This is a genomic window from Micrococcus sp. CH7 (assembly GCF_001595485.1).
GTDB lineage: Bacteria > Actinomycetota > Actinomycetes > Actinomycetales > Micrococcaceae > Micrococcus > Micrococcus luteus.
Window position 1 is genome coordinate 9,809 of sequence record NZ_LOSQ01000003.1, and the last position, 56,292, is coordinate 66,100.

The following is a 56,292-nucleotide window of genomic DNA, read 5'->3' on the forward strand; positions in this document are numbered from 1 at the left end:
CCGTGCGGACCACTTGCACTCCCGGCGCAGGGTGAGGATCTGGGTGACCAGGGCCGGGTCGAGCTGGGCGGGAGAGCGTCGTGGCCGGCAGGAGCGGTCTTGCAGTCCTGCCTCGCCCTCGGCGCGGTAGCGGGCGACCCAGGTGGCCACCGTGGGCCGGCTCACCCGGAACTCGGCTGCCACGTGTGCCTGCGGGATCCCGTCGTGCAGGTGGCGGTGGACCATCCTGAGACGGCCGGTGGGGGTCAGGGGTGCGTTAGCGTGAGTCATGAGTGGGTCTTCTCGGGCAGGTCGGTGGTGTAGGAACTTCCATCCTGCGGGAGAGGCCCACTCGTCTCATCTCAGCCGGCGCCTCGTGGCAAGAACCTCATGACCCACAACACCTAGGCAGTCATCTTCCCGCATCCTCTTGATATATCCCGAATATGCGGCGTAGCGTGGCCCACATCCTGTTACCGGCATCACATGGAGGACTCATGAAGTACCGCCCGCAGCACGAGGCCACCCCCCTGCCCTACTCCCCCTTCAAGAGCTCCACGGTGCCGCGGCCCATCGGCTGGCTGTCCTCCGTGAGCACGGACGGCATGGAGAACATCGCCCCCTACAGCCAGTGGCAGAACCTCACCTTCGACCCGCCCATGGTGATGTTCTCCGCGAACCAGTACCCGGACGGACGCCGCAAGGACACCGTCCTCAACGCGGAGCAGACCGGCTGGTTCGTGTGGAACATGGCCACCTACGACCTGCGCGAGGCCGTCAACGTCTCCGCCATGGCCCTGGAGCCGGGCGAGAGCGAGTGGGACCGCATCGCGGAGCACGGCGTCACCAAGGTCTACGCGGACAACCACCCCATCCCGATGGTCGCCGAGTCCCCCGTGCGCTTCGAGTGCCGCTACCACTCGACGCACCGCATCAAGGGCGACTCGAACGTCGGCACCATCGACGTGGTCTTCGCCCACGTGGACACCATCCACATCGACGACGACGTCATCACCGCCGACGGCCGCCTCGACATCCCGCGCATCCAGCCGATCGCCCGCCTGGGCTACTTCGACTACACCGTGGTGCGGGAGACCTTCGAGATGCGGGTGCCCGGCGCCGACGGCGATGCCCAGGCCGGCCTCGAGGGGCGGGCATGAGCACCGCGGCCACCGGTGCGGCCCGGCCCGCTCCCGTGCCCGGGGCCCGCCCCCGGAGCCTGAAGGACATGCTGGCCGTGAACTTCGGCAACGCGCTGGAGTGGTACGACTGGAACGTCTACACGATCTTCGCCCCGGTCTTCGCGGCGCAGATCTTCCACGCGGACAACCCCACCTCCGAGCTGCTCGCCACCCTGGCCGTCTTCGCGGTGGGCTTCGTCGCCCGCCCCATCGGCGGCTACGTGTTCGGCGCCTACGCGGACCGGGTGGGCCGCAAGCGCAGCCTCTTCGCGGCGATGATGATCACCGCGCTCGGCAGCCTGATCATCGCCTTCACCCCCACCTACGGCACGGTGGGCGTCCTCGCCTCGGTGATCCTCGTCATCGCCCGCCTGCTGCAGGGCCTGGCGCACGGAGGCGAGATGGGCACCTCCGTGACCTACCTCGTGGAGCGGGCGCCGCAGGGCCGGCGCGGGCTGTTCGGGGCGACGTCGTGGGTGTCCGTGGTGGTGGGCACGATCCTGGCGACGCTCGTGGGCCTGGCCATCAACACGCTGCTCTCCCCCGAGCAGGTGGCGTCCTGGGGCTGGCGCGTGGCGTTCGGCATCGGCGGCGTGTTGGGCCTGTATGCGCTGTACCTGCGACGGAGCCTGACGGAGTCGGAGCACTTCACGGCGGCGCAGCAGGTGGTGCCCACCGCCGACGACGCTCCCCGCCGGGAGCCGGGTGCGGTGTGGCGCGGCCTGCTGACGATCTTCCTGGTCTCCGCGGGCGGCTCGCTGATGTTCTACACGTGGCTGATCTACCTGCCCACGCACGCGCAGGTGGCCCATCAGATGGACAAGTCCACCACCCTCTCGGCCTCGCTCGTGGCCCAAGTGATCTTCCTGGTCGCCATCCTCGGGGCGGGCCTGCTGGGCGACCGGGTCGGCCGCCGCCCGCTGGTCATCGCCTTCGGCCTGCTCTTCGTGGTGCTGCCGTTCCCGCTGTTCGGCATGCTGGACGGCACCTTCGCCTCGTTCCTGCTCGTGCAGACCATCGCCCTGCTGGCCGTGGCGCTGCTGTTCGGCGTCAACGGCGCCGTCTGGTCCGAGGTGCTGCCCACGGCGGTGCGCGCCAAGGGCGTGGCCACCATGCTCTCGCTGGCCACCGCGATCTTCGGCGGCACGGCACCGTACCTGATCACGTGGCTGACGGCGCAGGGATGGACCAGCGCGTTCCCGATCTACCTCATGGTGGTCGGCGGCCTCACCGGCCTGACCGGCCTGTTCATGAAGGAGACGAAGGACGTGGACCTGGCGGCCTGAGCCGGAAGGGTCGCCCACACACAGAGTGGTCACGACACGCCGTCTCGTGCAGACGCACGCGGCATGTCGTGACCACTCGGTGGCGTCTGACCACTCTGTGGCGTCAGTGCCCCTCGGCCTCGGCGCCCTCGGACTCCTCGGCCAGGTCCTGCGGCTCGGCGTCGGCGGAGACGCCCGCGAGCGCCTCCGCCACGGCGGCCAGCACGGACCCGTCGCGCAGGGCCTGCTCGGCGGCGGCCAGCTGCGGCGCCATGTACTGGTCCGGACCCGGACCGGGCACGCCGGCCTCGCGGATCACGCGGACGGCGGCACCGGTCGCGGCGGAGGGCTGCAGCGGGGCGCGCAGCTCGATCGCGCGGGCGGCGGCCACGAGCTCGACGGCGAGCACGCGGCGGAAGTTCTCCACGGCCGAGCGCAGCTTGCGGGCGGCGTGCCAGCCCATGGAGACGTGGTCCTCCTGCATCGCGGAGGACGGGATGGAGTCCACGGACGCGGGCACGGCCAGACGCTTCATGTCCGAGACGAGCCCGGCCTGCGTGTACTGGGCGATCATCATGCCGGAGTCCACGCCCGGGTCGTCCACGAGGAACGCGGGCAGCCCATGCGAGCGGGCCGGGTCCAGCATGCGGTCGGTGCGGCGCTCGGACATGCTGGCGACGTCGGCCACCGGGATGGCCAGGAAGTCCAGCACGTACGCCACGGGCGCCCCGTGGAAGTTGCCGTTCGAGCTCACCCGGCCGTCGTCGAGCACCACCGGGTTGTCCACGGTGGCGGCGAGCTCGCGCTCGGCCACGGTGCGCACGTACGCGAGGGTGTCGCGCAGGCCGCCGGCCACCTGCGGGGCGCAGCGCAGCGAGTAGGCGTCCTGCACGCGGGAGTCGCCCTCCTTGTGGCTGGCCACGATCGGCGAGCCCGCCAGGATCCTCAGCATCCGGTCGGCGGAGGTCGCCTGGCCCGGGTGGGGGCGCAGCGGCAGGTGCAGCTCCGGCACGAACACGCGGTCGGTGCCGAGCAGCGCCTCCACGGACATCGCGGCGGTGAGGTCCACGGTGTCGGCGAGCTCCTCGAGGTCGGCCAGCGCCATGATCAGCATGCCGAGCATGCCCTCGGTGCCGTTGACGAGGGCCAGGCCCTCCTTCTCGCGCAGCTCGACCGGCTCGATCCCGGCCTCGGCGAGCGCCTCGCCGGCCGGACGCAGCGCGCCGTCCGTCCCGACGACGTCGCCCTCGCCCATCAGCGCCAGGGCCACGTGGGAGAGCGGGGCGAGGTCGCCGGAGCAGCCCAGGGAGCCGAACTCGCGCACGGCGGGGGTGATGCCCGCGTTGAGCATGGCCACGAAGGTCTCGACCACCACGGGGCGCACGCCCGTGCGGCCGGAGGCCAGCGTGGTGGCGCGCAGGAACATCAGCGCGCGGACGACCTCACGCTCCACCACGGGGCCCATGCCGGCGGCGTGGGAGCGGATCAGGGACTTCTGCAGCTGCGCGCGGGACTCGAGCGGGATGTGCTTGTCCGCGAGCGCGCCGAAGCCGGTGGAGACGCCGTAGGTGGGGGTCTCGGCCTCGGCCAGCGCCTCGACGTGGCGGCGCACCGCGCCGACGGTCTCGAGCACGTCGTCGGCGAGCACCACGCGGGCGTCGTGGCGGGCCACGGCGACGACGTCGTCCAGGGTGGCCCCGGACGTGCCGAGCGTGACGGTGACGGGAGGGGTGGTCATGGTGATGCGTTCTCCTTGCTGTGGGTCGATCAGACGGCCCGACGGCCCGCGCGCCAGACCGCGTGGGTCAGCGGCATGCCGGGGCGGTAGGCCAGGTGGATGGCGGCGGGGGCGTCGAGCACGTGCAGGTCGGCGCGCTTGCCGACCTCGAGGCTGCCGACGCGGTCCTGCGCGCGCAGGCCGAGGGCCCCGCCGAGGGTGGCGGCGCGCACGGCTTCGGCGAGGGTCAGGTGCATCTGCAGCACGGCGGTGCCCACGTTGAAGTTCATGGACGTGGTGTAGCTGGTGCCCGGGTTGCAGTTCGAGGCCAGGGAGACCTCGATGCCGGCGTCGAGCAGACGACGCGCGGGCGCCAGCGGGGCGCGGGTGGACAGGTCGCACGCGGGCAGGCAGCCGGCCACGGTGCCGGGCGTCCCGGTGGCGGAGGCGCGGTCCCAGTCGGCCCAGGTGCCGGCCAGGGCCTCGACGTCCGCGTCGGAGAGGTGGTTGACGTGGTCCACGGAGGCGGCGCCGAACTCCACGGCCACGCCCACCCCCGGGCCCTGCTCGATCTGGTTGCCGTGCAGGCGCACGCCCAGGCCCGCCGCCACACCCGCGGCGAGCACGCGGCGGGTCTGCTCGGCGTCGAAGGCGCCGGTGTCGCAGAACACGTCCACCCAGCCCACGTGCTCCCGCACGGCCGCGAGCATCGGCCCGACGACGTCGTCCAGGTAGTCCTCCACGTCCCGGCCCGGGGGCACGAGGTGGGCGCCGAGGAAGGTCACCTCGTCCACGAGGCCCTCCTCGCGCAGCCCGGCCAGCAGGCGCGCGTGGCGCGCCTCCTCCTCCACGGTGAGCCCGTAGCCGGTCTTGGTCTCGAGGTAGGTGGTGCCGCCGGCCACCGCGTCGGCCACCCGGCCGCGGACCAGCTCGGCCAGGCGAGCGTCCGAGGCGGCGCGGGTGGCGGAGGTGGTCACGCCGATGCCGCCGGCCGCGTAGGACTCGCCGGCCATGCGGGCCTCGAACTCGGCGGAGCGGTCCCCGTCGAACACGAGATGCGTGTGGGAGTCCACCCAGCCGGGCAGCACGGCGCGGCCCTCGACGGACACCCGGTCGTCCGCCTCCGGGGCGTCCGCGGCGGGGCCGATCCAGGCGACGCGCTCGTCCTCGACGACGACGGCCGCGTCCGTGAGCACCCGCCCTTCGGGGTCGACGGTGGTCAGCTCGGCGATGTCGGTGATGAGCGTGGAGCGCATGGGGGCCTCTCTGCGGGACGGACGGGGGAGGTGGGGCGGTGGGGTGGGCCTCAGGCGAGCGCGGCCACCAGGTGGGCCAGCGGCGTGGCCAGCACGATGGTGAGCGCCACGCGCTCGACCCAGATCACCAGGAGGTGCCACATCTTCACGGGGATGTCCGTGGCCAGGATGGCAGGAACCACCGCGGAGAAGAAGATGATCGCGGAGACGCAGACGACGCCGATCACGAACCGGGCGACGAGGTCCTCGTGGCCGGCCGCCATCGTGGCCGGGATGAACATCTCGGCGATCGAGGTGGCAGAGGCCGAGGCCAGCAGGCCGGGGTCGGAGTAGCCGAACGCCCAGAACAGCGGGTAGAAGATCACGCCGATCCACTCGAACACGGGCGTGTACGTGGCCAGGACCAGGGCGATCAGGCCCACGGACATGATGGACGGCAGGATCTGGAGCACTATCACGAGGCCGTCCCGGAAGTTGACCCAGATGTTCTTCGGCAGGGACGGGGCCTCGGCAAGGGTCTGCTCGGCGGCGCGACGGGCCACGCGGAAGCGGTCCCGGGTGACGGCCTGCTCGGGCGAGTGCACCACGCCGGGGTACACCTCGTCCGGGATGCGGCTCAGCGGCGGGATGCGCACGGTGATGGCCGTGACCACGAACGTCACCAGGAGGGTGCCGAAGAAGTACCAGAGCCAGATGTCCATCAGGCCCAGCGTCTTGGCGACGATCACCATGAAGGTCGCGGACACCGTGGAGAAGCCGGCGGCGATGATCGCCGCCTCGCGGGCCGTGTAGCGGCCGCCGGTGTACATGCGGTTCGTCAGCAGCAGGCCCAGGGCGTAGGAGCCCACGAAGGACGCGACGGCGTCGACGGCGGCGCGGCCGGGCACGCGCCAGATCGGCCGCATGGCCGGGCGCAGGTAGACGCCCACGAACTCCATGAGGCCGTAGCCGATCACGAGGGCCAGGAAGACGCCGCCGATGGGCACGATCAGGCCCACGGGCACCACGAGCTTGTCCATCAGGAACGGGCCGATGCTCTCGTCCAGGATCCAGCTCGGGCCCACGCCGAACACGACCATCGCCGAGGCGACCAGGCCGAGCACCGCGAGGAAGGCGAAGACCGTCCGGGTGGTGCTGGTGCGCCAGCGGCCCGAGGCGAACGGGTACACGGCGCCGGCGGTGATGATGGCCAGGCCCACCCAGCGGTCGGCCGGGCCGAGCAGCCCGCGCACCCAGGTCACCAGGTGGTCCAGCGGGATGGAGCTCGCCCCGTTGATCGTGACGGGCACGAAGAACATGACGATGCCGATCGCCGAGTAGACGATCATGCGCCAGCGCGCCGGCGGGCGGGGCGCGTCGGCCTCGATCGCGGCCATCGCGGTGGTGTCGGTGTGCAGCTCGTGGTCTGCGGGGCGGGACGAGTCCATCGTGGTGTCCTTTCGATCGCGAGCCGGACGGGCGGACGCCCGTCCGGCTCGCGGCGGTGAAGTCGTCGGGCGGCGACGGTGCGGTGGCACCGTCGTCCGGCGACGTGACCGGGGTCAGTCCCGGATCGTGGCCTCCATGGGCACACGGACGCCGCGCTCGGCGGCGACCTCGACGGCCCGGGAGTAACCCGAGTCGACGTGACGGAAGACGCCCATGGCGGGGTCGTTGGTCAGCAGGGCGGTGAGCTTGGCCGCGGCCAGCTCGGTGCCGTCGGCCAGGCCGACCTGACCGGCGTGGATGGAGCGGCCGATGCCGACGCCGCCGCCGTGGTGGATCGACACCCAGGTGGCGCCGGAGGAGGTGGCGGTCAGCGCGTTGAGCAGCGGCCAGTCGGCGATCGCGTCGGAGCCGTCCAGCATGGACTCGGTCTCGCGGTACGGGGAGGCCACGGAGCCGGAGTCGAGGTGGTCGCGGCCGATCACGATCGGCGCCTTGACCTTGCCCTCGGCCACGAGCTGGTTGAAGAGCAGGCCGGCCTTGTGGCGCTCGCCGTAGCCCAGCCAGCAGATGCGGGCTGGCAGGCCCTCGAACTCCACGAACTCGGCAGCGCCGTCGAGCCAGCGGTGCAGGTGCTCGTTCTCGGGGAACAGCTCCTTCAGCGCCGCGTCGGTCACGCGGATGTCCTCCGGGTCGCCGGAGAGCGCGGCCCAGCGGAACGGGCCGAGGCCCTCGCAGAACAGCGGGCGGATGTAGGCCGGGACGAAGCCCGGGAACTCGAACGCGCGGGAGTAGCCGGCCTTGCGGGCCTCGTCGCGGATGGAGTTGCCGTAGTCGAACACCTCGGCGCCGATGTCCTGGAAGCCGACCATGGCCTCGACCTGGCGGGCCATGGACTCCTGGGCCTTCTTGGTGAAGGTGTCCGGGTCGGCCTCGGCCTCGGCGTGCCAGTCCTTCTCGTCGATCTCGATCGGCAGGTAGGACAGCGGGTCGTGCGCGGAGGTCTGGTCGGTGACGATGTCGATCTCGACGGTGCCGGCCTTCTGGCGCTCGAGCAGCTCGGGGAACACCTCGGCGGCATTGCCCACGAGGCCCACGGAGACGGCCTCGCCGTCGCGCTTGGCCTGCATGACGCGCTCGACGGCCTTGTCGATGTCCGTCTCCACCTCGTCCAGGTAGCGCTTGCCCATGCGGCGGCGCAGGCGGTCCTCCGAGACGTCCACGATCAGGCAGACGCCGCCGTTGAGGGTGACGGCCAGGGGCTGGGCGCCGCCCATGCCGCCGCAGCCGCCGGTGAGGGTGAGGGTGCCCTTGAGGGAGCCGTCGTAGCGCTTGCGGCCGATCGCGGCGAAGGTCTCGTAGGTGCCCTGGAGGATGCCCTGGGTGGCGATGTAGATCCACGAGCCGGCGGTCATCTGGCCGTACATCATCAGGCCCTCGGCCTCGAGCTCGCGGAAGGTCTTCCAGTCGGCCCAGTCGCCCACCAGGTTGGAGTTGGCGATCAGCACGCGGGGGGCCCACACGTTGGTCTTGACGACGCCGACCGGCTTGCCGGACTGCACCAGGAGGGTCTCGTCCTCCTCGAGGTCCTTGAGCGTGGCGACGATGGCGTCGTAGGCCTCCCAGGAGCGGGCCGCGCGGCCGGTGCCGCCGTAGACGACGAGGTCCTCGGGACGCTCGGCGACCTCGGGGTCCAGGTTGTTCATGAGCATCCGCAGCGGGGCCTCGGTCTGCCAGGACTTGGCGGACAGCTCGGTGCCGCGCGGGGCGCGGATGGTGCGGGACGGGTCGTGCTGGGTGAAGCCCACGGCCATGGCAGTTCCTCTCGACGGGGTGCGTGCGCCGCCGGGACGGGTGGCCCCGGTGATTTCACGGCTCGGCATGCACTTTCCGAACATTGAAACAGTGACTCGGCTCACGCGCAAGCCCGATCTGCGTGTCCCGCACCCGTTACGCTCCCTGTCATGACCACCACCCCCACCGCCTCGACGCGCACCGTGGACCGGGCCCTGGACCTGCTCGCCGCCGTCACCGAGCAGCCCCGACTGAGCCTGACCGAGGCCGCCCGCGCCACGGACCTGCCGGCGTCCACGGCGCTGCGCCTGCTGCGCAGCCTCGAGGGGTCCGGCTTCGTGGCCCGCGACGACGACGGTGCCTACCGCCCCGGTGTGCGCCTCATCCAGCTCGGGGCGCGGGCCTTCTCCCGGGACTCGCTCGTGCAGCTGGCCCGCGGGCCGATGGACCACGTCGTGGCCGCCACGGGCGAATCCGTCTACCTCTCGGTGACGACCCCTCCGGACTCCGCCGTCTACCTGGCGATCGTGGAGGGCACGCACTCGGTCCGCCACACGAACTGGGTCGGACGCACCGTCCCCCTGGCGGGCACGGCCGTGGGCGACGCCCTGCGCGGCAGCGTGGCCGCGGGGGACTACACGCTGCGCACCCGTTCCGTGGAGAAGGACGTCACCTCGCTGTCCGCCCCCATCAGCGTGGCGGGCACGGTGGTCGGGGCGCTCAGCACGCTCGTGCCGGCCTACCGCTGCACGGACGAGCTGGCGGACCGGTGCGGGGCGGCCCTCGTCGCCGCCACCCACGAGCTGGCGCACCTGCTCGGGGCGGCCGACACTCCCAGGGAACGCCCAGCCGACTCCCCTGGAAAGCCCAAGGCGCGTTCGTAGGCTGAAGCCACCTCATCGAAGGTGCGAGTGATGACGGAGAAGGCCCCGGGCCCGGCGAGAGCCGGAACCGGGGCCTTTCTCTGTGCCCGGCGCCCGAGGCGCCGGGTCCGGGATCAGCGGCGGGAGGAGACGAGACCCGCCCAGAGGCCGCCGAGCAGGCCGGCCACCGGCAGCATCCAGAACAGGTGCACGCCCGACCCGTAGAGGACGGTGTTGGAGAACACCGCGAACAGGCCCACGGCACCGAGGAAGCCACCGACCACGCCACCGACCACGTAGCGCACGACGGAGCGGGCGGCCCCGCCCATCAGCAGCACGACCAGGTACCCGGCCGCGCCCGCCAGGGCGCCGCCCACCAGGCCGAACATGAACGACTGCACCAGCACGACCCAGCCGTGGCCGGTCTCGCCCAGCGCCACGGAGCCGTTGGGATCACCCAGGCCGCCGGTGAGCACGCGCACGACGTTGCCGATGATCACGACGAGCACCGAGACGAGGATGACGCGGTTGGTGAAGCCCCAGCCGTCCACCGGGCGCAGCGGCTCGAGCACCTCCTCCTCCACCACGGCGTGGCGCACGGGGCGGGCCGGGGTGGTGTGGGCGTTCGCGGTGTGGGGCTGGACGGCGTGGCTGCCGTCGGCGTTGATGGTCATCTCTGATCTCCCGTCCCGCCCCGGGCGGGGCGCGTTCCGGGCGCCAGGGCGCCCGTCTGGTTGCACGTCTGGTTGCACGTCTGACGTGATTTTAGGCTTTTCCCAGCCCCAGGGGGTAATGGTGACCCGTCCGCCTGGCGGGGGCGGCTCAGAGGACGTCGGTGCGGCGGTTGGCGAGCGAGGGGAGGAACTCCCTGACCTCGTCGATCCGCTCGCGGGTGACCTCCGCGGTCGCCACGGCCTCCCGCTCGTCGGCGAGCTCGGCGACGGGCAGCGCCAGCGGGTCCACGATCATCGAGTGGCCCACGGTGCCGTCCGAGCACGTGTCCGCCGCGGCCACCCACACCGTGTTCTCCACCGCGCGGGCCTTGAGCAGGGTGCGCCAGTGCTCCACCTTGTGCTCGCCGGAGAACCACGCCGCGGGGATCACGAGCACGTCCGCCCCCTCCACCGCGAGACGCCGGGACAGCTCGGGGAAGCGCAGGTCATAGCAGGTGAGCAGGCCCAGGCGGAGCCCGCCGAGCTCGATCGCCGCGATGCCGCCGTCGCCGGGGGTGATCCGGTCCGACTCGCGGTGTGCGAACGCGTCGTAGAGGTGGAGCTTGCGGTACGCGCCCAGCCGGGCGCCGTCCGCGCCCACCGCCAGCAGCGTGTTGTAGGGACGCCGGTCCGGTCCCGGCTCGTAGCCGCCCGCGACGACGGCGATCCCGTGCTCACGCGCCAGCGCGGCCAGGCCCGCGGCGAACGGCTCCCAGGCCGTGGCGACGGCGTCGGGGAACTGCTCCCCCACCTCGCGGGCCCCGAGCATGGCCTCCTCGGGCAGCACCAGGAGGTCCGCCCCCTCGCCCGCGGCACGGGCGGCGAGGCGGGCCATCACGGCCAGGTTCGCCTCGACGTCGCCCACGGGCCCGAACTGTCCGACGCTGATCCTCATGCCCCCAGGGTAGCCAGGCCCCTGCCGGTGGCCGTCAGCCCTGGTCAGCGCTGGGGCCAGCCGCCACGCTGGGGACCGGGCACGACGTCGGCCCGCATCGGCCGCCGTCGTCGTCCGCCCCCCGATCCGCGCGGCACCGCGCGGCACGTCGACACCACAGGAGCAGACGCGATGACCACCCAGCAGCCCGACATCCCCGGCACGCCGGGGCCGATCACCCCCGACCTCGAGGAGCACACCGCCCTCACCCACCCGGACCAGCCCGTGGCCGTGCCGGCCCCGGACCAGCGCGGTCCGGCCCAGGTCTCCCCCACCGGCCAGGACACCGGCGCCGACCCCGCGACCGCCGCGCAGGGCTGCCCGTACCTGACCACCGCGCACGGCGTGCGCCTGCAGGACTCGGACCACTCGCTCAAGGCCGGCCGCCGCGGCCCCACCCTGCTCCAGGACCACCACCTGCGGGAGAAGCTCAGCCACTTCGACCACGAGCGCATCCCCGAGCGCGTGGTCCACGCCCGCGGCGCCGGTGCCCACGGCGTGTTCCGCGGCTACGGCACCGCCGCGAAGATCAGCCGGGCCGGCCTCTTCGCCAAGGACAAGGAGACGGAGGTGTTCGTCCGCTTCTCCACCGTGGCCGGCTCCCGCGGCTCCATGGACCTGGCCCGCGACACCCGCGGCTTCGCCACCAAGTTCTACACGGACGAGGGCACGTGGGATCTGGTGGGCAACAACATCCCCGTGTTCTTCGTGCAGGACGCCATCAAGTTCCCGGACGTCGTGCACTCGGTGAAGCCGCACCCGGACCGGGAGATCCCGCAGGCGCAGTCCGCGCACGACACGTTCTGGGACTTCGTGTCCCTGCACACCGAGGCCCAGCACCACACCCTGTGGAACATGTCCGACCGCGGCATCCCGCGCTCCTACCGCATGATGGAGGGCTTCGGCGTCCACACCTACCGCCTGATCGCGGCGGACGGTTCCACCGTGCTGGTCAAGTTCCACTGGAAGCCGATGCTCGGCGTGCACTCCGTGACCTGGGAGGAGGCGCTGCTCACCAACGGCATGGACCCGGACTTCCACCGGCGTGACCTCGCCGACGCGATCGAGGCCGGCGCCTTCCCCGAGTGGGAGCTCGGCGTGCAGGTGTTCGAGGACAACGAGGAGCAGATGTTCGAGGGCATCGACCTGCTCGACCCCACGAAGCTGGTCCCGGAGGAGCTCGCCCCCGTGCAGCCCCTCGGCCGCATGACGCTGAACGCCAACCCGTCCAACTACTTCGCGGAGACGGAGCAGGTGGCCTTCAACCCGGCCAACCTCGTGCCCGGCATCGACGTCACCAACGACCCACTCCTGCAGGGCCGCCTCTTCTCCTACCTGGACACGCAGCTCACCCGCCTCGGCGGGCCGAACTGGAACCAGCTGCCCATCAACCGCCCGCACGCCCCGGTCAACGACATGCTGCGTGACGGCTTCCACCAGAGCGCCGTGCATCGCGGCGTGGCGCCGTACCGGCCCAACTCGCTCGACGGCGGCCTGCCGTACGAAACCCCCGCGGACGACCACGCGTTCATCGAGCACCCGGAGCCGCTGCCGGCCTCGGTGAAGGAGCGCGCGCACGCCGCGTCCTTCGACGACCACTTCTCGCAGGCGCGCCTGTTCTTCCTCTCCCTCTCCGAGGTGGAGCGCGAGCACGTGGCGCAGGCGTACACGTTCGAGCTCGGCAAGTGCTACGAGCAGACCATCCGCGAGCGCCAGCTGGCCCACCTCGCCGCGATCGACACGCGACTGGCCCAGCAGGTCGCGGACGGCCTGGGCATCCCCGTTCCCGCGCCGACCGAGACCCCGGCCGACGTGCAGCCCTCCCCCGTGCTGTCCCAGATCGGCGGCGCGTGGCCGCTCGACGGCCGTCAGGTCGGCGTCGTGGTGGGCGAGTCCGTGGACGAGAAGGAGCTGGACGCCCTCGTGCAGGGCATCCACGGTGCGGGCATGGTCCCGCTGGTCATCGCGCCGAAGGGCGGCCCCGTGGCCGGGGAGATCGTGGCCCAGCGGACCTACCTGACCGCCGCGTCCATCGAGTTGGATGCCGTGGTCGTGGCCTCGCCGGCGGCCCCCGCCGCCGACGCCGCCCCCGGCCTGGACCAGAAGGCCGGCGCCGCCGACCCCGAGGCGGTGGACCCGCGCGTCATCAAGGTGCTGCAGGAGATGTGGCGCCACTCCAAGGCGATCCTCGCCCTCGAGCCGGCGGAGGCCGTCCTCGCGGCCGCCCAGGTGTCCGGCAAGGGCGTCGAGTCCGCGGCGGACGGCGCGGCCGCCGTGGCGGCGCTGAAGCAGCTCCTGCCCGCGCACCGCGTGTGGGACCGCTTCCCGACGACGGGCCGCCTGGCCGACTGACCGGCGGACCCCCGGGCGCTTTCGAACGTGAGATAGGGCCTATCTCACGTTCGAAAGCGCCCATTCGCCCTCTTTCACGTTCGAAAGTGCAGGCCAGGGCGGGCCGGGCCGGGGCGGCGGGCCGGGTCAGTCCTCGATGAGGTCCCGGACCTGGACCACCTGGTCGCGGCCCGGGCCCACGCCGATCGCGGAGATCCGGCAGCCGGAGAGCTTCTCGAGGGCCTCCACGTAGCGCTGGGCGTTCAGCGGCAGATCCGTGAACGCGCGGGCGCCCGAGATGTGCTCAGTCCACCCGTCGAAGTGCTCGTAGACCGGCTTCGCGTGGTGGAACTCGGTCTGGGTAATGGGCATGCGGTCGTGGCGCACGCCGTCCACCTCGTAGGCCACGCACACCGGGATCTTCTCGATGCCGGTGAGCACGTCCAGCTTGGTGAGGAAGTAGTCCGTGAAGCCGTTGATCCGCGCGGCGTAGTGGGCCATGACGGCGTCGTACCAGCCGGTGCGCCGCGGGCGGCCGGTGTTCACGCCGAACTCGCCGCCGGTGGTGCGCAGCTGCTCGCCCATCTCGTCGAAGAGCTCCGTGGGGAACGGGCCGGCGCCGACGCGCGTGGTGTAGGCCTTCACGATGCCGATGGTCCGGGAGAAGCGGGTGGGGCCGATGCCCGCGCCCACGGCCGCGCCGCCGGCGGTCGGGTTGGACGAGGTCACGAACGGGTAGGTGCCGTGGTCCACGTCCAGGTAGGTGGCCTGGCCGCCCTCCATGAGCACCACCTTGCCCTCGTCCAGGGCGTCGTTGAGCAGGTTCACGGAGTCCACGACCATGGGGCGCAGGCGGTCCGCGTAGCCCAGGAAGTACTCGGCGATCTCGTCCACGGTGACGGCGCGGCGGTTGTAGAGCTTCACCAGCAGCTCGTTCTTCTGCCGCAGGGCGCCCTCGATCTTCTGGCGCAGGATCGACTCGTCGAAGATGTCCTGCACGCGGATGCCCAGGCGGGCCACCTTGTCCATGTAGGCGGGCCCGATGCCGCGACCGGTGGTGCCGATCGCGCGCTTGCCCAGGAACCGCTCGGTCACCTTGTCCATGGTCTGGTGGTACGGCGCCACGAGGTGGGCGTTGGCGGAGATCTTCAGGTGCTCGCACGAGTGGCCGCGGGACTCGAGCCCGTCGATCTCCTCGAACAGCGCCTCCAGGTTCACCACCACGCCGTTGCCGATCACGGGCGTCGCGTTGGGCGAGAGGATGCCGGCGGGCAGCAGCTTGAGCTCGAACTTCTCCCCGTTGACGACGACGGTGTGCCCGGCGTTGTTGCCGCCGTTCGGCTTGACGACGTAGTCCACTCGCCCGCCCAGCAGGTCGGTGGCCTTGCCCTTGCCCTCGTCGCCCCACTGGGCTCCGACGATCGCGATCGCTGGCATCTGCATCTCTCCTCAGGGCCGCGGGTCGTCCCGGACCGGCCCGTACATGGAAAACGCCCCCTTGCGGTGCGCACGGAGGCCGTACCCCCGAATCCTACCAGCGTGACGGATGCCACCCCCTGGCTACGCTGGCTCCATGAGCACCGCAGCGCCCCACACCCAGCACTCGGACTTCGCCTCCCCGACCCCCACCCGCAAGGGCCCGAGCGTGGGCACATGGCGCCCCTGGGCCGCGCTGCCGTGGGCGCTGGCCCTCCTCGCCCTGCCCTTGATCGCGCTCGCCCTGCGCTCCAACGTCGGCGCGAACGGCTGGATGACGGTCATCTACATGGTCTTCGGCGCCCTGCCCCACGAACTCGTCCTCATGGTCCTGGTGGGAAGCCTGTTCCTCCTGCCCCGCGTGAACCCGCAGGATGAGCAGCGGGGCGGCATCCGGCTGGGGCGCCTGCTGCACACGCTGTTGGGCATCTCCTGGGGGTCCTTCGCGCTGGCCGCGATCATCTTCCCCGACGGCGGCGACCACCCGGACTCCGGCGCCACGACCCCGGTGCTCATGGACCTGCTCGGCACGAGCACCGCGATGGACGTCGGCATCGTGGGCGGCCTCGCCCTCGTGGCCGTCAGTGCGCTCACCGGTCTCGCGGTGATCGTGGTGTGCGTGGTGCGGCGGATCCGCGCCGTTCGCTGAGCACGCTCCCGACGACGGCGGTCAACGCACCGACATGACGCGCGGCGGGGTGCCCCGCGGCACCGTCTCCAGCACCGCCCCGTGGGCGCCGGCCAGGCGGGCCAGGAACACGAGGTTGGCCCGCTCGACGGGGTCTGGGTCCGCGGCCACGCCGCTGACGAGGATCCGCTCCGGCGCCACGCCACGGGCGGCGGCGTGCTCCACCGTGAGGCGCGCGTGGTTCTGCGTGCCCAGCCCGGGGCGCGCCACGACCGTCAACCCCGCGTCGAGCCCGGCCGCCCGCAGCGCGCGCACGGCGTCCACAGGCCCCTCGTCGGCCTCGGTCCACGCCACGGTGATCCCGCCGGCGCCCTCGATGAGCAGGTGGTCGACGCCCGCGGCGAGGCCACGCCACCGGCCCAGCTGCTCACCCAGAGGCGGCAGAGGGGGCGTCCCCTCCCCCGCGTGGGCGACCGCGTCCACGGGGGCCATCGCGGGGCCGACCCGCGCCCCCTCGGACACGGTCAGGCGGGCCGGAGCGGCGGCGTCGAGCGCGCCGGATGCGGCGGCCGCGGCCACCAGGTCCCGGACGGTCTCGACGTCGCCGGCCTCCCCCGGTGCGACGCCCGTCTGCACCGGCTTGTCCACGTGCACGCGGAGCCCGGCCACCAGGGCACGGGCCGCGAGCGCGGCGGTGCCCCACGTCTTGCCGACGTCCGTGTCCGTGCCGGTCACGACCTCGATGCGCATGTGTCCACTCCACTCTGCTCGATTCGGATGTCCTCGCCGCCGTGCCACGGTCCGGGCGTCACGAGCACGTGCTGCGGCGCCTGGAAGGAGAGCAGGCGCAGCCACGTCGCCGGCGGCCCGGTGAGCCGGGCGTCCGGCAGCAGGCGGGCGACCTCGCGGACCACGAGGGCGGTCTCGAGCTCCGCGAGCCCGGCCCCGAGGCAGCGATGCAGGCCGAAGCCGAAGGCGAGCCGGGCGTCGTCGTGCTGTTCGCCGCTGAGGTGCAGCAGGAGCTCGTCGCCGGCGCGGACCTCGTGCTCGCCGACGCGGACGTCCGCCGTGGCGAGGCGCCGCCAGGTGGGCACCGAGGAGCTCGTCCGGAGGCACTCGGCCACGAGCTCGGCCGCGGCCGCCTCCGCCGCATCGGCTCCGGCGCCCCCGTCCGCCCCGGCGCCGAGCGCGGCCCAGCGGGCGGGGTCGGCCAGGGCGCGGGTGAGCGCGGTGGAGATGAGCAGCCGGGTGGTCTCCTGCCCGGCGATCACCAGGAAGTAGCCGAGGGAGACGATCCGCTCGTCGTCGACGCCGGCCTCGTGCAGCGCCGCGAACAGGTTGCCGGGCTGTGCGTCGTCCCCGCGCGCCTCGACGACGGCCCCGCGCGGCCACCGGTGGAAGTCGGCGGCGGAGCGGGCGAGCCGCAGCTGGCGGTCCTCGTCCGGCCAGCCCCAGAACAGTTCGAGGGAGTCGGCGCTCCAGCGGTGCAGCTGCGCCTCGGGCGGGTTGGGCACGCCGGTCAGGGCGGACATCACGCGCGCCGGGACCGCTGCCGCCACGGTGGTCGCCAGGTCCACGGCCCCGCCTGCGCGGCCGGTGTCCGCGAGGGCGGCCGTGAGGGCCATCCGGGTGGTCGCGAGGATCCGGCCGCGGGCTTCGCGCACCTTCGCCGGGGAGAAGAACGGTGCCACGACGCGACGCACCGCCCGGTGCTCCTCCCCGCCGGCGGAGGCGAGCACGGGCGGCAGCCGGAAGCGGGCGGCGGCCAGGATGCGGCGGGCCGGGCCGCTCAGCGGGACGACCGCCGTGAGGGCGTTGTCCGAGGCGAACGTCCCGGGGTCGGTGAGCACGCGCCGCAGGTCGGCGGGATCGGAGATCCGCAGGTGGTCGCCGCGCACGGCCTCCGGCCGTGGGTCGCCGTGGGCGAACGGGCAGCCCGTGGACGCGCCCCACGCCCGGGCGGCCACGCTCGCCACCGCCTCCAGCGCCGCCCGCAGCCGGGGCTCGGGGACGGCGGTGGTCACGCTCACGCGGAGGCGGGCGATGCCGTCGGGCACGCTGGGCGGGCGGAAGCATCCCACGAGGACGCCGTGCGCGCGCAGCTCCGCGGCCGCGGCGACGGCCTGCTCCGGTCCGGGCATGCGGATCGAGTGGACGGCGCCCGCCCCGACCTCCACGTGCCCGGCCAGCTCGGGCCGGCGGGTGAAGACGTCCACGGCCGTCTCCCGGGCCCGCGCGAGCCGTGCCGCGGGCTCCCCCGTGGCGGCGATCCGGCAGGCGGCCGCCGCGGAGGCGGCGAGCACGGGGGCCAGGGCCGTGTCGAAGACGAAGGTGCGGGCGGTGTTGAGCACGTGGTCGCGCCAGGACCGCGCGTCGGGCCCGCCGAACAGGGCCAGACCGCCCTGGCCGCCGAGGGCCTTCGAGCAGGTGGCGGTGACCACGACGGGCGCCTGCCCCGCCCACAGTCCCAGGGCGCCCGTGCGGCTGCCGCCGGGGACCACGCCGAGCGAGTGGGCCTCGTCCACCACGAGCAGGGCGCCGTGTTCGGCGGCCAGGGCGGCCAGGGCGGGCAGGTCGGCCTCGTCCCCCAGCACGGAGTACAGGGACTCGACCACCAGCACGATCCGTCGCGCCCGCCCTTCGGTGCGCAGCCGGTCGAGGGCGGCCCGGAAGGCGGGCACCCTGTTGTGCTCCACCGTGGTGACCGACGCGCCCGCCAGGGGGGCGAACGCCCCTGAGCGGGCGGTGACGGCGAGGGCGGCGCCGTCGCGCAGGCTCGCGTGGGCGTGCTCGTCCAGGAGGAAGGCGGTGCCCGGCCCGGCCAGGGCGCCGAGGACACCGAGGTTCGCGGTGTAGCCGGAGGAGAAGGCGAGGGCGGCATCCGCGTCGGCCAGCGCGGCGGCGGCGGACTCGAGGTCGGCGTGCGCGGGATGCGTCCCCGTGACGACGCGGGAGGCCCGCGCCCCGACCGGCCCCTCGGTGGCGATGCGCGCGGCGGCGGCCCGCACGTCCGGGTGGACGGCCAGGCCCAGGTAGTCGTTGGCGGCCAGGTCCACGACGCTCGACGACGGCGCGCCCGGCTCCGGCGGGTCGGCGCGGCGCTCCAGGCCGCGGCGCGCGCGGACGGCGGCCCGAGAGCCCAGCCACGAGGACCAGGGGTCGGCGGGCGTGCTCGTGGCCGCGCCGGCCTCGGCGGTGTTCATGCGCAGACCTCCTCGACGGCCCCGGTGACGGCCGCGCAGATCGTGGCGACGTCGTCGTCGGTGCTCACGTAGGGCGGCATCACGTACACCAGCCGCCGGAAGGGGCGCACCCATGCACCGCGGGCGACGGCGGCCCGAGTGACGGGCTCGACGTCCACGGTCCGGTCCAGCTCCACGACGCCTACCGCACCCAGGACCCGCACGTCGGTGACGGCGGGCAGGTCGGCGGCCGCCGCCAGCCCGGCGCGCAGCCCGGCCTCGACGCGGGGCACCTGGGCGGCCCAGCCGTCGCGCGGGTCGGAGAGCAGGTCGAGGGACGCGGAGGCGACCGCGCACATCAGCGGGTTGCCCATGAACGTGGGCCCGTGCAGGAGAGCCCCGGGCATGCCCCGTTCCCGCCGGGAGACCGTCTCGGCGACCTCGGCGGTGCACAGCATGGCCGCGCCCGTCATGGTGCCGCCGGTGAGCGCCTTGCCGAGGCACAGCACGTCCGGGGCGACGCCGGCCCCTTCGCACGCGAGCCAGCGGCCGGTGCGGCCGAAGCCGGTGGCGATCTCGTCGGCGATGAGCAGGAGCCCGTGCTCGTCGCACAGCTCGCGCAGCACGGTGAGGCAGCGCGGGTCGTAGACGCGCATGCCCCCCGCCCCCTGGAGCACGGGTTCGAGGATCACGCCGGCGATCTCGTCCGCATGCGCGGCGGTGAAGGCGCGGGCCTCGTCCTCCCACGCGGCGAGGGCGGCGTCGTCGGCCTCCCAGTGGCCGGCCGGAGCGGCGTCGGGTGCCATGGGTGCCGCGGCGACGCCCTCGGGCACCCAGCGTGCCGCCGGCGGGCGGGGCAGGAACAGATGCCGAGCCACGAGCGAGGTGAAGGCCGCGTGCATGCCGTCCACGGGATCGCACACGCCCATGGGCGCGGCGGTGTCCCCGTGGTAGCCGCCGCGGACCGTGAGGAATCGGCGGCGGCTGGGCCGGCCGCGCGTCGCCTGGTACTGGAGGGCGAGCTTGAGCGCAACCTCCACCGAGACCGAGCCGGAGTCGGCGAGGAACACGTGCTCGAGCGCGGCGGGGGTGTGCGCGACGAGCCGTTCCGCCAGGTCGACGGCGGGCGCGTGCGTGAGCCCGCCGAACATGACGTGCGGGAAGGCCGCGGCCTGCCGGGTCAGGGCCTCGACGAGCGCGGGGTGCCCGTGCCCGTGCACCACGGACCACCAGGACGCCATCGCGTCGATGGCGCGGTGACGCTCCCCGCCCGGCCCCTCGAGGTCGAGGTGGACGCCCCGGGCACCGCGCACGGCGTAGAGCTGGCGGGCGCCGGCGGCCCCGTAGGGGTGCCAGAGGTGGGCGGCGTCGCGGTCGAGGAGGCCGGCTTCAGCGGGGGCGGTCACGGCGCGCTCAGGCGTTGGCGGGCTCGGCCGTGCCCGCACCCCGGCGGCGCAGCTCGGGCTTCACGGCACCCTCGGCGCCCGTGTCGGGGCGGGCGTCCTCCGCGGTGGCCTCCGAGGCGACGGCCGCACCGGAGCCGCACGGGCCGGCGTCGTCCGTGCCGCCGCAGCAGCCGCCGGCCGAGGCGCCGTCGTCGGCCGCGGCCTGCTGCGCACGCTCCTCGGCGCCGAGCACGGTGAAGCCGGCGTCGGCGATCATCTGCAGGTCCGCCTCGGCGTCCTGGCCCTCGGAGGTGAGGTAGTCGCCGAGGAAGATCGAGTTGGCCACCTGCAGGCCGACCGACTGCAGGGAGCGCAGGTGCATCTCGCGGCCGCCGGCGATGCGCAGCTCCTTGTCCGGGCACGCCAGGCGGACCATGGCGAGGATGCGGAGGCACTCGAGCGGGGTGAGCTGCTGGTGGCCCTGCAGCGGGGTGCCGTCGAAGGGCATGAGGAAGTTGACGGGGATGGAGTCGGAGTCCAGGTCGCGGAGCGCGAGGACGGCCTCGACGAGCTGCTCGTGCGTCTCCCCCATGCCCGCGATCAGGCCGCTGCAGGAGGACAGGCCGGCGGCGCCGGCGCGCTGCACGGTGTCCACGCGCTGCTCGTAGGTGTGGGAGGTGCAGATGGACTCGTAGTGGGACTCGGCCGTGTTGAGGTTGTGGTTGTAGGCGTCGACGCCGGCGTCCTTGAGCTTCTCGGCCTGGCCGTCCTTGAGGAAGCCGAGACACGCGCACACCTCGACGTCCGGGTGCTGGGCCTTGAGGTCGCCGACCATGCCGGCCACGCGGTCGACGTCGCGGTCCGTGGGGCCGGTGCCCGAGGCGACCATGCACACGCGCGAGGCGCCGCCGGCGATGCCCAGACCCGCCTGGCGGACGGCCTCCTCCGGCTTGAGCCACGTGTAGCGCAGGATCTCGGCCTCGGTGCCGAGCCGCTGGGAGCAGTAGGTGCAGTTCTCCGGGCAGAGGCCGGTCTTGAGGCTGACCAGGTAGTTGACCTTGACGGTGCGGCCGAAGTGCTTCTCGCGCAGGCGCGAGGCCGCCGCGACGATGCGGAACGTGTCCGCGTCCGGGGCGTCCAGCACAGCGACGGCCTCCTCAGCGGTAAGCACGTGGCCCGCCTCGATGCGGTCCACGAGGGCCTCGGGGTCGAGGGCGGCGGCGGGGCGGGGGTCGACGGCGGGGGAGTCCTGGGTGGCGGTCATGCGGGCCTCTCCGGTGGGCGGGGCTCGGCCCCGGGTGGGTCTGACTCGAGGGACTCTAACAGTGTTCATTGAACAGTGTTCAGGAGCGGGGGGCCATGACCCCGACGTCAGCGCCCGTGCCGGTCCAGAGGGACCGGCTCGGGCCGCGGCTGCTCCTCGAGCGTCGTCGTCGCCGCGAGGATGCCGTGGGCGGCGGCAGCGAGCACCGCGCCGAGCAGACCGGCCACGACCGCCCGGACGCCGGCGTCGTCGATCGCGTTCAGCACCAGCCCCGGAATGACCGCGGCCCCCATCAGCAGCATCACCCACGCGGTGGAGCCGGCTCCGGCGTCGAACACGTTGCGGCGAGCCTGCTCCGCCTCGACCCGGTGATGCACCCCTCGCAAGGCGAGCATCGCCCCGAGGGCCGTGACGGCCACCAGCGTCAAACCCCACCCCAGTCCCAGATCCTGCCGCAGCCCCGCGAACACACCAGCCGAACCCACCAGGGGAGGTGCCACACCGATGCGCCACCGCCACTCACGCTCATTCCCCACCCGGCTCACAGCCCCCTGCTGGCACACGGCCCTCGGCGGTGGAGCGGCAGATCATGCGGTCGTGGCCGCCGGGATCACTCCTGCGTAAGGGGCGAATGGAACTCCGAGGCGAGCATCGCGTAGGTGGCGCCATCCACCCAGCCGCGCGTGAGATGCAGAGACTCCTCCTTGAACGTGCCCTCGTGACGCATCCCCACCTTCTCCATGATGCGCAGACTCGGAGCGTTGTCCGCGAAGGCATGAGCCTCCACGCGTCGCACACCCAGATCGTCGAACGCGAAGCCCAGCAGGGCTCGCGCAAGCTCGGTGCCATAGCCCTGCCCGGCCTGGCGCGGATCGATCGTCCAGCCGAGCTCGGCCTGGGCGTCCCGGGCTTCCTCCTGCGGGCCGTCCTGACTCCACGCGTCCTGCACCGCGACCTTCCCGACACCGACGATGACGTCTCCGGCCCGCACGGTGAGGCGGTCCCCCGCCCCGAGGTAGGACTCGCGCAGCGCGCCCTCACTCTCCGGACGGCCCGAGGTCCACGTCCACACCTGCTCGAGACGGCAGAAGCCCCACACGGCGGGTGCATCGAGACCCCGGAACGGGGTGAGGGTCAGCCGGCGGGCTCGCAGCGGGAAGCAGACGCCTCGACTCGCGGCGAGCTCCAGGAGAGGGGTGGCCATGACAGACAGGGTACGAACAAAAGTCCTCGAGTCAGCCCCCGGACAGACCAGTGCCCACACCCTGCGTCGATGTCAGATCCACGCGGCCTCTCAGGGCCCGTTGACCTCGGGCAGATCCCGCCACGGAGTCCCGCACCTGCACCGGTAGATGATCGCTTCGACCATCGTGCGGGCATCCGAGAAGGGCCGGCCCTGCCGGCCCGTGCGATCTGGAGCAGCGGGGCGATCAGCTCCGATCGGGCGTCGAAGACGACCTGGAACCGGGACATGGCTCCCCGGATCTCAGCGGGTCCCTGGAGCCATTCTCAGACACGCCCTAGGCCATCTCCAGCGCCGAGGCCCGCCTCACATCCGAGGAGGTCCTCCACGCTCAGGTGACGCGGCTCAGACACGATGCAACAGTCGATCGAGGGCCTCTCGCCCGGCGGCCCGCTCACGGACGTCGTCGGAGTCCATGAGGTCCAGCGCCACGACTGTTTCAGTGCGAAGCAGGGCGGAGGGATCCACGGGGGCAGGTATGTGTCGGATCACCACTTCCCCCGCCGCCGAGGCGTCGAGGCGGAGCCGCGACTGGAGAGCCTCCAGGTCGCCGAGCAGATAGCCCTCCTCCCGCTGGTTCCCTTCGACAGCGGCGAGCCCGAAGCGGCGGGCGAGATCCGACTGATCCAGGGCGGACACCCCCGAGGGCACGAGAACGTCGGCGAGCTTGGCTCGGGCTCGAGGCGAGGCGTGGAACCGGTGGGGCCGGGCCCTGTTCTCAGCCAGTCGGTGCATCTCGGCAGCGGTGAGCGTTCGCAGCCGGGAGCGCAGACGGGAGATCCGCGGCTGGTCGAGGAAGGCCCGTCCGTTTCCTCCGGCAAGGAGGTCGACGGCGGCCCAGGCGGTCCGCGGAGCCCAGGTGCGGCCGATACCCGGCGCCCTGCGGGCACGACGGGCCAGGGCACGCTCATCGATGAACCAGGATTCTCCGAGGCGGCGGGCCGGCACATCACCGTCCTCGACGAGGCGCCGCACATAGCGGTCGGAGACCTTGAGGCGCTCGGCGGCCTCCCCCACCGTCAGAAGAGTCATGCAAGAAGAGTACCGGAGCCGGACCTGTTCATGCATGCCCGGGGAGCCCTGACTTTGAGACCCTGTCATGCCATGCACCGAGAGCGCGTGGCCCTCTCACCAGAGCCGTACTCCACCAGAGCGGAGACGGAAGGGCCATCGACAGCAGCGCCTGGAAGGGGGCAACACACCCTGGGGCGATCCCTTCGGCCTGGCGCTCCTTGATCCTTCGACGCTCAAACTCAGCGAATGCGGCCTTGATGCCGAGCATGAGTCCGGCTACGGGGGAAGTGCCGGGCCTGGGCACCGTGATCCCACTCGGTCGAGACCCGTACGGTGCATCCCTTGTCGGTGAGCTCGTCCACGCTCGCGTACAGATTCCGGGTGACCCGGCCGAGCCGGGCCACGACGTCGTCGACCGCTGGGGAATCGACCGCCGACGCACTCTCGTCAGCGAGCTCCCGGCCAGGGACGTGGCCCACGTCCCGCCCACGACGATCGAGCGCCTAGAGTGATCCACATCACTCCCGCCCCGGTCTCTCACCCCGAACAGGAGCCCCATGTCCACCACGTCCACACGTCCGCCCGCACCCGGACCCTCGGGCCGCGCCGTCCGTGAGGGCACGTTCTTCAGCCGCGCCATGCGCCCGCTGAACACGACGATGGAGCGGTTCATCCCGTCCTCGCTCGTGTTCACCATCGTGCTCACGTTCGCGGTGGCGGCCCTGTGCCTGCTGCTCACTCCGGCCGGGCCGGCCGACGTCGTCGTGGGCTGGGGTGACGGCCTGTCCGGGCTGCTGGCGTTCATCACGCAGATGGCGCTCGTGCTCATGCTCGGACACATCCTGGCGAACACCGGCCCGGTGCGCCGTCTGCTCGCCAGGCTCGCCAGCATTCCCCGCACGCCCCTGGCCGCCTACATCTTCGTGTTCGTGGTGGCGGCGGCGGCCTCCCTCATCACGTGGGGCCTGGGCCTGGTGGTCGGTGCGCTGCTGGCCAAGGAGGTCGCGGCGCAGGCCCGTGAGCGCGGGCTGGCCCTGCACTTCCCGATGCTGGTGGCCGCCGGGTTCTCCGGGTTCGTGGTGTGGCACATGGGGTACTCGGGCTCCGGCCCGCTGACGGCCGCCACCCCCGGTTCATTCCTCACGGAGAGCCTGGGCGGCCGGACGGTCCCGGTCTCGGAGACCACCTTCTCCTGGTGGAACATCACCGCCGCCGTGGTGACCGTGCTCGTCGTGGCCCTGGCCCTGTTCCTCGTCGCCCCGCGCGCCGGGGACCGGATCGTGGAGCTGGAGATCGACGCGCGGGACCAGGACGTCGTGTCCGCACCGGAGATCGAGACGCCGGCGGACCGTCTCGACGCCTCCCGTGTCCCCACGCTCCTCGTCGGCGCCATGCTCGTGGTCTACCTGGTGATGCACTTCATCGGCGGCGGCACCCTCACCCTGGACGTCGTCAACTGGTCCTTCCTCGCGCTGATCCTGCTGCTGGTGCGCAGCCCGCACGAGCTGATCGGCCTCACCCAGTCGGCCGCGTCCAACGTGGGCGAGATCCTGCTGCAGTTCCCCCTCTACGCGGGCATCCTCGGCATGATGACGACCACCGGCCTGGTGGCGGTGCTCTCGGACGCCTTCGTGGCGATCTCGAACCCGGTGACGTTCGGCCTGCTGGCGTTCCTGGCCGCGGGCCTCGTGAACTTCTTCGTCCCCTCCGGCGGCGGACAGTTCGCCGTGCAGGGCCCGATCATGCTCCAGGCCGGCGAGGCGCTCGGCGTGGACCCGGCCATCACCATCATGGCCGTCTCCTACGGCGACCAGTGGACCAACATGATCCAGCCGTTCTGGGCGATCCCCCTTCTGGCGATCGCCGGCCTGAAGATGCGCGACATCCTGGGGTACACCACGGTCGTGCTGCTCGCGTCGGGGCTCGTCTTCGGCGGCACGCTCCTGCTCGTCTCGCTCTGACCCGATCGGCCGATGCCGGACGTGGCAGGACAGACGAAGGGCCCCGGGATCACCGGGGCCCTTCGCCTGTCATCACTCGCACCTTCATCACTCGCACCTCGATGAAGTGGTTCCACCGTACGAACCGAGCATGGGCGCAGCCGTCACGCAGCCTGGCAGTTGCCTGGCAATGGCCGCCTCAGCCCAGGGCACCGCCGGACTCCGCCAGGTAGCACGTGCCGCACAGGGACTCGTAGGTCACCTGGACACCGTCGATCGCCACCTGGTCCCCCTCGAACACGAAGTGCTCGGCGCCCGTGGCCGGGTCAACGACCTTGCGCGTGTTGAACACCGCCTTCCGGCCGCACCGGCAGATGGTCTTCAGCTCCTCGAGGGAGTGCGCCAGCTCCAGCAGCCGCGCGGAGCCCGGGAAGGAGCGGGTGCGGAAGTCGGTGCGCAGTCCGTAGGCGATCACGGGGACGCCGTCGAGCACGGCGATGCGCAGCAGGTCGTCCACCTGCGCCGGCTCGAGGAACTGTGCCTCGTCCACGAGCAGACACGCCACGGGCGGGGCCTCCACGTGCCCCACGAGGGCGTCCGGGTCGTCACCGGTGGCGTGCCGGCGGAACAGCTCCCGCACGTCCGCGCCCGCCGGGACGAGGAAGTCCACGGCGCGGGTCACACCGAGGCGGGAGACGACGTCGCCCTCCCCCTTCACGTCCACCTCCGGCTTGGCCAGCAGCACCCGCTGGCCGCGCTCCTCGTAGTTGAAGGCGGCCTGCAGCAGGCCCGTGGACTTGCCGGAGTTCATGGCCCCGTAGCGGAAGTAGAGCTTGGCCACGGCTCCGCTCAGCCCTGGGCGCGGCCCTGGCCGGCCTCGATCTGCTCTGCGGCCGTGGGGTCCGAGTCCCGCAGGAAGGTGCGGATGCGCTCGACCTCCTCGGACTCCCCGATCCCGGCGGCCGCGCGGCCCAGCGCGTACAGGGCGCGCAGGAAGCCGCGGTTGGGCTCGTGGGCGTACGGCACCGGGCCGGCGCCGCGCCACCCCGCCCGGCGCAGCGCGTCCAGACCCCGGTGGTAGCCGACGCGGGCGTACGCATAGGAGTCCACGGTCCGGCCCTCGGCCCACGCGTCCTCCGCCATGAGCGCCCACACCAGGGAGGACTCGGGCGCCACCGGCACGATGTCCTCGGGCAGGTCACCTGCCTCGAGCCGGGCCAGCACCTCCGGCTCCTCCGGCAGGCGCGTGGCCGGCGGCTCCATCAGGTTCTTGCCGATCAGGGACTCGGACATGGGATGCCTCTTCTCCTCGCGGACGATGCGGTCGCGGCCGAGTCTATCGACGGCGCCGGACGCCGGACGGGTCGCCGTCGCCGTCCCCGCGTCCAGGACGGTCCGGTACCGTAGGCGCAGCGTCCGTCCGCAGCCCCACGCTCCCGGGGCCGGGCCGCCGATGCCGTCGAAGGAGCCTCCATGACCCACCCCGCGCCCGCCCGCCGCCGTGCCCCGCTGGCCGTCGGCGTCGCCGCCCTCGCCCTCGCCCTGGCCGGCTGCGGCTCGGCCGGCCAGTCCGGTGAGCCCGCCTCGTCGACCGCCGCGGCGCCCAGCGGATCGGCGGCCTCGGCCGCGGCCGGCTCGGCCACGGAGAGCCCCACCGACCCCGCGTCCGCCGCGGCGTCCCGCGTCCGTGAGGCCCTCGCGTCGGAGTCCGCCGAGGGCACCCCGCGCGCCGAGCCGCGTCAGGCGTTCGAGACCGTCGGCCCGGGCATCAAGGACGGCGCCGCCACCGAGGCCTGGAAGAACACGGCCGCGGTCCGCAACGACACCGTCTCCGTGATGGACTGCACGCGCGACGTCCTGGACCAGCGCACCCTGGACGCCGTCGCCACGCACATCCCGGACAGCTCGAACATCGAGATCGTGCAGCTGTTCGCCTCGCAGGACGAGACCCACGAGTTCCTCACCTGCGTCTACAACGGCTACTTCGAGTACAGCCCCGGCATGCCCCTGGCGCAGGTCCACTACCAGCACAACCTCGACGGCTCCCGCCTGGAGTGGTGCCAGGAGGAGCCCGCCGCCGTGGCGGACGAGTACACGTTCGACCCGAAGACCGGCAAGGGGCTGCTCGCCCTGCTGCGCCCCGGCATGGTCGGCGGCCAGGACGGCGCCCCCCTGCTGCCCCAGCGCACCGCGTGGGCCTGCTCCGAGGACGGCAGCGAGATGGTCTCCGTGACCATGGGCTCCATGGAGGGCTTCGGCGACGCCAACGGCGGCCTCACCCAGGTGAAGAACTCGCCGGTCGCGCAGAGCACCACCCTCGTCACCGAGACCCGCGACCACCTCGCGGACACCGTGCTGAAGGACGCCGGGGACTTCCAGGAGGTCATCAAGCTCAGCTCGCCGTTCTTCCTGAACGCGCAGATGGACGAGGAGACCCTGGCCCAGGCCCGGGAGATCCCCACCGGCCGCGTGCCCGACGAGCTGCTGAACAACCAGTCCACGATCGACCGCCCCGAGGGCGCCCCCGGCCCCGTGGCCCCCGGCCAGCCGCCGCGGCCGTTCCAGGGCGCCGCGCGGGAGGCCGCCGAATCCCAGCGGGCCGCGGAGGCGTCCGCCTCGGCGTCGGCCAGCCCGTCACCGACGAAGTCGGCCTCGGCCTCGGCCTCGCCGTCCCCCTCCACGTCCGGGGACTGACGTCCCGGCACGACGACGGCCGGTCACCTCGTGAGGTGACCGGCCGTCGTCGTGGGGCCCGGCGGATCAGGCCTTCGCCGCGGCGTCGTCCTGACTGGCGAAGTGCCGGCGGTACGCGCCCAGGGTGAGGAACGCCGGGTACTCCGGCGGCAGGGCCGACTCGCAGAACACGCGCACCGCGTCCTCGAACCGGTGGCCCTCGGGCAGCGGGCCGGCGAGGATCCGAGCGTGCTCCTCGCGGATCAGCTGCTCCATCCAGCCGCGGTTGGCGGTCCGCACGCCGCCCTCGGTCAGCTGCACACCGGTGCCGTTGTGGGCCCACTGCCAGATCTGGGACCGGGAGATCTCCGCCGTGGCGGCGTCCTCCATGAGTCCGTGGATCGCGGCGGCGCCGTTCCCCCGCAGCCAGGACTCGATGTAGCGGATCCCGACCTCGATGTTCATCCGCACGCCGGCCTCGGTCACCGAGCCCGTGGTCGCGGCGACGTCGAGCAGGGCGGCCTCGTCCGGCTCCACGTCCTCGCGACGGCGGGTGCGGATCTGGTTCGGGGCCTCGCCGCGCACGGCGTCGAACTCCTCCCGGGCGACCGGCACGAGGTCCGGGTGCGCCACCCACGAGCCGTCGAAGCCGTCGCCGGCCTCGCGGGCCTTGTCCGCGCGCACCTTCTCCAGCGCGGCGGCGTTGGCCTCCTCGTTCCGGCGGTCCGGGATCACGGCGGACATGCCGCCGATCGCCGAGGCGCCGCGCCGGTGGCAGGCCCGGACCAGCTGCTCCGTGTAGGCCCGCATCATCGGCTGGGTCATGGTCACCTCCGAGCGGTCCGGGAGGACGAACTCGGCCCCGCGGTCCCGGAAGTTCTTGATGATGGAGAAGATGTAGTCCCAGCGGCCGGCGTTGAGGCCCGCGGCGTGGTTGCGCAGCTGGTACAGGATCTCCTCCATCTGGAACGCCGCGGTGATCGTCTCGATCAGCACGGTGGCCCGGATGGTGCCCTGGGGGATGCCCAGCTCGTCCTGCGCCGCCACGAACACGCAGTTCCACAGCCGCGCCTCGAGATGGGACTCGAGCTTGGGCAGGTAGAAGTACGGGCCGTGGCCGCGGCGGATCAGCTCGTGGGCGTTGTGGAAGAAGTACAGGCCGAAGTCCACGAGGGCGCCGGCCATCGGCTCGCCGTCCACACGGATGTGGTCCTCGATGAGGTGCCAGCCGCGCGGGCGGACGATGATGGTCGGCCGGTCCGTGAGCTCGCGCTCGCGCAGCCGGTACTCCTTGCCCTCGGGGGAGGTGAAGTCGATCTGGTCGCGGATCGCGTCGAACAGGTTGACCTGCCCGTCCAGCATCCGGTCCCAGGACGGCGTCGAGGAGTCCTCGAAGTCGGCGAGCCAGCCCGAGGCGCCCGAGTTGAGGGCGTTGATCGTCATCTTCCGATCCACGGGGCCGGTGATCTCCACGCGGCGGTCCTGCAGGCCGGGGGCCAGCGGCGCCACACGCCAGGAGTCGTCCTCGCGGACCCGGCGGGTGGACCGCAGGTAGTGCGGGTTCCATCCGTCGGTGATGCGGCGCTGGGTGTACTCCCGCTCCTCGAGCAGCCGCCGGCGGCGGTCCTCGGCCAGCCGGTGCAGGCGGCCGAGGAACGCCAGCGCCTCGTCCGTGAGGATCTCGGCCTGCCGCCCGTCGACCGGCCCGTGGACGGTCACCACGGGGGCGGCGCCCTCGGGGATGACGACGGGGATGGCCTGGGTGCTCACGTCATGCGGCAGGGGCGTGTGCTCCCGAGCGTCGTCGGCATGGATCTCGTGCAGGGTGGGGGTCGTGGTCTGCGGGCTCATGGGACTGCCTCCTCGCGGTCTCGGCTGAGCGGATCAGTGGAACTGGCCGGACTCCGTGGAGCCCGCCAGGGCCACCGTGGAGCTGTCCGGGTTGATGGCGGTGGACACGGCGTCGAAGTAGCCGGTGCCGACCTCGCGCTGGTGCTTGGTCGCGGTGTAGCCGCGGGCCTCGTCGGCGAACTCGCGCTCCTGCAGCTCGACGTACGCGGACATCTGGCGCTCGTTGTATCCCTTGGCCAGGTCGAACATCGAGTGGTTCAGGGCGTGGAAGCCGGCCAGCGTGATGAACTGGAAGGTGTAGCCCATGGCGCCCAGCTCGCGCTGGAACTTGGCGATGGTGTCGTCGTCGAGGTTCTTCTTCCAGTTGAACGACGGCGAGCAGTTGTAGGCCAGCATCTGGTCCGGGAACTCGGCCTTGACGGCCTCGGCGAACTTCCGGGCCAGCTCGAGGTCCGGGGTGCCGGTCTCCATCCAGATCAGGTCCGAGTGGGGGGCGTAGGCCTTGGCGCGGGCGATGCAGGGCTCGACGCCGTTGCGGACCTTGTAGAAGCCCTCCGCGGTGCGCTCACCGGTGATGAACTCGGCGTCGCGCTCGTCCACGTCCGAGGTGATCAGGGTGGCCGCCTCGGCATCAGTGCGGGCGATGATCACGCTGGGCACGTCGGCGACGTCGGCGGCCAGGCGGGCGGCGTTGAGCGTGCGGATGTGCTGGCCGGTGGGGATGAGCACCTTGCCGCCGAGGTGGCCGCACTTCTTCTCGGAGGCCAGCTGGTCCTCCCAGTGCACACCGGAGGCGCCGGCGGTGATCATCGACTTCATGAGCTCGTAGGCGTTGAGCGGGCCGCCGAAGCCGGCCTCGGCGTCGGCCACGATCGGCACGAGCCAGTCCTCGACGCTGCTGACGCCCTCGGCGTGCTCGATCTGGTCCGCGCGCAGCAGGGCGTTGTTGATGCGGCGCACCACCTGCGGCACGGAGTTGGCCGGGTACAGGGACTGGTCCGGGTACGTGTGGCCAGAGAGGTTGGCGTCCGCGGCGACCTGCCAGCCGGAGAGGAAGATGGCGCGCAGCCCGGCCTTGACCTGCTGGACGGCCTGGTTGCCGGTGAGGGCGCCGAGGGCGTTGGTGAACTCACCGCGGGCGTTCTCGTCCTTCAGCTGGGTCCACAGCTTCTCGGCGCCGCGGCGGGCCAGCGTGTGCTCCTCCTGGATGCGGCCGCGGAGACGGACGACGTCCTCGGCGGTGAAGCTGCGCTCGACGCCGGCCCAGCGGGGGTTGTTGTCCCAGTCGTGCTGGAGCTGTTCGGCGGAGGCGGGAGTGGAGTGGTGGGGCTGGGTGGTCATGACGTCCTCCTGAGGATCGGTCCGGTTCGTGAAGGGTTCGGTGCGACGTGTCCGTCGCTGCCGTTGACATCCACCTTGGCCCCGGGCAAGGCCCTCTGGAGCACAAAATCGGTGGAAACTCCGGCTGTTCCTGCCACTGGGTCAGAACGTGACGGTCCTTGCGCCCCCATGTGGCCTGGATCACGGCAACGGCCCCCCGCTTGTCAAGAATGTGACTTTCTTTCCGAAACACGTGATCTCCTCCCCGGTTCCGTCTACAGTTCCGCGCATGATGACCCGCCCGCTTCCCGAGGACAGCGCGACCGTGGACGCCGTCGCGCTGGGCCGCCGCGTTCGGCACCTGCGCAAGCAGGCCGGCCTCACCCTGGACCAGCTCGCGGAGCGCACGGGAGTGAGCGGCTCGCACCTGTCCCTCGTGGAGAACGCCCGCCGCGAGCCGCGGCTCTCGCTGGTCCAGCGGATCGCCGAGGTCCTGGGCGTGCCGGTCGAGGACCTGCTCACCGGCCGGGCCCCCACCCGGCGGGCCGAACTGGAGATCGAGGTCGAACGGTTCGCGCGCTCGGAGCACTACGCCTCCCTCGGCCTGCCGCCGCTGCGCATCGGGCCCCGCACCCCCACCGAGGTCCTCGAGGTGATCGCGGGGCTGGAGGCCGAGCTGCGCCGTCGCCTGGAGGAGCAGGCCGCCACCCCCGAGGAGGCGCGCCGCGCCAACGCCCAGCTGCGCGCCCGGATGCGCGCGGTGGACAACCACTACCCCGACCTCGAGGCCGAGGCGCATCGGCTGCTCGACGCGATCGGCCACACGGGCGGGCCGCTGGGCCTGCACGCGGTCTCGGAGCTGGCCGAGCACCTCGGCTTCACCCTGCGCTTCGTCCCGGACCTGCCGCACTCCACGCGCTCCGTCACGGACCTCAAGCACGGGCGCATCCACATCAGCGGCTCCCGCTCCTCAGACCATGACCGCCGCACCGTGGTGCTCCAGGCCCTCGCCGCCGCCGTCCTGGGCCACGGCGAGCCGCGGGACTACGAGGACTTCCTCGCCCAGCGTGTGGCGGTGAACTACCTGGCGGGCGCGCTGCTCATGCCGCAGCGGGCGGCGTCGTCGCTGCTGCGGGCCGCCCAGAAGCGCCGGGACCTGTCCGTGGACGACCTGAAGGACGCGTTCGGCGTCTCCTACGAGGCCGCCGCGCACCGGTTCACCAACCTGGCCACCGTGGACCTGGGCATCCGCTGCCACTTCCAGAAGGTCCACGAGACCGGGGTGATCCACAAGGCCTACGAGAATGACGGGATCGTGTTCCCCGCCGACCACACCGGTGCGATCGAGGGCCAGCAGGCGTGCCGGAAGTGGGGCGCACGGCAGGCGTTCTCCCGCAACGACCGGTTCCGCGCCCACGCCCAGTACACGGACTCGCCCAACGGGACGTTCTGGTGCACCTCGATGATCGAGAACGGCCCCGACGGACTGTTCGCCCTCTCCGTGGGCACCCCGTTCGAGCATGCCCGGTACTTCCGCGGCGCGGACACCCGCCACCGGGTCACCTCCACGTGCCCGGATCCGCGCTGCTGCCGCCGCCCCGACCCCGAGCTCGAGGCCGCGTGGGGCGGGCACGTGTGGCCCGCGGCCCGCATGCACGCGCATCTGCTGGCGGCCATGCCCACGCAGACCTTCCCCGGTGTGGACGAGCGCGAGGTCTTCGAGTTCCTCCAGGCCCAGGAGGAGCGGGAGGGCTGAGGACGACGCCGGCCCGCACCCTCACGCGAGGGTGCGGGCCGGCGCGGCGGACGGCGGGGTCAGCCGATGCTCTTGCCGGCCGAGTTCAGCTCGGTGCAGGCCTGGACCACGCGGGCGGCCATGGCCTCCTCGGCCTTGGCGCCCCACACGCGGGGGTCGTACTGCTTCTTGTCGCCGACCTCGCCGTCGACCTTCAGGACGCCGTCGTAGTTCTCGAACATGTGCCCGGCCACCGGGCGGGTGAACGCGTACTGGGTGTCCGTGTCCACGTTCATCTTCACGACGCCGTACTCCACCGAGTCGGCGATCTCCTGGGCGGCGGAGCCGGAGCCGCCGTGGAACACGAGGTCGAACGGGCGCTCCTTGCCGAACTTCTCGCCCACGGCCTGCTGGATCTCCTGCAGGATCTCCGGGCGCAGCTTCACGTTGCCCGGCTTGTAGACGCCGTGCACGTTGCCGAAGGTCAGCGCGGTGAGGTAGCGACCGTGCTCGCCGAGGCCGAGGGCCTCCACCGTGGCGATGCCGTCCTGGACGGTGGTGTAGAGCTTCTCGTTGATCTCGTGGGCCACGCCGTCCTCCTCGCCGCCCACGACGCCGATCTCCACCTCGAGGATCTGCTTGTTGGCGTGGGTGCGGGCGAGCAGCTCGCGGCCGATCCGCAGGTTCTCCTCGAGGGTCTCGGCGGAGCCGTCCCACATGTGGGAGTTGAAGATCGGGTCGCGCCCGGCCTTCACCTCGGCCTCGGAGGCGTCCAACAGGGGCAGGACGAAGCCCTCGAGCTTGTCCTGGGGGCAGTGGTCCGTGTGCAGGGCGATGTTCACGGAGTACTTCTTGGCGACCTCGCGCGCGAACGCGGCGAAGGCCAGCGAGCCGGCGACCATGTCCTTCACGGAGGAGCCGGAGAAGTAGGCGGCCCCGCCGGTGGAGACCTGGATGATGCCGTCCGAGCCGGCCTCGGCGAAGCCGCGGATGGCGGCGTTCAGGGTCTGGGAGCTGGTGACGTTGATCGCCGGGTAGGCGAAGGCGCCGTTCTTGGCGGCGTCGATCATCTCGGCGTACTTCTCCGGGGATGCGATGGGCATGCTGCAGCTCCTAGGCGTCGTCGACTTGGGCAGGCGAGGGGAGCGCGGCGGGCGCGACACCCTCGGGCTCATCCTATCCGCGCGGCCGGACCCGCCCCAGGGCCCCGGGCCCGACGGCGACGCCGGCCTGGGCACGGGCCCGTCGCTGGCCTAGGGTGAGCTGCGTCACATTCACATCCGAGAGACCGGAGACCACCATGGCCCCCGCACGCCGCCCCTCCCGCCCCCTCGCCCTGGCCGCCGCCGTGGCCGTCGTCGCCGGGTTCGGCGCGCCGCACGCTGCCCTGGCCCAGGAGTCCGCCCCGGCCCCCGACGCGCCGGAGGTGAGCTCCGCCGTCGAGGACCTCTCGCAGCCGGCCACGACGGCCGAGGACGCCCGCTGGAACGCGGCCCGGGACGCCCTGGCGGCCGCCTCGGCGGACGACCCCTTCTACCTGCCGCCCGCCACCGTGCCCGCGACCCCCGGCGCCCTGATCCGCACCGAGCCGACCGCCTTCTACCTGGACCCGGTGCGGCTGGTGCAGGTGCCGGCGCACGCCACGCGCATCATGTACGCCTCGCAGGACGCCCAGGGTCGACCCATCGCCGTGACCGGCACCGTGCTGACCCCCACCGCCCCGTGGACGGGCGGCGGCGAGCGCCCCGTGATCAGCTACGCAGTGGGGACCCAGGGGGCGGCGGACCGCTGCGCCCCCTCCCGCACCCTCTCCACCGGCGTGCAGTACGAGGGCGTCGGGATCACGTCCCTGCTGAGCCGCGGCCACGCCGTGGTCGTCACCGACTACGAGGGCCTGGGCACCCCGGGCACGCACACCTACATGGTCCGGGAGGCCCAGGCGCACGCCGTCCTCGACGCGGTGCGCGCGGCCGCCCAGGTCTCGGGGTCGGGCGTCACCGCGACCGCGCCGGTCGCGCTCGCGGGCTACTCGCAGGGCGGAGGGGCGGCCGCGGCCGCCGCCGAGCTCGCGTCCGACTACGCCCCGGAGCTGGACCTCAAGGGCGCCTACGCGGGCGCCCCGCCGGCCGACCTCGTGCAGGTCGCGGGCCGGATCGACGGCGGTCTCTACGCGGCCTTCCTGCTCTACGCGATGGCCGGGCAGCTCGCCGCGTACGACGTGGACCCGGCCACGCATCTCAACGAGACCGGCCTGACGGCCCTCGCCGGCGCGGCCGAGACCTGCATGGTGGGCAGCCTCGCCTACGCGCACCTCGACTCCGCCACACTGACCCACACGGGGCAGGACTTCCCTGAGCTCGTCCGCTCCGATGCCGAGCTGGCCGGGATCCTCGCCGAGCAGCGGATCGGCGCACCGGGCCGCCGTCCGGACGTGCCGGTGATGATCGCGCACTCCGTCACGGACGACGTCATCCCGTACCGCACCGGCCGCGACCTGGGCCGCCGCTGGTGCGCGGAGGGCGCGCGGGTGCGTTTCGACCCGCTCCTCACCCCGACCCACGTGGGCGGCCACGTGGCCTCGCTGCCGCGGATGGGGGCGTTCCTGGACGCGACCCTCGCCGACCGCTGGACCGCCGACTCGTGCGGGTGGTTCTGAGCCTCGGCTAGCGTCGGGGCCAGGACCGTCCCGCCCACCGAAGGAGCAGTCATGCGCGCCGAGCAGGTCACCGATCCCATCGCCTACCACGGCGAGGGCCCCGTCTGGGCCGCCTCGTGGGGCACCGCCGCCGAGGGCGTGACCGCCGGCGGCGGTCTGCGCTGGGTGGACATGCTCGCCGGGGACGTCCTGTCCCTGCGCGCCGACGGCACGGTGGACCGCACGCACGTCGGCGACGTGGCCGCCGCGCTGCGCCCGCGTGCGGGGGGTGGCGCCGTCGTCGCGGTGGAGCGGGGCTTCGCCCTGATCTCGCCCGAGGGCGAGCTGACGACGCTGCCCGAGCTGTGGGGCGCGGACGCCGGGATCCGGATGAACGAGGGCGGCTGTGACCCGGACGGCCGGTTCCACTGCGGCACCATGGCGTACGCCAAGACCCCCGGGGCCGCGAACCTCTACCGGCTCGCCCCCGGCCCCGACGGCGGCGCCGGCGAGGTGGACATCGTGCTGACCGGTGCGACGACGTCCAACGGCCTCGAGTGGAGCCCGGACGGCACGCTGGCCTACTACAACGACACCCCCACGCGGCAGGTGGCCGTGTTCGACTACTCCCGCGAGGAGGGCCTGACGAATCGGCGCGTGCTCGTGGACGTGCTCGACGGGGAGGGCAAGCCGGACGGACTCACCGTGGACGCCGAGGGCGGGATCTGGGTGGCCGTGATCAGCCACGGGCAGATCCACCGGTACACGCCCGAGGGGACGCTCGACGAGGTGGTCGAGGTGCCCGTGCAGAAGACCACGGCGTGCACCTTCGGCGGCGACGACCTCGGCACCCTCTACATCACCACCTCCTGGGAGAACCTGGAGCGCGGCGAGGACCCGCTGGCCGGGGCCCTGTTCGCCGTCCGCCCGGGGGTGACGGGCCTGCCGGCCCGCCCCTTCGCGGGCTGACGCCGTCACGCCGCACGTCATCGGCGGCGCGGTCCTGCGCCACCCTGCGCCACCCTGCGCCATCCTGCGCCGCGAGCCAGACGAATCTGCGGTCCAGAGGCTCCTTTCAGCGCGGAATCGTCTGGCTCGCGCCGGACTCGGGGGACGCCGCGTGCTGCCGGATCCACGCGTGCATCGCGATGCCGGCGGCCACGCCCGCGTTGATCGAGCGGGTGGAGCCGTACTGCGCGATGGACAGCACCGCGCTCGACGCCGCCCGCACCTCCGCCGAGAGTCCCGGCCCCTCCTGCCCGAAGACGAGCACGCAGGCACGCGGGAAGTCGAAGGTCTCCACCGGCACCGACTCGGGGAACAGGTCCACGCCGAGCACGGGCAGCCCCTCCCCCGCCGCCCACTCCGTGAACGCCGCCACCGTCTCGTGGTGGCGCACGTGCAGGTAGCGGTCGGTGACCATGGCGCCGCGCCGGTTCCAGCGGCGCCGCCCGATGATGTGCACCCCGGCGGCGTTGAACGCGTTGGCGGTGCGCACGACGGTGCCGATGTTCAGGTCGTGCTGCCAGTTCTCGATGGCGACGTGGAACGGGTGCCGCCGCGCGTCGAGGTCCGCGACGATCGCCTCGAGGCGCCAGTAGCGGTAGCGGTCGAGGACGTTGCGGCGGTCGCCGTGCGCGAGCAGCTCCGGGTCGTAGCGGGGGTCCTCCGGCCACGGGCCGAGCCACGGCCCGACGCCGACCTCGCGGGGCACGGTGCCGTCCTCGGCCGGCGCGGGCTCGCTCAGCGGCCGGCCTCGGACCGGTCGACGGCGGCCCAGGCGGCCCCGGCGGACACCGCGGCCACGGAGAGCACCGCCGGCCACGCACCGATCTTCTTGGCCAGCGGGTGGGAGGCGCCGAAGCCGCCGAGGTACAGGGCGGCCAGGCCCCCGGTGACGGCCGGCCCACGCGTGGCCAACCACGTCCGGCCGGCATACAGGCCGGCGGCGGCCAGCACGACACCGCCGAGCGGCCGGATGCCGGTCTCACGGGCGGTCAGGTAGCCGCCGATCAGACCGAATGCGGTGACCGGGGCCGTGGAGACGGCGTGGGCGGGGAGCAGGGTCTTGCCGTCGCGGACGACGGGCGGGGCATGACGCGGAGTCTTCATGGCGCCACCGTAGCGCGCGCATCCTGGAATCCGCCGGGGGCCGCCGTCGGGGAGAATGTCCGGGTGAGCATGATCGACAACGCCGTGTACGTGGACGGGCGGCGCGTCCACGCCCCCTCCACCCTCGAGGACACCTGGGAGGAGTGCGAGCGCACCGGCGGCATGGCCTGGCTGGGCCTGTACCGCCCGGACGTGGCCGAGCTCCAAGCGGTCGCGGAGGAGCTGCGCCTGCACCCGCTCGCCGTCGAGGACGCCCTCGCCGGAGGCGAGCGCGCCAAGCTGGACCGCTACGGCGAGGACTCGTTCATGGTCCTGCACCCGGCCCGCTACGTCGACCGCACCGAGACCGTGGAGTTCGGCGAGCTGAGCGTCTTCACCGGTGAGCACTACGTGGTGACGGTGCGTCACGCGGAGGAGCCGGACCTGGCCGCCGTGCGACGGTCCCTGGAGACGGAGGGCCGCGAGCGCCTCGCGATGGGGCCGTGGCAGGTCACCCTGGAGATCCTGGACCGTGTCGTGGACGACTACTTCCCGGTGGCCGACGGCCTCGAACAGGACATCGCGGAGATCGAGGACCAGGTCTTCGCCGGCGACGGGCACGTCTCCCGGCGCATCTACGAGCTCTCCCGCGAGGTGCTGAACTTCCAGCACGCCATCCGCGCGCTGCCGTCCATCGTGGAGCAGCTCCAGGAGGAGGTGCGCACCCGCCTGCATGAGGACACCCGCCGCCTCGACGCCGACGGCCTGCCCCGGCGCGACGACGCCCACGCCTGGGAGGACGAGGAGCTCAGCGATCAGGCGCGCCTCGAGGTGGAGAACCTGCGCCGCCTGCGCGACGTCCACGACCACGCCGTCCAGATCAACGAGCGCGTGATGACCATGCGCCAGATGCTCAACAACGCCCTCGAGCTGGACTCGACGCTGGCGTCGAAGCGGCTGGCCGAGCAGTCGATCGCCCAGAACGAACAGGTCAAGCAGATCTCGTCCTGGGCGGCGATCATCTTCGCGCCGCAGCTGGTGGGCTCGGTCTACGGCATGAACTTCGACGGCATGCCCGAGCTGCACTGGGCGTTCGGCTACCCGTTCGCCCTGGGACTCATGCTGGCGGTGGCCCTCACGCTGTTCGTGCTGTTCAAGCGCGCGGACTGGCTCTAGGCGGGCGGCGCGGGGCCGGCCGAGGCTCAGTCGAGGTCGAGCTCGTCCTTGCCGAACGCGTACAGGTACGGCACGTCCGCCTCCTCGGCCACGCGCTCGGCGGCGCCGGTCGCACGGTCCACGATCACGGCCACGGCCTGGACGTCGCCGCCCGCGTTGCGCACACCCTCGACGGCGGTCAGCGCGGAGCCGCCCGTCGTCGAGGTGTCCTCCAGCACGACGACGCGGCGACCGTCCACGCCCGGGCCCTCCACCTGCCGACCCATGCCGTACGACTTCTGCGCCTTGCGCACCACGAACGCGTCGAGCGCACGGCCCGCGGCGCCGGCCTGATGCATCATCGCGGTGGCCACGGGGTCGGCGCCCATGGTCAGACCCCCCACCGCGTCGAACTCGATCCCGTTCTCCTCGAGCAGGCGCAGCATCACGCGGCCGATCAGCGGGGCGGCCTCGTGGTGCAGGGTGACACGACGCAGGTCCACGTAGTAGTCCGCCTCCTTGCCGGAGGACAGGGTCACCCGGCCGTGCACCACAGCCAGATCCTGGATGAGCTGCTTGAGCCGCTCGCGGTCCTGCTCGGGCGTGGGGACGGTGGGGGTCTGCGCGTCGGTCATGCCGCCCATGCTAGTGCGAGCCCGGCCACCCCTGCCGATTCCGTCCCGGCCTGGCTAGGCTCGGGTTATGAGCGAGATCCAGCACGACGACGCCGTCCAGCATCCCTCCGGCCTGCCCCTCGCGCACTGGCTCACCCTCACCGAGGGCCTGATCGCGGCGCGCGTGGCCGAGAGCCTCGAGGAGCACGGCCTCACCCGCGCCCAGTGGCAGTTTCTGAACACCCTCACGGTGGCCCCGCAGTCCCGCGCCGAGCTCGAGGCCGGCTTCGAGGAGGAGCAGCGCGGCGCGGTGCCCGGTCAGATCGAGGAGCTGGTCGAGTCCCACTGGGTGACGGTCGAGGGCGACCTCTACACCCTCACCGCCACGGGCCGCACCGCGGGCGCCCGCGTCGGCGAGGCGGTCGAGGCCCTGCGTGCCGAGGCGACGGCGGACGTCCCGCGGGACCAGATCGACGACGCCGTCCGCGTCCTGCGCCGCATCGCCCGCAACCTGGGGCACCCGGACGCGTGAGCCGCCGTCGCCGGTCGCCCCTGTCCCCGTGCGCGGCGCCGGTCCTACGCTGACCGGCATGCGTGAACTCCAGCAGCGGATCATCGCCGAGCAGTGCGTCCTCCCTGAGATCGACCCCGCGGCCGAAGTCGAACGGCGCGTGGCCTTCCTCGCCGACTACCTCGCGGCCACGGGCGCGTCCGGCTTCGTCCTGGGCATCTCCGGCGGCGTGGACTCCTCCGTGGGCGGCCGGCTGGCCCAGCTCGCCGTCGAGCGTCGCCGCGCCCAGCTCGGCGTCACGGACGCCGTCGCCCTGGGCGGCCCCGGCACCACCCCGCCGGGTGAGGCGGGGGTGGGCGCCGACGTCGTGCCCTCCCGCGAGAACCCCCGGTTCACCGCCGTGCGCCTGCCCTACAAGGTGCAGCACGACGAGGCGGATGCCCGGGCGGCCATGGACTTCGTGGGCGCGGATCAGGACGTCACCCTGAACATCGCGGAGCCCGTGCAGGGTCTGGCCGCCGCCTTCGCCGAGGCCGTGGGGGAGCCGATCTCGGACTACAACCAGGGCAACGTGAAGGCCCGCATCCGCATGACGGCCCAGTACGCGGTGGCCGGCGCCCACGGGCAGCTGGTGATCGGCACGGACCACGCGGCCGAGGCCGTCACCGGGTTCTACACGAAGTTCGGCGACGGCGGCGCGGACGTCCTGCCGCTGGCCGGCCTGAACAAACGGCAGGTGCGGGCGCTGGGCCGCGAGCTCGGCGCCCCCGAGCCCCTGTGGAACAAGGTGCCCACCGCGGACCTGCTGGACGGCACGCCGGGCCAGACGGACGAGGCCGAACTCGGGATGACGTACGAGGACATCGACGACTACCTCGAGGGCAAGGACGTCCCGACCGAGGTCGCGGAGAAGCTCGAGGGCATCTGGCTCCGCAGCCGCCACAAGCGCACCACGCCGGTGACGATCCACGACGACTGGTGGCGCTGAGGCGCCGATCCCACGGTGTCCGCGCCCTTCGATAGCCTGGCCGGGTGAAGATCGCCACCTGGAACGTCAACTCCCTCCGTGCCCGCGCCGACCGCGTCGAGGCCTTCCTCGAGCGCCATGACATCGACGTCCTGGCCATCCAGGAGACCAAGTGCCGGGACGAGAACTTCCCCTGGGAGCTCTTCGAGCGCGCCGGCTACGAGGTGGTGCACAACGGCACCTCGCAGTGGAACGGCGTGGCCATCGCCTCCCGCGTCGGCCTGAGCGACGTGCAGCGCGGCTTCCCCGGCCAGCCGCACTTCGGCAAGGGCGGCGTGGACCCGCAGGAGGAGTCCCGCGCCATCGGGGCGACCGTGGGCGCCGAGGCGGCCGACGGCGTCGCCCCGGTGCGCCTGTGGAGCCTGTACGTGCCCAACGGGCGCGGCCTGGAGAACGGGCACATGGGCTACAAGCTCGAGTGGCTGCGCGTGCTCCAGGAGCACGCGGCCGCTCGCCTCGCCGAGGACCCGGACACCCGGCTCGCCCTGGCCGGCGACTGGAACATCGCTCCGCAGGACGAGGACGTGTGGGACATCGAGCTGTTCCAGCGCGAGGGCTACACGCACGTCTCCCCGGCCGAGCGCGCGGCGTTCCACGCGTTCGAGGACGCCGGGCTGGTGGACGTGGTGCGCCCGCGCCACCCCGGCCCCGGCGTGTACACGTACTGGGACTACACGGGCCTGGCCTTCCCCAAGAAGAAGGGCATGCGCATCGACTTCCAGCTGTGCTCCCCCGCCCTCGCACGGACGGTCACGGACGCCTGGATCGACCGCGAGGAGCGCAAGGGCAAGGGCGCCTCGGACCACGCGCCCGTGGTCGTCGAGCTGGGCTGAACCACGGACGAGCCCGCGATGACCCACGACGACGGCGGCCCGCCCCCGGGTGTCGCGCGCGGCACCGCGCACCTGCGCGTCTTCCAGCCGCTGGCCGCGTTCCCGGACGCGGTCCAGGCGCGACTGATCGCCGGCGGCCACCGCACGCGCGCCGAGGTCGAGGCCGAGGCGGCCGAACGCGCCCGGCGTCGCCTGGCCCGGCCCGTGGCCGACCCGTTCCCGGAGCCCGGCGAGGACGACCTCGTGCGGGTCCTGCAGGACGAGCACCGCTCCGCGTTCTACTGCCCGGATGAGCGGGGCCTGCGCGCCGAGATGGCCGCGGCCATGCTCGAGGAGACGATGCTGCCGCGGCTGCACGAGGCCGCCATCCCGCCGGCGGCGCGCGCCATGAACCGCGGCCGCGCGCTCGTGGCGCTCGAGGACGAGTGGGGCCTCTCCCCCGACCCGGACGCGGCGGGCCAGGACCCGCAGGACGAGGGCGGCGCGCCGGAGCACCACCGCGTGCAGACGCGCACGGCCACGTGGGGTGTGCCGCACGGCTGGCTCACGGTGTTCGACCCCGAGGAGCCCGTGCAGCGCCTCGTGGACGGCGAGCGCACGGCGTACCGGCGCGCCCCGATCGTGGCCGCCCGGGAGCGGGCCGGGCACGCGGCGGCGATGCTCGCGCGGCACGCCCCGGACGCGGAGCTGATCGGCGAGCTCACGGTGATGGTGGAGTGGCTCGGCGCGTTCCACCCCGACTCGTGGGTCGAGCTGGACTACGGCGGCCTCACGCGGCACGTGTGGCCGGACGACTCCGTCTTCGACCTGTGGACGCTCATCGACGCCCTCGAGGAGGGCGACGAGGCGACCGCCGGCGTCGCGCAGGAACGGCTGAACCGTCGCTGGGCCGCCGTCGGGATGCTGGCCCGGCTGACCTGAGCCGGCCCCCGGCGCACCGGGGTGGGGCCGACCCGGGTGCTCGAGACGCACACCACGCCGCCGACGCCGCCCACGCGGGGCGCGCGCTCCCGCGTCGGGCCTAGGGTGGATCCCATGACCACGCAGCGCCTGAGCACCCCGCCCTCGGAAGCCCGGAACCGGCCCGTCACCCCGTGGTGGGTGGACGCCGTGATCTACCAGGTGTACCCGCGCTCCTTCGCGGACGCGGACGGGGATGGCATGGGCGACCTGCGCGGCGTCACCTCGCGCCTCGACTACCTGGCCCAGCTCGGCGTGGACGCGATCTGGCTCTCGCCCTTCTACCTCTCCCCGCAGCACGACGCCGGCTACGACGTCGCGGACTACCGCGCCGTGGACCCGCGGTTCGGCACGCTCGCGGACGCGGACGAGATGATCGCCGCCGCGCACGAGGCCGGCATCCGCGTGGTCGTGGACCTCGTGCCGAACCACACCTCGTCCGAGCACGCGTGGTTCCAGGCCGCCCTGGCCGCCGGCCCCGGCTCCCCCGAGCGCGCCCGCTACCACTTCGCCGAGGGCCGCGGCGAGCACGGCGAGCTGCCCCCCAACAACTGGGAGTCCACGTTCGGCGGCGGGGCCTGGACCCGCGTGACCGAGGCGGACGGCACCCCGGGCCAGTGGTACCTGCACCTGTTCGACACCACGCAGCCGGACCTGAACTGGGAGAACGAGGAGGTGCGCGAGGAGTTCCGCTCCATCCTGCGGTTCTGGCTGGACCGCGGCGTGGACGGCTTCCGGGTGGACGTGGCCCACGGGCTCATCAAGCAGCCCGGCTACCCGGACGCCGAGCACTCCCGCATGGGCATGGTCACGGACGCGGGCGAGGACGCCGACCCCACGTTCGACCCGGACACCTTCGAGCCGCTCACCCCGTTCATGGACCAGGACCGCGTCCACGAGGTCTACCGGGACTGGCGGCGGGTCCTGGACTCCTACGACCACGAGCCGATGATGGTGGCCGAGGCGTGGGTGGCCCCGCTCTCGCGCATGTTCCGGTACGTCCGCCCCGGCGAGATGCACCAGACCTTCAACTTCACCTACCTCATGGCCGGCTGGGACGCCACGTCGCTGACGCACGCGATCGACCGGTCCTTCGAGCAGGCCGGCCGCGTCGGCGCCCCGAACACCTGGGTGCTCTCGAACCACGACACGGTGCGCCACGCCTCCCGCTACGGCCTCGCGGACCCGAGCTCCTACCCCGCCGGCATCACGGCCGAGGACGAGCAGCCGGACGAGGCGGTCGGCCGCCGTCGGGCCCGCGCCGCCGCGATGGTGGAGCTGGGCCTGCCCGGCTCCGCGTACATCTACCAGGGCGACGAGCTGGGCCTGCCCGAGCACACCACCCTCGCCGCCGAGCACCGCCAGGACCCGTACTTCTTCCGCACGGACGGCAAGGAGCCCGGCCGCGACGGCTGCCGCATCCCTCTGCCGTGGGCCGCCGACGAGACGTCCTACGGCTTCTCGACCCCCGCGGACGGCGACGGCCCCGCGTCCGCCGCCGAGGGCGTCGCCGCGCCGTGGCTGCCCCAGCCCGCGTCCTTCCGGGCGCTGGCGGCGGACCGGCAGGTCGGCGTCGAGGGCTCCGTGTTCGAGCTGTACCGGCGTCTGCTGCAGATCCGCGGCGAGCTCGACCTGGGCACGGGCACGTTCGCGTGGTCCGAGCACCACGACCCCGCACGCGGGGTGCTGGCGTTCACGGTCACCTCGGGCGGTGGCCGGCACCTGGGCTCGGGCGAGCCGATCCCGGCGCGCACCGTGCTCGTGATGGCGAACCTGTCGACCGATCCCGTCGACCTGCCCGCGAACCATTCCCGGGCCCTGTTCTCCCTCGAGGAGGCGGAGGCCGTGCAGGACGGGCGGCTCGCGCACGACGCCGCCGCGTGGCTGCTCATGGACTGAGCCGGGCACGCCCCGGGACCCGCCGGGGCGCCACAGATCTTCCGCGAGGAATCAGCGGTGGCCGAGGCCACATCATCCGGCACGGTCGGATGAACTCGACGTAACGTCCACGATGACTCGCATCACACCGGACAAAGTGGCATGAACGCTGTGTCACGAGTCACCATGGCGTGTCCTGATCCACCCCCCTTCGAGCGGAGACTTCACGTGAGCACCTCCCCCTCCGGCTCCCGCGTCGCCGAGCCCGACGCGGCCACCACGGACCGCGGGCAGCTGCACCGCGGCCTGAGCCAGCGGCACATCATGTTCATCGCCCTGGGCACGGCGGTGGGCACCGGCCTCTTCTACGGCTCGGCCGGCGGCATCCAGGCCGCCGGGCCGGGCGTGATCCTGTCCTTCCTCGTCGCCGGCGCCGCCGTGTTCCTCGTGATGCGCGCCCTCGGCGAGATGACGCTCCGTGAGCCCGTCTCCGGCTCCTTCGCCGCCTATGCCTCCCGTTATCTCGGCCCCTTCGCCGGCTACGTGACCGGCTGGACCTTCGTCTTCGAGCTGGCCGTCGTGATCGTCGCGGACACCGCCGCCATCACCACGTACATGGCGTTCTGGTTCCCGGGGGTCCCGGCCTGGGCCTGGGTCGCCGCCACGATCCTCGTGGTCGGCCTGATCAACTTCACGCACGTCGGGAACTTCGGCGAGGCCGAGTTCTGGCTGACGCTCGTGAAGGTCGGGGCCATCGTGGCGATGATCTTCGGCGGTGTGATCCTGCTCTTCACCGGCGCCTCCACCGCGGACGGCACCCAAGCCAGCCTGGCGAACCTCGTGGACCACGGCGGATTCCTGCCGCACGGCATCCTGGGCGTGCTGACCGCGCTCACCATCGTGACGTTCTCCTTCGGCGGCATCGAGACCCTCGGCGTGGCCGCGGGCGAGGCCAAGAACCCGGAGAAGGTGCTGCCCAAGGCCATCAACACGGTGCCGATCCGCATCCTGTTGTTCTACGTGCTGACGATGGCGGTCATCATGGCCCTCGTCCCCTGGAACCAGGTGGACGGCAAGGCCAGCCCGTTCGTGCAGATCTTCGAGGGCCTCGGCGTCCCCTTCGCCCCGCACCTGCTGAACTTCGTGGTGCTCACGGCCGCCGTCTCCGCGATCAACGCCTGCATCTACGCGTCCGGTCGCCTGCTCTACGCGATGGCCCATGACGGCCAGGCGCCCCGGGCCTTCACCCACACCAACCGCGGCGGCGTGCCGTGGCTGTCCGTGGCCGTGACGCTGGGCGTGATGGTGCTCGGCGCGGTGCTGATCACCGTGGACCCGAACGCCTTCAGCCTGGTGGCCGGCGTCGCCTCGTTCGCCGTGGTGCTGACCTGGGCCATGATCTTCCTGTCCCACCGCGCCATGCGCAGGCGCGTCGCGGAGCAGGGCGCGGAGCCGTCCCCCTTCCCCATGCCGCTGGGCAACGTCGGCACCTACCTGGGCCTGGCGTTTGTGGCCACCGTGGTGATCACCATGGCTACCATCCCGGATTCGCGCCGCGCGCTCATCATCGGTCTCGTGTGGGTCGCGGTCCTGACCCTCGCCTGGTTCGTCACGGGCACCCGCACGTCGGCCGCGGCCCACAGCCGCACCGGCACCCTGCCGGTGGTCCGCACCCGCCAGTCCCACGAGGACTGACCCCCACGACGACGACGGCCCCTGTCCCGCGCGGGACAGGGGCCGTTCTCGTCGGGGCCGGGAGGGCGCCCGGGGGCGGACGTCAGTGCTCGTGGCGGCGCAGCCGGGTGCGGCGGGACCCCTCCGAGGCCGGGACGCCGGCGGCCGCATCGGCGATCCGCTGCTGGTGGTCGCGGCTGAGCGAGGCCCACCACTGCGACGCCGCCACGGGGCCGGCGTCGATCACCTCGTCGTCGTCGGACTCGAGGCCCAGGCGGTCCTTGATGGAGGCCAGCATGGCCTGGCGGCGCACCGCCTCCACCCGCGCCACGGAGTAGCCGAGCGAGCGGAACGTGGCCAGGCAGATCAGCAGCATCATCACGGAGAACGGCAGGCCGATGGTGATGGCCAGGACCTGGATCGCGGACAGGCCGCCGGCGGCCAGCAGGGCCGCGGCCATGAGCGAGGTGGCGATGGCGAAGAAGATCTTCACCGTGGCCTTCGGGTTCACGTCGCCGCCCGTGGCGAGCATGCCCATCACGAGCGAGCCCGAGTCGGCGGAGGTGATGAAGAAGATGCCCGAGAGGATGATGGCGCCGACCACGAGCATCGTGCCCGCGGGCAGCTGCTCGAGCACCTGGAAGAGCGCGGTGTTCGAGTCGATGGCGCCGTCCGCGCCCACCACGGAGGTGTACCCGGCCGGGCGGGTGGTCTCGAGGAAGATCGCGGTGCCGCCCAGGATGCCGAACCAGACCACGCCCACCATGGTGGGCACCAGCAGCACGCCGGCGATGAACTCGCGCACGTTGCGACCGCGCGAGATGCGGGCGATGAAGATGCCGACGAACGGCGTCCAGGACATCCACCAGCCCCAGTAGTACGCGCTCCAGCCGGCCTGCCACGCGTCGCCCTCGGCGCCGTAGAACGCGGAGACGTTGAGCGAGTTCGCGAAGAAGTACTGCATGTAGGAGCCGAGGGACTGCACCATCTCCTTGAACAGGAACGCGGTGGGTCCCACGATCGCGATGAACAGCAGCAGGCCGGCGGCCAGGATCAGGTTGGTGTTGGACAGCCACTTCATGCCGCGCTCCACGCCGGAGACCACGGTGTAGAGCACCACGCAGGTGACCGCGCCGATCATGGCGTACTCGAGCCAGGGGCTGTCCTCGGGCACGATGCCCAGCGCGCGCAGGCCCGCGGACATCTGGGTGACCCCGAGGCCCAGCGAGGTGGCCACGCCGAAGACGGTGCCGATGAGGGCGATGTTGTCGATCAGGTGGCCCCAGCCGCCGCGCACGCGGCGCTCGCCGATCAGCGGCTCGAAGGCCCAGCGCAGCGCGAGGGGACGGCCGCGCCGGTGGATGGCCAGCGCGACCGCCACGCCCACCACCGCGTAGATCGCCCAGGGCTGCAGGCCCCAGTGCAGGAACGTGGTGGCCAGCGCCGACTGGGCGGCCTCCGCCTGGGTGGGGTTGGCGGCCGCCACGTCGGGCCGCGGATCGGTGAAGTGCATGAGCGGCTCGGTCATGCCGAAGAACACGAGGCCGATGCCCATGCCCGCCGCGAAGAGCAGGGAGAACCAGGACAGCGTGGAGAACTCGGGCTTCTCATCGGGCTTGCCCAGCGTGATCCCGCCCTTGCGGGAGAACGCGAGGTAGCCGCAGAACAGCACGAAGAACAGGGCGACGAGCGCGTACCACCACGAGAAGTTCGTGATGATGGCCTGCTGGACCAGGCCGATGCCCACGGTCATCTGGTCGGGGGCGAGCAGCGTGGCCCCCACGAAGGAGAGCACGATGACCGCGGAGGGCCAGAACACCCACGGCAGCAGGACGCGGTCGCGGGCGGCCGCGGCGGAGGTGTCTGGGGTGACGCCGGCGTCCGGGTCGGTCGCCGGGGACGGATGGTACCCGGGTCGCTCGGGACTCCTGGGCTCGGTCGAGGGCGGTGTCGAATCGCTCATCCTCCCGACCCTACGTGGTCCCGCCCGCCGCCTCCCCGCCTGAGGCGCGGCCGAGTGGACGGTCTCACCCGGCGGTGTGACCGCGCCCACGGCCCCGGCGGGGGCGCCCCCTGGTGAGGCGTGGGCGGCCTCACTAGGGTGTGGGACACCACGACGACGGCGGCGCCGGACGGGCCCGCCCGTGAGAGGAAGGACCCGCACCATGACTGACGTCCCCTTCGAGGACCGCGAGGACGAACGAGAGCTCGAGACGGACCTGCTCGCCGATCCCAACGCCGCCGGCGACCCCGAGCCGGAGGACGGCCGCGACGGCCAGCCCGTGCCCGGCGGCTCGGACGACCCGCAGCACTGGGCCGGGGAGGGACGTGCCCCGGACTCCCTGCGCAATGCGGAGTCCGCCGCCATGCACATCGAGGAGGATGCCCAGGACCGCACGCGTGCGGGCGAGGGCGACGTCGAGATCCTGTGACCACCCCTCAGCCCCGGTCGAGCAGAGCAGCCCCCCGGACGACGAAGGCCCCCCGCGTCTGCGGGGGGCCTTCTCGAAGTGGTGGCTCCGACCGGCGTCGATCCGGTGACCTTACGATTTTCAGTCGTACGCTCTACCAACTGAGCTACAGAGCCCGGCGACCTTCGTCACCAGGACCATGCGTCACCGGACTCCGTTTCCGAATGCCGGTGATCGGACGATCCGAGCGACCCTGACGGGACTTGAACCCGCGACCTCCGCCGTGACAGGGCGGCGCGCTAACCAACTGCGCTACAGGGCCATGTTCTGTTGTTCTCGCCGCTTTCGCAACGAGTGGAAACTCTAGCAGAGCCTCCGAGTGTCGTGCAAATCCACGCTCCACGTGCCGTTCCGGCCGCCGAGGGCGGCCGTTCTGCGTACCCCCAACGGGATTCGAACCCGTGTCGCCGCCGTGAAAGGGCGGTGTCCTAGGCCTCTAGACGATAGGGGCAGGTCCGGTGTCGAGATTCCCGAGGTGGACCCTGGGAGTCTATGGTGGCCGCACACCCTCCGGCAAGTCCGGCCGCCGGCCGGCCGCCCTCCGCACCGCGGAGCCCCGCACCCCCAGGAGCCGCCGTGGACCACCGTCCGTCGCCCGAGCAGCCCGCCGCCACGTGGATGAGCGAGCAGGAGTTCGACGACGCCGTCTCCGCGGCCCTCACCCGCATCCCGGACGAACTGGCACGGCTGCTGACGAACGTCGTCGTGGTGGTGGAGGACGAGTACGAGCCGCAGCGCTGGGAGGACCCGGCCACCGAGCTGTTCGGCCTCTACGAGGGCGTGCCGCTGACCGAGCGCGCCGAGTTCGCGTGGCAGATGCCGGACCGGATCGTGGTGTTCCGCGGCCCGCTCACCCGCCACTGCACCTCCCGCGCCGAGCTCGAGGACGAAATCACCGTCACCGTCATGCACGAGGTGGGGCATTTCTTCGGCATCTCCGAGGAGCGTCTCCACGAGCTCGGCTGGGGCTGAGCGCCGGTCAGGACTCCGGCTGGTCGTGGACCGGGCCGAACGAGGCGCGGCGGCCGAGGCGGACGTCCTCGCGGAACGGGACGACGAGCACCGGGCCCTTGGCGTGGTCCGCGACGCCGCGGCTGGTGGAGCCGACGATCGCACCGGCGAAGCCGCCCAGGCCGCGCGTGCCCACCACGGTGAGGCGGGCGGTGGCGGTCTGGTCCACCAACACGTCCACGGGGGTGCCGTCCACGAGCTCGGTGAGGACCTCGAGGCCGGGGAACTCGGAGCTGATCCACGCGGCGCCGGCGTCGAGACGCTCGCGCAGCTCCCGCTCGCGGGCCTCCTCGTCCAGACTGACGGCCAGCCACGCGGCGTTCGCGCCCAGGGGCGGGACGGCACACACGAGCTTCAGCGGGGCCTGGCGGAGGCGGGCCTCCTCCGCGGCCTCGAGAGCGGCGGCACGGCCCTGCTCGGAACCATCGACGCCCACCACGACGGCGGTCCTGTCCCCCGCGCGGCTGGCCTCGACCCCGGCGGGGATGAGGGCGACCGGGCAGTGCGCGTGGCCGGGCAGCGCGGCGGCCACCGAGCCGAGCAGGCGACCCATGAAGCCGCCGCGGCCGCGGGCGCCCGAGACGAGCAGGGAGGCGTCGGCGGAGAGCTCCACGAGGACGCCGGCCGCGTCGCCGATCTCCACGCGCAGCTCCGGACGCACCCCGTCGGCGTCGAGCTTGCCGGCGACCTCCTCCAGGAGGGCCTGCACGCCCTCGCGGAGGCGGGAGTCGTCCAGGACGGCGCCGCCGGCGTCCGCGCCGTAGCCCCAGTACGCGGGGATCGAGTAGGCGGTGACGAGGGTCAGCGGCTCGCCGCGCAGGGCGGCCTCGCGCTGGGCCCAGCGGGCGGCGGAGACGGACTGGTCGGAGCCGTCCACACCCACCAGGACGCCGAGCGGTGCGTCCTCACGGCGGGGGGCGGCGGGCTGGGTCTGGGCGGACATGGCGACCTCCTCGAGTCAGACTCGACGGGCCCCGGGCGGACCCGGCCGAGTGCCTCCAGTCTACGCCTCGGGGCCCGGGACGAGTCCCGTGATCCCGGGCGCGACACCCGCGGGGAAGCCGCGTGGATCCTCCGCGAGCCGGGCCGGGAAGGCGTCCATGCGCAGGGCACGGGCCAGGCGGTCGCGGGGGTCGGAGCCGGGCGGGGCGTCCGCGGCGGGGCGGGCCACGGGGGCGTCCGAGGCCGCCACGATGACGTTGCCGCGGCGCCGCCCCTTGAGCATGGGCGGATCCGCGATCACCTCGACGTGCTCGAACGCGGCGACGACGGCAGCCACGTCCGCCCGCACCGACGTCAGGTCCGGCCCGCCGCCCACGTTGAGCACGTACAGCCCGCCCGGGGCGAGGACCCGCGCGGCGGCGCGGGCCGCGTCCAGGCCGGTGAGGCCCGGCGGGGTGATGTGGCGGGCACCGGTCAGGTCCGTGGGGTCCGGGGCGAAGACGTCGCGGATGATCAGGTCGCGGCTGGCCGGGTGGGCCGTGGCCAGGACCTCGGCGGCGTCGGCCACGCGGATGCGCAGGGCCGGGGCGCGGGGCAGGCCGAAGCGCTCGCGGGCGAGGGCGGCCAGGCCGGCGTCGATCTCCACCGCGGTCTGGTGGGAGCCCGGGTACGCGTGGTCCACCCAGCGGGCGAGCGCGCATCCCGCACCGCCCAGGTGCAGGGCCCGCAGCGGCGTCGGCTCCGGCCAGTGCGCCCGGACGGCCGCGGCGGCCCAGCGCATGTACTCGAAGCCCATCCGCTCGGGGTGGTCGGGGTCCAGCGGGGAGGACTCGACCCCGTTGACGTACAGCACGAACGCGCCGGGCTCGTACGGGTCCTCGCGGATCTCCGCGGTGCCGTGGCTGATCTCGTGGACGCCGGGGACGATCCCCTCCGGCTCCGCGGCCCGGCCGCGCCGGGCGGCCGACCCCCGCGACGACGAGGACGCCGCCGACGACCGACCCGACGACCGACCCGACCGCCGGCTCACGCCCCCACGCCTTCGTTCGGGAAACGGGAGCCTCCAGAGGCGCCTTCGTTCGGGGAACGGGAGGTCCCCCGACCGCTTCCGTTCGAGGAACGGGAGCCCGACGCCCGCCCGGAGCGAGTCCGCCGCTCAGCCACGACGCACCACCAACTGCTCGTGCAAGCCCGCCCACGGCCCGGTCATGGGCTCGGGCCCACCCTCGGGCGCGAAGCCGTGCTTCGCGTAGAAGGCCACCGCGCGCGGATTCTCGGCGAGCACGCGCAGGACCGCCGGACGCTTCCCGACGACGGCGTCCAGCAGGAGCGCACCCAGGCCCGTGCCGTACGCCTCAGCCAGGACGTAGAGCGCCATGAGCTCGAGGTCGGGCAGGCCCCCGCCCTGGCTGCGCCGCGGGCCCGCGAGCGCCATGCCGAGCAGCCGGCCGCCGTCGTCGGCGACCCACAGCTCCCGGTCCGAGCCGACCAGCGCGGCCCACCCCGGGACCTGCTCCGGCACGCCCGCGTCCACGGCGTCCAGGTGCGCGGCGGGCAGCAGCCCGCCGTAGGCCTCGCGCCAGGCCTGTGCCTTGACGCGCAGCAGGGGCTCGACGTCGTCGGACGTGGCCGGTCGCACGGTGACGGCCATGGCGGACCTCCTGGGCATGTGGGGCTCCCGTTCCTCGAACGAAAGCGGTCGGGGGACCTCCCGTTCCTCGAACGAAGGTGCCTCCCGAGGCTCCCGTTTCTCGAACGGAAGTGGGGGTGGGCGGGGGTGGGGGGCTGGGGGTCAGCCGGGATCAGCGGGCGTCCGCCGCGTCCCCGTTCCCGTCCTCGGCGAGCGCCGCCTCGAGGCGCTCGAGCTTGCCGTCCAGCTCGCCCGAGTGGCCGGGGCGGATGTCCGCCTTGAGCACGAGCGAGACCCGGGAGCCGTACGAGGAGACCGCGTCCACGGCGCCGCGCACGACCTCCATCACCTCGTCCCAGTCGCCCTCGATCTCCGTGAACATCGAGGAGGTGCGGTGGGGCAGGCCGGAGGCGCGGACCACGGCGACGGCGGCGGCCACCGCCCGGTGCACGGAGGCGGTGTCCGCGTCCCCGGGCAGGTGGGCGGAGTCGGCGGGCTGGCCGGAGGGAGCGACGGAGAAGGCGACGATCATGGCACCAGTGTGCCCGCTGCGCCGCCCGTGGTCACCGGCCAGGGCCGGCCGAGTCGGAGCCCACCCGGCCGGCCACCCGGTCAGCCCCCGATCAGCGGCTGCAGGGCCTTCCACAGCTCGTTCACGCCGATCGCCACGAACACGGCCGCGGTCAGGCCCAGCAGGATGTTGCGGACCCAGCCGTTGCGGAACTGCCGCGGCACGTCCTTCGTGTTGTTGAGGAACAGCAGGGTCACGGCCAGGAACGGCATGAACAGGGCGCCGAGCGTGCCGTAGAGCAGGATCAGGAAGATCGGCCGGTCCAGGAACAGCAGCGCCATGGGCGGCAGGGTCAGCCACAGCAGGAAGAAGCGGCCGGGCTTCGAGGACAGCGACGGCGCGTCGTCCTGGTCCAGCTCCTCGGCGGGCCGGCGGAAGTTCGTCCAGAAGTCCGCGAACATCAGCGAGACGCCGTGCCACACGCCCAGCAGGGAGGAGAAGGACGCGGCGAAGAATCCGATGAGGAACACCGTGGACCACACCGAGCCGTAGCGCTCGGCCAGCACGTCGCCGACGTCGAGCAGGCCCTTGTCACCCGAGGAGATCGCCAGCCCCGCCGAGTGCAGCAGCTCCACACCCATGACCATGGTGGCGATCACGAAGATGCCCGTGAGGATGTACGAGGTCGCGTTGTCGAACCGCATGACCTTCAGGTACTTCGGGACGTTCCAGCCCTTCTCGCGCAGCCAGTAGCCGTAGGCCGCGAGCGTGATGGTGCCGCCGACGCCGCCGGCCAGGCCGAGCACGTAGAACATGGCCTGGGGATCGCCGGAGGGCAGGCGCGGCACGAGACCGGCGAGGATCTCGCCCAGGTTCGGGGCCGTCAGCGCCGCGGAGAGCAGCACCGTCACGAACATGACGCCGATCAGCACCGTCATGAGCCACTCGATGAGCCGGTACCTGTCCAGCCAGACCAGCCCCAGGCCGATCAGGCCCGCGGCGATCGCGAACACCTTGCTGTCCACACCGGGGAACAGCGCCGCGAGCGGCAGGGCGGTGGAGGACATCGCCGTCGCCCCGTACACGATGCCCCAGATGAGGATGTACGGGCCGAAGTACCAGGACGTCCAGGCCCCGAGGGTGCGCCAGCCCTGGAAGATCGTCTTGCCGGTGGAGAGGTAGTAGCGGCCCACGCCCTCCACGAGCACGATCTTGAAGATCACGCCCAGCACCACGGCCCACAGCAGCATGTAGCCGTAGCGGGAGCCGGCGGTCAGGGTGGCCACCAGGTCCGCCGCGCCCACACCCGTGGCCGCGGCGACGATGCCCGGGCCGAGGGAGTTCCAGCGCGGGCGGATCGGCGTCTCGTTCAGTTCGGCGTCGGTGAACCCGACGATGTCCGGGTTGTGCACGGGGCGGCCGCGGTCGGCTCTCGTTGCCATGGGAGGGTCCTTGATGCTTGACGGGGCGAGTGCAGTCATGTGTGTCACGCGCGTGAGAGACACGCCTCACTCACGTCGATCCGCGTCGGCCGGGACGGGCCCCGACGCCGCGGCCTCGGTACCGTGAACGACGAGCCCCGTCCTCCACCGGAAGGTCCGCCATGCCCCAGGGAATCTTCGTCTCCACCACGTCCACCGGCGCCGGCAAGTCCCTCGTCAGCCTGGGCCTGGCCGACTCGCTGTACCGGCGCTCCGGCACGGTGGGCTACTTCCGCCCCGTGGTGCCCGGTGACGACGTGGAGACCGACCCCATGGTGCTGCTGATGCGCGAGCAGTACGGCCTCTCCCCGGAGCAGGCCCGCGGCGGCCTCACCGCGGCCGAGGCCCGCACCCTCATGGCCGAGGGCCGCGGCGACGAGGTCCAGCAGCGCTGCGTGGAGCAGTACGACGCCATGCGGGCGGCGGGCGGCGTCGTGGTGGTGGAGGGCACCGACCTGATCAGCCCGGACCCGGCCGCCGACCTCGACCTCAACGCCCAGCTCGCCCGCAACCTCGGCACCCCCGTGGTCGCCGTGGTCTCCGGCGCGGACCTGACACCCGAGCAGGCGGCCGACGTCGTGGACCTGGCCCGGCGCACCCTCGACGACGCCGGCGTCGAGCTGCTGGCCGTCATGGTCAACCGCGCGGACCCCCGTGACCTCGACGCCGTCGGCGCGGCCGTGCGCCCCGGCCGCCACGCCTGGCCCGTGTACGTGCTGCCCGAGCTGACCGAGCTCGCGCACCCCTCGGTGGCCGAGGTGGCGGACGCGCTCGGGCTCGAGCAGATGGCCGGGCAGGAGACGCTGGACCGCGACGTCGCCGAGGTCAAGGCCGTCTCCATGGAGGGCGGCAACTTCCTCGAGGTCCTGCGCGAGGGCGCGCTCGTGATCGTCTCCGGCGACCGCTCCGACGCGATCCTGGCCACCGTGGCCTCCTCGCTGACCCCGGACTTCCCCACCCCCTCCGGCATGATCCTCACCAACGGCATCCTCCCGAACCGCCAGCTCCAGCGGCTCTACCTGGGCGCGGCCTTCCCCGTGTTCGTCACCCACGACGACACGTTCACCACCGCCGCGAAGGTCTCCCGGGTGCGCTCCGAGCTCTCCAGCGCCCAGCCCCGCAAGACCGCCGCCGCCCTGGGCACCTGGCACCAGCGCGTGGACGGGGACGAGCTGCTGGCCCGCTTCGACCTGCCACGCACCGACGTCGTCACCCCTCTGCGCTTCCTGCACGAGCTGATCTCCCGCGCCCGCGCGGACCGCCGCCGGATCGTGCTGCCCGAGGGCGAGGATGCCCGCGTGCTGCGCGCCGCCGAGATCCTCCAGCGCCGCGACGTCTGCGACCTCGTGGTGCTCGGCCCGGCCGCCGCCGTGCGGGAGCTGGCCTCCCGCGAGGGCGTGGACCTGACCGGGATCGAGCTCGTGGACCCCGCCGACTCCCCGGACCTGGAGCGCTACGCGCAGGAGTACGCCCGGCTGCGCGTCCACAAGGGCGTGGACGCCGAGCGCGCCCGCGAGGTCATGCAGGAGGGCGCCTACTTCGGCACGATGATGGTCCACCTGGGCGACGTGGACGGCATGGTCTCCGGCGCCGCCCACACCACCGCCAACACCATCCGCCCCGCGCTGGAGTTCGTGAAGACGAAGCCGGGCGTCTCGATCGTCTCCTCGGTGTTCTTCATGCTGCTGCCGGACCGCGC

49 protein-coding genes, 3 tRNA genes and 2 pseudogenes (1 of these 54 running past the window's edge) are annotated in these 56,292 nt (G+C 72.8%); 20 read left to right on the forward strand and 34 right to left on the reverse strand.

The annotated features are described in order from the left end of the window. The coding region (locus tag AUV08_RS00800) for a leucine zipper domain-containing protein (RefSeq protein ID WP_157571208.1) at positions 1–270 on the reverse strand (270 nt) is incomplete at its 3' end. A gap of 206 nt (positions 271–476) precedes the next feature. On the opposite strand from AUV08_RS00800, the gene AUV08_RS00805 reads away from it, so the two are divergent. Together AUV08_RS00805 and AUV08_RS00810 are read left to right on the forward strand one after the other, a co-directional pair. Further along, positions 477–1,139, forward strand: a complete 663-nt coding sequence (locus AUV08_RS00805; protein WP_002857644.1) for a flavin reductase family protein — start codon at positions 477–479, stop codon at positions 1,137–1,139. Continuing rightward, a complete protein-coding gene (locus tag AUV08_RS00810) occupies positions 1,136–2,446 on the forward strand; it encodes an MFS transporter (protein ID WP_002857643.1) in 1,311 nt (436 codons plus the stop codon). The genes AUV08_RS00805 and AUV08_RS00810 overlap by 4 nt, the downstream gene beginning before the upstream one ends. A 103-nt stretch (positions 2,447–2,549) precedes the next feature. Here the strand turns inward: AUV08_RS00810 and hutH are convergent, their stop codons facing one another. From hutH to hutU, 4 genes are all read right to left on the reverse strand, one after another. Next, entirely contained in the window at positions 2,550–4,163 is a 1,614-nt protein-coding gene (hutH, locus tag AUV08_RS00815; RefSeq protein WP_044658663.1) for a histidine ammonia-lyase, read from the reverse strand. A gap of 29 nt (positions 4,164–4,192) precedes the next feature. After that, complete coding sequence (gene hutI, locus AUV08_RS00820; protein ID WP_044658662.1) at positions 4,193–5,398, reverse strand: imidazolonepropionase; 1,206 nt, start codon at positions 5,396–5,398, stop codon at positions 4,193–4,195. Positions 5,399–5,448: 50 nt separating this feature from the next. Further along, positions 5,449–6,825: a YjiH family protein gene (locus AUV08_RS00825; protein ID WP_082067556.1), complete on the reverse strand. Its 1,377-nt coding sequence runs from the start codon at positions 6,823–6,825 to the stop codon at positions 5,449–5,451. A 114-nt stretch (positions 6,826–6,939) separates the two neighbouring features. Continuing rightward, positions 6,940–8,637: a urocanate hydratase gene (hutU, locus tag AUV08_RS00830; RefSeq protein WP_044658661.1), complete on the reverse strand. Its 1,698-nt coding sequence runs from the start codon at positions 8,635–8,637 to the stop codon at positions 6,940–6,942. A gap of 150 nt (positions 8,638–8,787) precedes the next feature. On the opposite strand from hutU, the gene AUV08_RS00835 reads away from it, so the two are divergent. Then, complete coding sequence (locus AUV08_RS00835) at positions 8,788–9,501, forward strand: IclR family transcriptional regulator (protein WP_044658660.1); 714 nt, start codon at positions 8,788–8,790, stop codon at positions 9,499–9,501. Positions 9,502–9,614: 113 nt separating this feature from the next. Here the strand turns inward: AUV08_RS00835 and AUV08_RS00840 are convergent, their stop codons facing one another. Beyond that, positions 9,615–10,154: a hypothetical protein gene (locus AUV08_RS00840; protein WP_044658659.1), complete on the reverse strand. Its 540-nt coding sequence runs from the start codon at positions 10,152–10,154 to the stop codon at positions 9,615–9,617. 148 nt (positions 10,155–10,302) lie between these two features. Further along, positions 10,303–11,088, reverse strand: a complete 786-nt coding sequence (locus tag AUV08_RS00845) for a carbon-nitrogen hydrolase family protein (protein ID WP_061873047.1) — start codon at positions 11,086–11,088, stop codon at positions 10,303–10,305. Positions 11,089–11,259: 171 nt separating this feature from the next. Here AUV08_RS00845 and AUV08_RS00850 point away from each other — a divergent pair, with 171 nt between their 5' ends. After that, complete coding sequence (locus AUV08_RS00850; protein ID WP_044658657.1) at positions 11,260–13,479, forward strand: catalase; 2,220 nt, start codon at positions 11,260–11,262, stop codon at positions 13,477–13,479. A 126-nt stretch (positions 13,480–13,605) separates the two neighbouring features. Here the strand turns inward: AUV08_RS00850 and AUV08_RS00855 are convergent, their stop codons facing one another. After that, the gene (locus tag AUV08_RS00855; RefSeq protein WP_044658674.1) at positions 13,606–14,895 is read right to left on the reverse strand and encodes an adenylosuccinate synthase; all 1,290 of its coding nucleotides are present in this window, start codon (positions 14,893–14,895) and stop codon (positions 13,606–13,608) included. 136 nt (positions 14,896–15,031) lie between these two features. On the opposite strand from AUV08_RS00855, the gene AUV08_RS00860 reads away from it, so the two are divergent. Further along, entirely contained in the window at positions 15,032–15,583 is a 552-nt protein-coding gene (locus AUV08_RS00860; RefSeq protein WP_061866879.1) for a hypothetical protein, read from the forward strand. Between the two features lie 21 nt (positions 15,584–15,604). On the opposite strand, the gene bioD is transcribed toward AUV08_RS00860, so the two are convergent. The 9 genes and pseudogenes from bioD to AUV08_RS12120 all read right to left on the reverse strand — a co-directional run. Further along, the gene (gene bioD, locus AUV08_RS00865; protein ID WP_020624969.1) at positions 15,605–16,312 is read right to left on the reverse strand and encodes an ATP-dependent dethiobiotin synthetase BioD; all 708 of its coding nucleotides are present in this window, start codon (positions 16,310–16,312) and stop codon (positions 15,605–15,607) included. After that, positions 16,294–18,765 (reverse strand): aminotransferase class I/II-fold pyridoxal phosphate-dependent enzyme, encoded by a 2,472-nt coding sequence (locus AUV08_RS12115; RefSeq protein ID WP_231865115.1) that lies wholly within the window; start codon positions 18,763–18,765, stop codon positions 16,294–16,296. Before AUV08_RS12115 ends, bioD begins: the two co-directional genes overlap by 19 nt. Further along, positions 18,762–20,150 carry an adenosylmethionine--8-amino-7-oxononanoate transaminase gene (bioA, locus tag AUV08_RS00880; RefSeq protein ID WP_061873048.1) on the reverse strand — a complete coding sequence of 463 codons (1,389 nt, stop codon included), beginning with the start codon at positions 20,148–20,150 and terminating at the stop codon, positions 18,762–18,764. Before bioA ends, AUV08_RS12115 begins: the two co-directional genes overlap by 4 nt. A 7-nt stretch (positions 20,151–20,157) precedes the next feature. Beyond that, positions 20,158–21,393: a biotin synthase BioB gene (bioB, locus tag AUV08_RS00885; RefSeq protein ID WP_061866881.1), complete on the reverse strand. Its 1,236-nt coding sequence runs from the start codon at positions 21,391–21,393 to the stop codon at positions 20,158–20,160. A 107-nt stretch (positions 21,394–21,500) separates the two neighbouring features. Then, positions 21,501–21,812 (reverse strand): hypothetical protein, encoded by a 312-nt coding sequence (locus AUV08_RS00890; RefSeq protein WP_020626741.1) that lies wholly within the window; start codon positions 21,810–21,812, stop codon positions 21,501–21,503. A 191-nt stretch (positions 21,813–22,003) separates the two neighbouring features. Further along, positions 22,004–22,597, reverse strand: coding sequence for a GNAT family N-acetyltransferase (locus AUV08_RS00895; protein WP_020626742.1), 594 nt, complete (start codon positions 22,595–22,597; stop codon positions 22,004–22,006). Positions 22,598–22,690: 93 nt separating this feature from the next. Next, positions 22,691–22,866 (reverse strand): annotated as a pseudogene (locus AUV08_RS11675) (transposase); the annotation flags it as partial. Positions 22,867–22,981: 115 nt separating this feature from the next. Then, the gene (locus tag AUV08_RS00900; protein WP_020626743.1) at positions 22,982–23,668 is read right to left on the reverse strand and encodes a helix-turn-helix domain-containing protein; all 687 of its coding nucleotides are present in this window, start codon (positions 23,666–23,668) and stop codon (positions 22,982–22,984) included. Positions 23,669–23,843: 175 nt separating this feature from the next. Next, positions 23,844–23,936: pseudogene (locus tag AUV08_RS12120) on the reverse strand (recombinase family protein); the annotation flags it as partial. Between the two features lie 352 nt (positions 23,937–24,288). On the opposite strand from AUV08_RS12120, the gene AUV08_RS00910 reads away from it, so the two are divergent. After that, positions 24,289–25,611 (forward strand): short-chain fatty acid transporter, encoded by a 1,323-nt coding sequence (locus AUV08_RS00910; protein WP_061866899.1) that lies wholly within the window; start codon positions 24,289–24,291, stop codon positions 25,609–25,611. Positions 25,612–25,789: 178 nt separating this feature from the next. Here the strand turns inward: AUV08_RS00910 and AUV08_RS00915 are convergent, their stop codons facing one another. Both AUV08_RS00915 and AUV08_RS00920 read right to left on the reverse strand, forming a co-directional pair. Next, positions 25,790–26,431, reverse strand: coding sequence for a thymidine kinase (locus tag AUV08_RS00915; RefSeq protein WP_010079593.1), 642 nt, complete (start codon positions 26,429–26,431; stop codon positions 25,790–25,792). 8 nt (positions 26,432–26,439) lie between these two features. Beyond that, entirely contained in the window at positions 26,440–26,883 is a 444-nt protein-coding gene (locus tag AUV08_RS00920; RefSeq protein ID WP_012750707.1) for a DUF3151 domain-containing protein, read from the reverse strand. 180 nt (positions 26,884–27,063) lie between these two features. Here AUV08_RS00920 and AUV08_RS00925 point away from each other — a divergent pair, with 180 nt between their 5' ends. After that, entirely contained in the window at positions 27,064–28,284 is a 1,221-nt protein-coding gene (locus AUV08_RS00925; RefSeq protein WP_036317305.1) for a hypothetical protein, read from the forward strand. A gap of 66 nt (positions 28,285–28,350) precedes the next feature. Here AUV08_RS00925 and aceB read toward each other — a convergent pair whose 3' ends face one another. Together aceB and aceA are read right to left on the reverse strand one after the other, a co-directional pair. Next, entirely contained in the window at positions 28,351–30,114 is a 1,764-nt protein-coding gene (gene aceB, locus AUV08_RS00930) for a malate synthase A (protein ID WP_084785991.1), read from the reverse strand. Positions 30,115–30,147: 33 nt separating this feature from the next. Further along, a complete protein-coding gene (gene aceA, locus AUV08_RS00935; protein ID WP_061873049.1) occupies positions 30,148–31,455 on the reverse strand; it encodes an isocitrate lyase in 1,308 nt (435 codons plus the stop codon). Between the two features lie 268 nt (positions 31,456–31,723). Between aceA and AUV08_RS00940 the strand changes: the two genes are divergently transcribed. Then, on the forward strand, positions 31,724–33,190 hold the full coding sequence (locus tag AUV08_RS00940; protein WP_061866883.1) for a helix-turn-helix domain-containing protein: 1,467 nt from the start codon (positions 31,724–31,726) through the stop codon (positions 33,188–33,190). A 59-nt stretch (positions 33,191–33,249) separates the two neighbouring features. Here the strand turns inward: AUV08_RS00940 and fbaA are convergent, their stop codons facing one another. After that, positions 33,250–34,272: a class II fructose-bisphosphate aldolase gene (fbaA, locus tag AUV08_RS00945; protein ID WP_061866884.1), complete on the reverse strand. Its 1,023-nt coding sequence runs from the start codon at positions 34,270–34,272 to the stop codon at positions 33,250–33,252. Positions 34,273–34,469: 197 nt separating this feature from the next. Here fbaA and AUV08_RS00950 point away from each other — a divergent pair, with 197 nt between their 5' ends. Both AUV08_RS00950 and AUV08_RS00955 read left to right on the forward strand, forming a co-directional pair. Continuing rightward, a complete protein-coding gene (locus AUV08_RS00950) occupies positions 34,470–35,825 on the forward strand; it encodes a lipase family protein (RefSeq protein WP_061866885.1) in 1,356 nt (451 codons plus the stop codon). A gap of 51 nt (positions 35,826–35,876) precedes the next feature. Continuing rightward, positions 35,877–36,773 (forward strand): SMP-30/gluconolactonase/LRE family protein, encoded by an 897-nt coding sequence (locus tag AUV08_RS00955; RefSeq protein WP_061873050.1) that lies wholly within the window; start codon positions 35,877–35,879, stop codon positions 36,771–36,773. A 106-nt stretch (positions 36,774–36,879) separates the two neighbouring features. On the opposite strand, the gene AUV08_RS00960 is transcribed toward AUV08_RS00955, so the two are convergent. Beyond that, positions 36,880–37,584 carry an RNA methyltransferase gene (locus AUV08_RS00960; RefSeq protein ID WP_061866901.1) on the reverse strand — a complete coding sequence of 235 codons (705 nt, stop codon included), beginning with the start codon at positions 37,582–37,584 and terminating at the stop codon, positions 36,880–36,882. Then, positions 37,548–37,916: a hypothetical protein gene (locus AUV08_RS00965; protein WP_036316791.1), complete on the reverse strand. Its 369-nt coding sequence runs from the start codon at positions 37,914–37,916 to the stop codon at positions 37,548–37,550. The genes AUV08_RS00960 and AUV08_RS00965 overlap by 37 nt, the downstream gene beginning before the upstream one ends. Positions 37,917–37,979: 63 nt before the next feature. On the opposite strand from AUV08_RS00965, the gene AUV08_RS00970 reads away from it, so the two are divergent. Next, positions 37,980–39,071, forward strand: a complete 1,092-nt coding sequence (locus tag AUV08_RS00970) for a magnesium and cobalt transport protein CorA (protein ID WP_306452696.1) — start codon at positions 37,980–37,982, stop codon at positions 39,069–39,071. A gap of 26 nt (positions 39,072–39,097) precedes the next feature. Here AUV08_RS00970 and pyrE read toward each other — a convergent pair whose 3' ends face one another. After that, on the reverse strand, positions 39,098–39,694 hold the full coding sequence (gene pyrE, locus AUV08_RS00975) for an orotate phosphoribosyltransferase (protein ID WP_061873051.1): 597 nt from the start codon (positions 39,692–39,694) through the stop codon (positions 39,098–39,100). A 58-nt stretch (positions 39,695–39,752) separates the two neighbouring features. On the opposite strand from pyrE, the gene AUV08_RS00980 reads away from it, so the two are divergent. From AUV08_RS00980 to AUV08_RS01005, 6 genes are all read left to right on the forward strand, one after another. Continuing rightward, positions 39,753–40,196 carry a MarR family winged helix-turn-helix transcriptional regulator gene (locus tag AUV08_RS00980; protein ID WP_061866888.1) on the forward strand — a complete coding sequence of 148 codons (444 nt, stop codon included), beginning with the start codon at positions 39,753–39,755 and terminating at the stop codon, positions 40,194–40,196. Between the two features lie 58 nt (positions 40,197–40,254). Continuing rightward, positions 40,255–41,163 carry an ammonia-dependent NAD(+) synthetase gene (gene nadE / locus AUV08_RS00985; protein ID WP_061866889.1) on the forward strand — a complete coding sequence of 303 codons (909 nt, stop codon included), beginning with the start codon at positions 40,255–40,257 and terminating at the stop codon, positions 41,161–41,163. 44 nt (positions 41,164–41,207) lie between these two features. Further along, positions 41,208–42,035 (forward strand): exodeoxyribonuclease III, encoded by an 828-nt coding sequence (locus tag AUV08_RS00990; RefSeq protein ID WP_061866890.1) that lies wholly within the window; start codon positions 41,208–41,210, stop codon positions 42,033–42,035. Between the two features lie 18 nt (positions 42,036–42,053). Next, positions 42,054–42,956, forward strand: coding sequence for a hypothetical protein (locus AUV08_RS00995; RefSeq protein ID WP_061866891.1), 903 nt, complete (start codon positions 42,054–42,056; stop codon positions 42,954–42,956). 114 nt (positions 42,957–43,070) lie between these two features. Beyond that, the gene (locus AUV08_RS01000; RefSeq protein ID WP_061873052.1) at positions 43,071–44,894 is read left to right on the forward strand and encodes an alpha-amylase family glycosyl hydrolase; all 1,824 of its coding nucleotides are present in this window, start codon (positions 43,071–43,073) and stop codon (positions 44,892–44,894) included. A 207-nt stretch (positions 44,895–45,101) separates the two neighbouring features. Continuing rightward, a complete protein-coding gene (locus AUV08_RS01005) occupies positions 45,102–46,568 on the forward strand; it encodes an amino acid permease (RefSeq protein ID WP_061866893.1) in 1,467 nt (488 codons plus the stop codon). 82 nt (positions 46,569–46,650) lie between these two features. Here the strand turns inward: AUV08_RS01005 and AUV08_RS01010 are convergent, their stop codons facing one another. Then, on the reverse strand, positions 46,651–48,510 hold the full coding sequence (locus tag AUV08_RS01010) for a BCCT family transporter (RefSeq protein WP_061866894.1): 1,860 nt from the start codon (positions 48,508–48,510) through the stop codon (positions 46,651–46,653). A 202-nt stretch (positions 48,511–48,712) separates the two neighbouring features. Here AUV08_RS01010 and AUV08_RS01015 point away from each other — a divergent pair, with 202 nt between their 5' ends. After that, entirely contained in the window at positions 48,713–48,979 is a 267-nt protein-coding gene (locus AUV08_RS01015) for a hypothetical protein (protein WP_049158132.1), read from the forward strand. Positions 48,980–49,058: 79 nt separating this feature from the next. Here the strand turns inward: AUV08_RS01015 and AUV08_RS01020 are convergent. The 3 genes from AUV08_RS01020 to AUV08_RS01030 form a co-directional block, all read right to left on the reverse strand. Further along, a tRNA-Phe gene (locus AUV08_RS01020) sits at positions 49,059–49,134 on the reverse strand. 72 nt (positions 49,135–49,206) lie between these two features. Further along, a tRNA-Asp gene (locus tag AUV08_RS01025) sits at positions 49,207–49,280 on the reverse strand. Positions 49,281–49,396: 116 nt separating this feature from the next. Beyond that, positions 49,397–49,469: transfer RNA gene (locus tag AUV08_RS01030), tRNA-Glu, on the reverse strand. Between the two features lie 125 nt (positions 49,470–49,594). Here AUV08_RS01030 and AUV08_RS01035 point away from each other — a divergent pair. Continuing rightward, positions 49,595–49,990, forward strand: coding sequence for a metallopeptidase family protein (locus AUV08_RS01035; protein ID WP_002856128.1), 396 nt, complete (start codon positions 49,595–49,597; stop codon positions 49,988–49,990). 7 nt (positions 49,991–49,997) lie between these two features. Here the strand turns inward: AUV08_RS01035 and AUV08_RS01040 are convergent, their stop codons facing one another. The 5 genes from AUV08_RS01040 to AUV08_RS01060 all read right to left on the reverse strand — a co-directional run bounded on the left by AUV08_RS01040 (position 49,998) and on the right by AUV08_RS01060 (position 54,554). After that, on the reverse strand, positions 49,998–50,972 hold the full coding sequence (locus AUV08_RS01040; protein WP_061866895.1) for a universal stress protein: 975 nt from the start codon (positions 50,970–50,972) through the stop codon (positions 49,998–50,000). Positions 50,973–51,032: 60 nt separating this feature from the next. After that, a complete protein-coding gene (locus AUV08_RS01045; RefSeq protein ID WP_061866896.1) occupies positions 51,033–52,001 on the reverse strand; it encodes a spermidine synthase in 969 nt (322 codons plus the stop codon). Positions 52,002–52,127: 126 nt separating this feature from the next. Next, complete coding sequence (locus tag AUV08_RS01050) at positions 52,128–52,622, reverse strand: GNAT family N-acetyltransferase (protein ID WP_157554055.1); 495 nt, start codon at positions 52,620–52,622, stop codon at positions 52,128–52,130. Between the two features lie 151 nt (positions 52,623–52,773). After that, entirely contained in the window at positions 52,774–53,133 is a 360-nt protein-coding gene (locus AUV08_RS01055) for a thiamine-binding protein (protein ID WP_020625365.1), read from the reverse strand. A gap of 80 nt (positions 53,134–53,213) precedes the next feature. Next, positions 53,214–54,554 carry an Nramp family divalent metal transporter gene (locus AUV08_RS01060; RefSeq protein WP_061867614.1) on the reverse strand — a complete coding sequence of 447 codons (1,341 nt, stop codon included), beginning with the start codon at positions 54,552–54,554 and terminating at the stop codon, positions 53,214–53,216. A gap of 161 nt (positions 54,555–54,715) precedes the next feature. Between AUV08_RS01060 and pta the strand changes: the two genes are divergently transcribed. Then, positions 54,716–56,292, forward strand: partial view of a phosphate acetyltransferase gene (pta, locus tag AUV08_RS01065; RefSeq protein WP_061873053.1) — the 5' portion only. It continues 499 nt past the right edge of the window; only the first 1,577 of its 2,076 coding nucleotides appear in the window; it begins with the start codon at positions 54,716–54,718; the stop codon falls past the right edge of the window.

What these genes read in the sequence shown, in the direction of transcription:
- AUV08_RS01050 (WP_157554055.1), bottom strand. Translation starts at nt 52,622, where the DNA reads ATGGCCGTCACCGTGCGACCGGCCACGTCCGACGACGTCGAGCCCCTG.
- hutU (WP_044658661.1), bottom strand. Translation starts at nt 8,637, where the DNA reads ATGGCCGTGGGCTTCACCCAGCACGACCCGTCCCGCACCATCCGCGCC.
- AUV08_RS00840 (WP_044658659.1), bottom strand. Translation starts at nt 10,154, where the DNA reads ATGACCATCAACGCCGACGGCAGCCACGCCGTCCAGCCCCACACCGCG.
- AUV08_RS01060 (WP_061867614.1), bottom strand. Translation starts at nt 54,554, where the DNA reads ATGGCAACGAGAGCCGACCGCGGCCGCCCCGTGCACAACCCGGACATC.
- AUV08_RS00825 (WP_082067556.1), bottom strand. Translation starts at nt 6,825, where the DNA reads ATGGACTCGTCCCGCCCCGCAGACCACGAGCTGCACACCGACACCACC.
- AUV08_RS00995 (WP_061866891.1), top strand. Translation starts at nt 42,054, where the DNA reads ATGACCCACGACGACGGCGGCCCGCCCCCGGGTGTCGCGCGCGGCACC.
- AUV08_RS00900 (WP_020626743.1), bottom strand. Translation starts at nt 23,668, where the DNA reads ATGACTCTTCTGACGGTGGGGGAGGCCGCCGAGCGCCTCAAGGTCTCC.
- aceB (WP_084785991.1), bottom strand. Translation starts at nt 30,114, where the DNA reads ATGAGCCCGCAGACCACGACCCCCACCCTGCACGAGATCCATGCCGAC.
- AUV08_RS01010 (WP_061866894.1), bottom strand. Translation starts at nt 48,510, where the DNA reads ATGAGCGATTCGACACCGCCCTCGACCGAGCCCAGGAGTCCCGAGCGA.
- AUV08_RS00895 (WP_020626742.1), bottom strand. Translation starts at nt 22,597, where the DNA reads ATGGCCACCCCTCTCCTGGAGCTCGCCGCGAGTCGAGGCGTCTGCTTC.
- AUV08_RS01040 (WP_061866895.1), bottom strand. Translation starts at nt 50,972, where the DNA reads ATGTCCGCCCAGACCCAGCCCGCCGCCCCCCGCCGTGAGGACGCACCG.
- hutI (WP_044658662.1), bottom strand. Translation starts at nt 5,398, where the DNA reads ATGCGCTCCACGCTCATCACCGACATCGCCGAGCTGACCACCGTCGAC.
- fbaA (WP_061866884.1), bottom strand. Translation starts at nt 34,272, where the DNA reads ATGCCCATCGCATCCCCGGAGAAGTACGCCGAGATGATCGACGCCGCC.
- nadE (WP_061866889.1), top strand. Translation starts at nt 40,255, where the DNA reads ATGCGTGAACTCCAGCAGCGGATCATCGCCGAGCAGTGCGTCCTCCCT.
- AUV08_RS00805 (WP_002857644.1), top strand. Translation starts at nt 477, where the DNA reads ATGAAGTACCGCCCGCAGCACGAGGCCACCCCCCTGCCCTACTCCCCC.
- hutH (WP_044658663.1), bottom strand. Translation starts at nt 4,163, where the DNA reads ATGACCACCCCTCCCGTCACCGTCACGCTCGGCACGTCCGGGGCCACC.
- AUV08_RS00965 (WP_036316791.1), bottom strand. Translation starts at nt 37,916, where the DNA reads ATGAAGACTCCGCGTCATGCCCCGCCCGTCGTCCGCGACGGCAAGACC.
- AUV08_RS00835 (WP_044658660.1), top strand. Translation starts at nt 8,788, where the DNA reads ATGACCACCACCCCCACCGCCTCGACGCGCACCGTGGACCGGGCCCTG.
- AUV08_RS00845 (WP_061873047.1), bottom strand. Translation starts at nt 11,088, where the DNA reads ATGAGGATCAGCGTCGGACAGTTCGGGCCCGTGGGCGACGTCGAGGCG.
- AUV08_RS00955 (WP_061873050.1), top strand. Translation starts at nt 35,877, where the DNA reads ATGCGCGCCGAGCAGGTCACCGATCCCATCGCCTACCACGGCGAGGGC.
- AUV08_RS01055 (WP_020625365.1), bottom strand. Translation starts at nt 53,133, where the DNA reads ATGATCGTCGCCTTCTCCGTCGCTCCCTCCGGCCAGCCCGCCGACTCC.
- AUV08_RS00920 (WP_012750707.1), bottom strand. Translation starts at nt 26,883, where the DNA reads ATGTCCGAGTCCCTGATCGGCAAGAACCTGATGGAGCCGCCGGCCACG.
- AUV08_RS01000 (WP_061873052.1), top strand. Translation starts at nt 43,071, where the DNA reads ATGACCACGCAGCGCCTGAGCACCCCGCCCTCGGAAGCCCGGAACCGG.
- AUV08_RS01015 (WP_049158132.1), top strand. Translation starts at nt 48,713, where the DNA reads ATGACTGACGTCCCCTTCGAGGACCGCGAGGACGAACGAGAGCTCGAG.
- AUV08_RS00940 (WP_061866883.1), top strand. Translation starts at nt 31,724, where the DNA reads ATGATGACCCGCCCGCTTCCCGAGGACAGCGCGACCGTGGACGCCGTC.
- pyrE (WP_061873051.1), bottom strand. Translation starts at nt 39,694, where the DNA reads ATGGGCGGCATGACCGACGCGCAGACCCCCACCGTCCCCACGCCCGAG.
- AUV08_RS12115 (WP_231865115.1), bottom strand. Translation starts at nt 18,765, where the DNA reads ATGAACACCGCCGAGGCCGGCGCGGCCACGAGCACGCCCGCCGACCCC.
- aceA (WP_061873049.1), bottom strand. Translation starts at nt 31,455, where the DNA reads ATGACCACCCAGCCCCACCACTCCACTCCCGCCTCCGCCGAACAGCTC.
- AUV08_RS00850 (WP_044658657.1), top strand. Translation starts at nt 11,260, where the DNA reads ATGACCACCCAGCAGCCCGACATCCCCGGCACGCCGGGGCCGATCACC.
- AUV08_RS00925 (WP_036317305.1), top strand. Translation starts at nt 27,064, where the DNA reads ATGACCCACCCCGCGCCCGCCCGCCGCCGTGCCCCGCTGGCCGTCGGC.
- AUV08_RS00855 (WP_044658674.1), bottom strand. Translation starts at nt 14,895, where the DNA reads ATGCCAGCGATCGCGATCGTCGGAGCCCAGTGGGGCGACGAGGGCAAG.
- AUV08_RS00980 (WP_061866888.1), top strand. Translation starts at nt 39,753, where the DNA reads ATGAGCGAGATCCAGCACGACGACGCCGTCCAGCATCCCTCCGGCCTG.
- AUV08_RS00910 (WP_061866899.1), top strand. Translation starts at nt 24,289, where the DNA reads ATGCGCCCGCTGAACACGACGATGGAGCGGTTCATCCCGTCCTCGCTC.
- AUV08_RS00950 (WP_061866885.1), top strand. Translation starts at nt 34,470, where the DNA reads ATGGCCCCCGCACGCCGCCCCTCCCGCCCCCTCGCCCTGGCCGCCGCC.
- AUV08_RS00810 (WP_002857643.1), top strand. Translation starts at nt 1,136, where the DNA reads ATGAGCACCGCGGCCACCGGTGCGGCCCGGCCCGCTCCCGTGCCCGGG.
- AUV08_RS00860 (WP_061866879.1), top strand. Translation starts at nt 15,032, where the DNA reads ATGAGCACCGCAGCGCCCCACACCCAGCACTCGGACTTCGCCTCCCCG.
- bioB (WP_061866881.1), bottom strand. Translation starts at nt 21,393, where the DNA reads ATGACCGCCACCCAGGACTCCCCCGCCGTCGACCCCCGCCCCGCCGCC.
- bioD (WP_020624969.1), bottom strand. Translation starts at nt 16,312, where the DNA reads ATGCGCATCGAGGTCGTGACCGGCACGGACACGGACGTCGGCAAGACG.